The 57,671-nt window shown below is 55.7% G+C and carries 47 protein-coding genes (1 of these 47 running past the window's edge); 26 read left to right on the forward strand and 21 right to left on the reverse strand.

The features are described 5' to 3' along the window. From AC2FH0_RS05680 to AC2FH0_RS05710, 7 genes are all read right to left on the reverse strand, one after another. Positions 1-648 (reverse strand): mannose-1-phosphate guanylyltransferase (locus AC2FH0_RS05680; protein WP_496788780.1); only part of this gene is annotated, 648 nt, incomplete at its 3' end. Positions 649-714: 66 nt separating this feature from the next. Continuing rightward, positions 715-1,608 (reverse strand): UTP--glucose-1-phosphate uridylyltransferase GalU, encoded by an 894-nt coding sequence (gene galU, locus AC2FH0_RS05685; protein ID WP_281995135.1) that lies wholly within the window; start codon positions 1,606-1,608, stop codon positions 715-717. Between the two features lie 311 nt (positions 1,609-1,919). Further along, entirely contained in the window at positions 1,920-3,725 is a 1,806-nt protein-coding gene (locus AC2FH0_RS05690) for an ABC transporter ATP-binding protein (protein WP_496691545.1), read from the reverse strand. 1 nt (position 3,726) lies between these two features. Further along, positions 3,727-4,656 carry an ABC transporter permease subunit gene (locus AC2FH0_RS05695; protein ID WP_142639834.1) on the reverse strand — a complete coding sequence of 310 codons (930 nt, stop codon included), beginning with the start codon at positions 4,654-4,656 and terminating at the stop codon, positions 3,727-3,729. Positions 4,657-4,666: 10 nt separating this feature from the next. Beyond that, positions 4,667-5,590, reverse strand: a complete 924-nt coding sequence (gene oppB, locus AC2FH0_RS05700; RefSeq protein WP_142639832.1) for an oligopeptide ABC transporter permease OppB — start codon at positions 5,588-5,590, stop codon at positions 4,667-4,669. A gap of 65 nt (positions 5,591-5,655) precedes the next feature. After that, positions 5,656-7,284, reverse strand: a complete 1,629-nt coding sequence (locus AC2FH0_RS05705; RefSeq protein WP_142639830.1) for a peptide ABC transporter substrate-binding protein — start codon at positions 7,282-7,284, stop codon at positions 5,656-5,658. 401 nt (positions 7,285-7,685) lie between these two features. Then, positions 7,686-8,921 (reverse strand): lytic murein transglycosylase, encoded by a 1,236-nt coding sequence (locus AC2FH0_RS05710; RefSeq protein WP_496788781.1) that lies wholly within the window; start codon positions 8,919-8,921, stop codon positions 7,686-7,688. A gap of 183 nt (positions 8,922-9,104) precedes the next feature. Between AC2FH0_RS05710 and AC2FH0_RS05715 the strand changes: the two genes are divergently transcribed. Genes AC2FH0_RS05715 through AC2FH0_RS05730 form a run of 4 tightly spaced genes read left to right on the forward strand, consistent with a single transcriptional unit; the run spans position 9,105 to position 13,102 of the window. After that, positions 9,105-10,067, forward strand: a complete 963-nt coding sequence (locus tag AC2FH0_RS05715; protein ID WP_496691546.1) for a cytochrome ubiquinol oxidase subunit II family protein — start codon at positions 9,105-9,107, stop codon at positions 10,065-10,067. After that, on the forward strand, positions 10,064-12,154 hold the full coding sequence (locus tag AC2FH0_RS05720) for a cbb3-type cytochrome c oxidase subunit I (RefSeq protein ID WP_496788782.1): 2,091 nt from the start codon (positions 10,064-10,066) through the stop codon (positions 12,152-12,154). The genes AC2FH0_RS05715 and AC2FH0_RS05720 overlap by 4 nt, the downstream gene beginning before the upstream one ends. Further along, positions 12,151-12,783: a cytochrome c oxidase subunit 3 gene (locus AC2FH0_RS05725; RefSeq protein ID WP_496788784.1), complete on the forward strand. Its 633-nt coding sequence runs from the start codon at positions 12,151-12,153 to the stop codon at positions 12,781-12,783. The genes AC2FH0_RS05720 and AC2FH0_RS05725 overlap by 4 nt, the downstream gene beginning before the upstream one ends. Positions 12,784-12,793: 10 nt before the next feature. Continuing rightward, a complete protein-coding gene (locus AC2FH0_RS05730) occupies positions 12,794-13,102 on the forward strand; it encodes a cytochrome o ubiquinol oxidase subunit IV (RefSeq protein WP_496788786.1) in 309 nt (102 codons plus the stop codon). A 16-nt stretch (positions 13,103-13,118) separates the two neighbouring features. On the opposite strand, the gene AC2FH0_RS05735 is transcribed toward AC2FH0_RS05730, so the two are convergent. Then, the gene (locus AC2FH0_RS05735) at positions 13,119-13,481 is read right to left on the reverse strand and encodes a fluoride efflux transporter FluC (protein ID WP_496749858.1); all 363 of its coding nucleotides are present in this window, start codon (positions 13,479-13,481) and stop codon (positions 13,119-13,121) included. Continuing rightward, the gene (locus AC2FH0_RS05740) at positions 13,478-13,975 is read right to left on the reverse strand and encodes a fluoride efflux transporter FluC (protein WP_496788787.1); all 498 of its coding nucleotides are present in this window, start codon (positions 13,973-13,975) and stop codon (positions 13,478-13,480) included. Before AC2FH0_RS05740 ends, AC2FH0_RS05735 begins: the two co-directional genes overlap by 4 nt. A gap of 87 nt (positions 13,976-14,062) precedes the next feature. On the opposite strand from AC2FH0_RS05740, the gene AC2FH0_RS05745 reads away from it, so the two are divergent. The 3 genes from AC2FH0_RS05745 (at position 14,063) to AC2FH0_RS05755 (ending at position 18,178) form a co-directional block, all read left to right on the forward strand. Next, positions 14,063-15,643: an FMN-binding glutamate synthase family protein gene (locus tag AC2FH0_RS05745; protein ID WP_496788788.1), complete on the forward strand. Its 1,581-nt coding sequence runs from the start codon at positions 14,063-14,065 to the stop codon at positions 15,641-15,643. Between the two features lie 61 nt (positions 15,644-15,704). Then, the gene (locus tag AC2FH0_RS05750) at positions 15,705-16,244 is read left to right on the forward strand and encodes an RNA polymerase sigma factor (RefSeq protein WP_496691551.1); all 540 of its coding nucleotides are present in this window, start codon (positions 15,705-15,707) and stop codon (positions 16,242-16,244) included. Next, positions 16,241-18,178 (forward strand): vWA domain-containing protein, encoded by a 1,938-nt coding sequence (locus AC2FH0_RS05755; protein WP_496788789.1) that lies wholly within the window; start codon positions 16,241-16,243, stop codon positions 18,176-18,178. The genes AC2FH0_RS05750 and AC2FH0_RS05755 overlap by 4 nt, the downstream gene beginning before the upstream one ends. A 19-nt stretch (positions 18,179-18,197) precedes the next feature. On the opposite strand, the gene AC2FH0_RS05760 is transcribed toward AC2FH0_RS05755, so the two are convergent. From AC2FH0_RS05760 to AC2FH0_RS05775, 4 genes are read right to left on the reverse strand one after another with little or no spacing between them, the layout of a single operon-like run. Beyond that, entirely contained in the window at positions 18,198-18,830 is a 633-nt protein-coding gene (locus AC2FH0_RS05760) for an ABC-type transport auxiliary lipoprotein family protein (protein WP_496691553.1), read from the reverse strand. 14 nt (positions 18,831-18,844) lie between these two features. Further along, on the reverse strand, positions 18,845-20,161 hold the full coding sequence (locus tag AC2FH0_RS05765) for an MlaD family protein (protein ID WP_496702140.1): 1,317 nt from the start codon (positions 20,159-20,161) through the stop codon (positions 18,845-18,847). A gap of 5 nt (positions 20,162-20,166) precedes the next feature. Continuing rightward, the gene (locus AC2FH0_RS05770) at positions 20,167-20,982 is read right to left on the reverse strand and encodes an ABC transporter ATP-binding protein (protein ID WP_496788791.1); all 816 of its coding nucleotides are present in this window, start codon (positions 20,980-20,982) and stop codon (positions 20,167-20,169) included. Between the two features lies 1 nt (position 20,983). Beyond that, positions 20,984-22,108: an MlaE family lipid ABC transporter permease subunit gene (locus AC2FH0_RS05775; protein ID WP_496691555.1), complete on the reverse strand. Its 1,125-nt coding sequence runs from the start codon at positions 22,106-22,108 to the stop codon at positions 20,984-20,986. Between the two features lie 191 nt (positions 22,109-22,299). Here AC2FH0_RS05775 and AC2FH0_RS05780 point away from each other — a divergent pair, with 191 nt between their 5' ends. The 7 genes from AC2FH0_RS05780 to AC2FH0_RS05810 all read left to right on the forward strand — a co-directional run bounded on the left by AC2FH0_RS05780 (position 22,300) and on the right by AC2FH0_RS05810 (position 31,005). After that, entirely contained in the window at positions 22,300-22,704 is a 405-nt protein-coding gene (locus tag AC2FH0_RS05780) for an SxtJ family membrane protein (protein ID WP_496689252.1), read from the forward strand. 16 nt (positions 22,705-22,720) lie between these two features. Next, positions 22,721-22,870, forward strand: coding sequence for a DUF5989 family protein (locus tag AC2FH0_RS05785; protein WP_142636421.1), 150 nt, complete (start codon positions 22,721-22,723; stop codon positions 22,868-22,870). Between the two features lie 4 nt (positions 22,871-22,874). After that, positions 22,875-24,710, forward strand: coding sequence for a carbamoyltransferase family protein (locus AC2FH0_RS05790; protein ID WP_142636420.1), 1,836 nt, complete (start codon positions 22,875-22,877; stop codon positions 24,708-24,710). Between the two features lie 72 nt (positions 24,711-24,782). Then, positions 24,783-26,315 (forward strand): sulfatase-like hydrolase/transferase, encoded by a 1,533-nt coding sequence (locus AC2FH0_RS05795; RefSeq protein ID WP_496788792.1) that lies wholly within the window; start codon positions 24,783-24,785, stop codon positions 26,313-26,315. A gap of 104 nt (positions 26,316-26,419) precedes the next feature. Further along, positions 26,420-28,285 (forward strand): PAS-domain containing protein, encoded by a 1,866-nt coding sequence (locus tag AC2FH0_RS05800; protein WP_496709834.1) that lies wholly within the window; start codon positions 26,420-26,422, stop codon positions 28,283-28,285. Further along, positions 28,285-28,986, forward strand: coding sequence for a response regulator transcription factor (locus AC2FH0_RS05805; protein WP_142636417.1), 702 nt, complete (start codon positions 28,285-28,287; stop codon positions 28,984-28,986). The genes AC2FH0_RS05800 and AC2FH0_RS05805 overlap by 1 nt, the downstream gene beginning before the upstream one ends. 348 nt (positions 28,987-29,334) lie before the next feature. Continuing rightward, entirely contained in the window at positions 29,335-31,005 is a 1,671-nt protein-coding gene (locus tag AC2FH0_RS05810; protein ID WP_496788794.1) for an ABC transporter ATP-binding protein, read from the forward strand. Between the two features lie 77 nt (positions 31,006-31,082). On the opposite strand, the gene AC2FH0_RS05815 is transcribed toward AC2FH0_RS05810, so the two are convergent. The 5 genes from AC2FH0_RS05815 to AC2FH0_RS05835 form a co-directional block, all read right to left on the reverse strand. Further along, positions 31,083-32,324, reverse strand: coding sequence for an HlyD family type I secretion periplasmic adaptor subunit (locus AC2FH0_RS05815; RefSeq protein ID WP_496788795.1), 1,242 nt, complete (start codon positions 32,322-32,324; stop codon positions 31,083-31,085). Between the two features lie 52 nt (positions 32,325-32,376). Further along, complete coding sequence (locus AC2FH0_RS05820; protein WP_496788796.1) at positions 32,377-34,524, reverse strand: type I secretion system permease/ATPase; 2,148 nt, start codon at positions 34,522-34,524, stop codon at positions 32,377-32,379. Then, on the reverse strand, positions 34,521-35,744 hold the full coding sequence (locus tag AC2FH0_RS05825; protein WP_496788798.1) for a TolC family protein: 1,224 nt from the start codon (positions 35,742-35,744) through the stop codon (positions 34,521-34,523). Before AC2FH0_RS05825 ends, AC2FH0_RS05820 begins: the two co-directional genes overlap by 4 nt. A 137-nt stretch (positions 35,745-35,881) precedes the next feature. Continuing rightward, the gene (locus AC2FH0_RS05830; protein WP_496709828.1) at positions 35,882-36,676 is read right to left on the reverse strand and encodes a SapC family protein; all 795 of its coding nucleotides are present in this window, start codon (positions 36,674-36,676) and stop codon (positions 35,882-35,884) included. A 60-nt stretch (positions 36,677-36,736) separates the two neighbouring features. After that, on the reverse strand, positions 36,737-40,567 hold the full coding sequence (locus AC2FH0_RS05835) for a beta strand repeat-containing protein (RefSeq protein WP_496788800.1): 3,831 nt from the start codon (positions 40,565-40,567) through the stop codon (positions 36,737-36,739). A 212-nt stretch (positions 40,568-40,779) separates the two neighbouring features. Between AC2FH0_RS05835 and AC2FH0_RS05840 the strand changes: the two genes are divergently transcribed. Further along, positions 40,780-42,831, forward strand: a complete 2,052-nt coding sequence (locus AC2FH0_RS05840; RefSeq protein WP_496788802.1) for a dockerin type I domain-containing protein — start codon at positions 40,780-40,782, stop codon at positions 42,829-42,831. Between the two features lie 12 nt (positions 42,832-42,843). On the opposite strand, the gene AC2FH0_RS05845 is transcribed toward AC2FH0_RS05840, so the two are convergent. Beyond that, positions 42,844-44,160: an HlyD family type I secretion periplasmic adaptor subunit gene (locus tag AC2FH0_RS05845; protein WP_496788804.1), complete on the reverse strand. Its 1,317-nt coding sequence runs from the start codon at positions 44,158-44,160 to the stop codon at positions 42,844-42,846. Next, positions 44,160-45,899 (reverse strand): type I secretion system permease/ATPase, encoded by a 1,740-nt coding sequence (locus tag AC2FH0_RS05850; protein ID WP_496788805.1) that lies wholly within the window; start codon positions 45,897-45,899, stop codon positions 44,160-44,162. The genes AC2FH0_RS05845 and AC2FH0_RS05850 overlap by 1 nt, the downstream gene beginning before the upstream one ends. Before the next feature lie 426 nt (positions 45,900-46,325). Between AC2FH0_RS05850 and AC2FH0_RS05855 the strand changes: the two genes are divergently transcribed. The 10 genes from AC2FH0_RS05855 (at position 46,326) to AC2FH0_RS05900 (ending at position 56,295) form a co-directional block, all read left to right on the forward strand. Continuing rightward, a complete protein-coding gene (locus AC2FH0_RS05855) occupies positions 46,326-47,732 on the forward strand; it encodes a YfcC family protein (protein WP_496702704.1) in 1,407 nt (468 codons plus the stop codon). A gap of 9 nt (positions 47,733-47,741) precedes the next feature. Beyond that, positions 47,742-49,079: an amino acid permease gene (locus AC2FH0_RS05860; protein ID WP_496691567.1), complete on the forward strand. Its 1,338-nt coding sequence runs from the start codon at positions 47,742-47,744 to the stop codon at positions 49,077-49,079. Continuing rightward, complete coding sequence (locus AC2FH0_RS05865) at positions 49,076-50,305, forward strand: arginine deiminase (RefSeq protein WP_142636397.1); 1,230 nt, start codon at positions 49,076-49,078, stop codon at positions 50,303-50,305. Before AC2FH0_RS05860 ends, AC2FH0_RS05865 begins: the two co-directional genes overlap by 4 nt. 29 nt (positions 50,306-50,334) lie before the next feature. Next, the gene (gene argF / locus AC2FH0_RS05870; RefSeq protein WP_142636395.1) at positions 50,335-51,336 is read left to right on the forward strand and encodes an ornithine carbamoyltransferase; all 1,002 of its coding nucleotides are present in this window, start codon (positions 50,335-50,337) and stop codon (positions 51,334-51,336) included. Between the two features lie 3 nt (positions 51,337-51,339). Then, positions 51,340-52,272, forward strand: a complete 933-nt coding sequence (arcC, locus tag AC2FH0_RS05875; RefSeq protein WP_496788807.1) for a carbamate kinase — start codon at positions 51,340-51,342, stop codon at positions 52,270-52,272. A gap of 171 nt (positions 52,273-52,443) precedes the next feature. Next, entirely contained in the window at positions 52,444-53,058 is a 615-nt protein-coding gene (locus AC2FH0_RS05880) for a DUF4178 domain-containing protein (protein WP_496788808.1), read from the forward strand. Beyond that, entirely contained in the window at positions 53,055-54,356 is a 1,302-nt protein-coding gene (locus AC2FH0_RS05885) for a DUF4178 domain-containing protein (RefSeq protein ID WP_496788810.1), read from the forward strand. Before AC2FH0_RS05880 ends, AC2FH0_RS05885 begins: the two co-directional genes overlap by 4 nt. Position 54,357: 1 nt before the next feature. Further along, positions 54,358-54,522 (forward strand): hypothetical protein, encoded by a 165-nt coding sequence (locus tag AC2FH0_RS05890; protein ID WP_496689284.1) that lies wholly within the window; start codon positions 54,358-54,360, stop codon positions 54,520-54,522. 10 nt (positions 54,523-54,532) lie between these two features. Next, positions 54,533-54,757: a DUF350 domain-containing protein gene (locus AC2FH0_RS05895; RefSeq protein ID WP_142636390.1), complete on the forward strand. Its 225-nt coding sequence runs from the start codon at positions 54,533-54,535 to the stop codon at positions 54,755-54,757. Then, positions 54,754-56,295 carry a polyamine aminopropyltransferase gene (locus tag AC2FH0_RS05900; protein ID WP_496788811.1) on the forward strand — a complete coding sequence of 514 codons (1,542 nt, stop codon included), beginning with the start codon at positions 54,754-54,756 and terminating at the stop codon, positions 56,293-56,295. The genes AC2FH0_RS05895 and AC2FH0_RS05900 overlap by 4 nt, the downstream gene beginning before the upstream one ends. On the opposite strand, the gene speD is transcribed toward AC2FH0_RS05900, so the two are convergent. Beyond that, positions 56,266-56,667, reverse strand: coding sequence for an adenosylmethionine decarboxylase (gene speD / locus AC2FH0_RS05905; protein ID WP_281995110.1), 402 nt, complete (start codon positions 56,665-56,667; stop codon positions 56,266-56,268). The two genes, AC2FH0_RS05900 and speD, sit on opposite strands and share 30 nt — an antisense overlap. 335 nt (positions 56,668-57,002) lie before the next feature. On the opposite strand from speD, the gene AC2FH0_RS05910 reads away from it, so the two are divergent. Next, positions 57,003-57,671: the 5' portion of an ATP-binding protein gene (locus AC2FH0_RS05910; protein ID WP_281972899.1), read on the forward strand. Its footprint extends 495 nt past the window's final position; 669 of the gene's 1,164 nt are visible here — the first part of the coding sequence; its start codon is at positions 57,003-57,005; its stop codon lies beyond the right edge, outside the window.

The raw sequence follows: 57,671 nt of genomic DNA on the forward strand, positions 1-57,671 counted from the left end.
TTTGAATGCAGCAATTATGTCTTTGACCGCGAACAGAAATATCCCCGAATTCCAAAGATAGCTGCCATCGGCGATCATGGCTTGGGCATTCTGCAGATCAGGCTTTTCGACAAAACGGTCCAGCGCAATGGCGGTGTTGCCCGTATCTGGGGCATGGCTGAGCTTGAGATATCCATAGCCGGTTTCCGGCCGGTCCGGAGTGATCCCGAAAGTGACGAGATCCCCACGATCCGAAATCGCGCGCGCGCCTTCGGTAACTGCCTGATGAAAAGCAGCTTTGTCCGGGATGACATGGTCCGATGGGGCGACAAGCATGATCGCATCCGGGTTGCTGGCGGCCAGATACAACGCGGCGGCCAGAACCGCTGGTGCTGTGTTGCGCCCTTCGGGTTCGATCAGAATGGGGCCCGGATCTATGCCAATCGCGCCCAGTTGTTCCGGAACCACAAAACGGAATGCATCATTGGTAAGGATCAGCGGCTTGGCATAAGGCGCGTCCTTGGGTCCCTGCATTCGTTCAGCACAATCCTGAAGCAGGCTTGAATCACCGATCAGAGGGACGAACTGCTTGGGGTAACTTTTGCGCGACAGGGGCCACAGTCGGGTGCCGGACCCTCCGCAGAGTATGATGGGATGGATGGTGGTCATTGCGGCTTGCCTCGAAGGTTCTTGGACTTTGTCACTTTAGAAACGACATGCTGAAGGTTGCGGGCGCTATTGAGCGGCCTTCCCGGCGGCGACTATCTCGTTCAGATATTGGCTCAGGTCATCACGCAGATCGCTACGGGCCAGCGCAAAGGCAACAGTTGCCTGGAGGAACCCGGCTTTCGAGCCGCAATCAAATCGCTGGCCGTCGAATTTATAGCCAAACACGGGCACACCGTTACAGATGTCTTCTGCGATAGCATCGGTCAGCTGAATCTCACCGCCACTGCCCGTTTTCTTTTGGTTGAGATTGTACAGCACTGACGGCCCCAGAATATACCGACCGATAACGGCTAGGTTCGAGGGGGCTTCTTCCGGCTTGGGCTTTTCAACCATTCCTCTGGCGCGAACCACTGAGCCGACGTTTTCGCCTACATCGAGAACGCCATAGGAACTGGTTTTTTCGTTTGGCACTTCCATCGTTGCGACCATATTGCCGCCGGTTTCCTCATAGGCTTCGACCATCTGCTGCAGACAGGGTTTATCAGCAGCAATGACGTCATCAGGCAACATTACTGCAAATGGCTCGTCGCCGATCAGACGGCGGGCACACCAGACTGCGTGGCCCAGACCAAGCGCCTTGTGCTGGCGGATATAGGCGATGGCGCCGCTTTCCATATTCGTTGCATTCAGCGCTTCAAGCAGGTCATCCTTGCCCTTGGCCTTGAGCTCCTGTTCCAGAACGAGGTTGTGATCAAAGTAATCTTCCAGCGCAGATTTGCCACGCGAAGTTACAAAGATGAATTCGGTAATACCTGCGGCGCGGGCTTCGTCGATTGCGTATTGAACCAAAGGACGGTCAACCAGTGTCATGATCTCTTTGGGGACGGATTTTGTCGCTGGGAGAAAACGCGTGCCCAATCCCGCAACGGGGAAAATCGCCTTGGTGACCTTGCGTACCATGTTACCTCTCAAATTCAATTCTTGCCCGACCGCGTAGGGCAGGCCGGGGTTTCCTATTAGGCTGCGCAGTCAGAACAATCAATGACATCGCGGCCGCAGTCTAAAATCTGACAGGAAGGTGCCATCGGGGGTAGGGGAAGTCAAAACGAACCGCCGTTTGATGCCTTTGAAACCCGTCATTTACCGGTGTTTTGTTGTACAATCCGGCCCTTCGCCCATTCATTGGCAAGAATACGCCAAGAATCGTCATGAAGTCGTGCAAAGCCGAACCTGTCCCCGAGGCTGTTCATGCGGCCTCGGGGACAGGGGATTTAAGTGTTCGCCAGGATTGTCTCAAGCGGATCATGCTCGGCCACGAAATGGTTCGGTGCGACCTCGTTGAGCTGTGGAACATAATCGTTCTGACCGGCCGATAGCCGGCTGGGCAAAAACCTGAGCGCCGCTTTCGGGTCCATCGGCGAAGGCAGCTCTCCCGGCAATTTGAGGCGCTGGCGTTGCCGTTCCACATCCGGATCGGGGATCGGGACCGCCGAGATCAGCGATTTGGTATAGGGGTGCAGAGGCTGCGAACAGATCACCTCTCCATCTCCCAATTCGACGATGCGCCCCAGATACAGTACCATGATCCGGTTTGACACTGTCCGTACCACGGACAGGTCGTGGCTGATGAAAATCATCGACAGCCCGAATTCCTGCTGCAGCTCTTTCAAAAGCTCTACGATCTGGGCCTGGATCGACACGTCCAGAGCCGAGACCGCCTCGTCACAAATGATCAGCTTGGGCTTGTTGATCATCGCCCGCGCGATCCCGACACGCTGGTTCTGCCCACCGGACAGCTCGTGCGGATAGCGGTTGATCATGTTGGCCTGCAGGCCGACCCGCTCCATCATTTCGCCGACCATTTTCTTGCGCTCACGCTCTGTCAGATCCGGGCGATAGGTTTTCAGCGGTTCAGCGATAGAGGCCGAGATAGTCATCCGCGGATCGAGGCTGGCCAGCGGATCCTGGAACACAATCTGCAGGTCCTTGCGGTACTTGTTCAGCTCGGCCCGCTTTAGCCCGACAATCGGATGGCCCAGCCAGCTGACATTGCCACCGCTGGGTTCGATCAGCTGCAGAACCGCCCGCGCCAGTGTGGATTTGCCACAGCCGGATTCACCCACAACGCCCAGCGTCTCGCCCTTGCGGATGTCAAAGCTGACGCCGTCCACGGCCTTCAGCGGTACCTTGCGCCCGAACAACCCGCCCGACACGTGGATCGGGAAATGCACTTTCACGTCATCGACCCTAAGCAAAGGTGCGTCGGTTTCTTCCAGAGCTTTTGGCGCGTCACCGGCATCAATGCGCGGCATCGCTTCAAGCAGGGTGCGGGTGTATTCATGCTGCGGCGCGCGGAAGATCTCGCGTGTGTCCCCGGCCTCAACAAACTGACCCAGACGCATGACCTGAATGCGGTCACACATCCGTGCCACCACGCCCATGTCATGCGTGATCAGCGCAATGGCAGTGCCTTCGTCTTTTTGCAGGTGCACCATCAAGTCCAGGATGTCGGCCTGGACCGTCACATCCAGCGCCGTGGTCGGTTCATCGGCGATCAGCAGCTTTGGGTTGCACAACATTGACATGGCGATCATGACACGCTGGCGCATGCCCCCCGACAATTCGTGCGGGTATTGATCCAGACGACGGTTCGCCTCGGGGATGCGGACCCGGTCCAACCACTCCAGACAGCGCGCCCGAGCGGCCGCACCCTGCAACCCTTCGTGAACCTGCAGAACCTCACGCATTTGTTGCCCGACCCTCAGATGCGGGGTCAGGGCTGTCAGCGGATCCTGAAAGATCATGCCGACGTCATCGCCCCGGATCTGGTTCAGCTTGTTGATAGGCAGATTCAGGATTTCCTTGCCGTTCAGCGTGGCCGAACCGATTGCACGACCCGCTGAAGGCAACAGCCCCATCGCGGCCATGAAAGTTTGGCTTTTACCGGACCCGCTTTCGCCCACAATACCAAGGCATTCGCCCGGATTAATGTCAAAGCTGATGCCTTTGACGGCCTCGACCACACCATCGGGGGTGTCGAACTGGACGCTTAGGTCCTTAACAGAGAACAAGCTCATATCAGCGATCCTTTGGGTCCAGAGCGTCACGCAGCCCATCGCCGATGAAGAACATCGTGATGATAATGGCGACATAGAATGTCAGAGGGAACATCAGCTGCCAGAGGGTTCCGTACCCCATTGTGCCTGCCCCTTCAGCGATCAGACGGCCTAGCGAGGTATAGGGCTCCGAGATGCCAAGTCCGAGGAACGAGATAAAGCTTTCGGTCAGGATCATCTCGGGCACCAGAAGCGAAGCATAGACGATTACCACGCCCAGCAGGTTGGGCAGGATATGGCGATACATGATGGTGAATTCGCTGACACCGGCGGCACGCGCGGCCTCGATGAATTCGCGGTTTTTCAGGGCCAGAGTCTGCCCTCTGACGATCCGTGACATGGTCAACCAACCAACCGCGCCCAACGCGATGAACAGGGTAAAGAACGACCGACCGGCCACCACAAGCAACAGAATGATGATCAGAGTCGTCGGAATGGCCAGAAGGATATCGACGAACCGCATCATCGCGCCGTCAAGGCGCCCGCCAATATACCCGGCGGCGATGCCATAGCAGGTGCCAACAATCAACGCGGTGGCCGCCCCGACGAGCCCCACCAACAACGATGTTGTTGTGGCCTGAATGACCCGGCTGTAAAGGTCGCGACCCAGATCGTCGACGCCAAAGAAGTGCCCGGTCTCGATCGACGGCATTCCCATGCCACGGATGTCACCCATAACGTTCCAATCGATTTCCTCATTGCTCCAAACGGCGAAATAGGGGCCGAAGATTGTGAACAGAACGATCATCAGCAATATGAATACGCTCGCCATTGCGGCTTTGTTGCGGACAAACCGCATCCGCGCATCCTGCCAAAGGGAACGCCCCTGAACGGCCGTGAAATCGGTGATGTCCTCGGCCAGATGGGCGGCTTTTTGTGATTTTCCTAGCATTTTGTGCCCCTCAGTACCGGATTTTCGGATCGAACCAGGCATATGCCAGGTCGGTCAGCAGGTTCACGATCACTGTCAGCGTGCCGTACAGGATCGTGACCCCCAGCAGCACCGCATAGTCACGCGACAGGGCCGAGCCGACATAAGCCTGCCCCAGACCACCGGTCGAGAAATAGATGTCGACGAAAACCGATCCGGTCAGAACATAGACAAAGACCGGCCCCAAATAGGACACCACCGGCAGCAGCGTGGGCTTCAACGCATGGCGCCAGATTACGGTCCTGGTAGGCAAACCCTTGGCCCGGGCCGTGCGGATGAAGTTCGAGTTCAGAACTTCCAGCATCGACGAACGGGTAATCCGCGCGATCGACCCCATATAGGAGGTGGCCAATGCGATGACAGGCATGATCAGGTATTGCCACTGACCGCCGTTCCAGCCACCACCCGGCAACCATCCCAGCCACAAAGTGAAGGTCAGGATCAGGATCGGGCCCATGATGAAGTTCGGCAGAGCCTGCGCAGCGATACCCAGACCTACGGCAAAATAGTCGATCCAGCTGTTGTGTCGGATGGCTGCGGCGATCCCAAGGCCAATACCTACGACACTCGCCAGCAGGAATGACAATGACCCGTAAGTCAGCGAGATCGGGAAGCCTTGCGAAATGATATCATTGACGTCCCGGTCCTTGAACTTGAAGGACGGGCCGAAATCGAAATGGACGACAATGTTGTACAGATAGTCCCAAAGCTGTTTCCACAGCGGTTGGTCCAGACCATAGCGCGCCTCGATATTGGCCAGTACCTGCGGCGGCAATGGCCGTTCCGAGGTAAACGGCCCGCCGGGCGCGTAGTGCATCAGAAAGAAACAGGCAACGATCAGCAACAGGATCGTTGGAACGGCGATCAGCAATCGCCGGATGATATAGGCAAGCATTTCATGCCCCCATTATTGGCTTTGCCCCGGGGTGATCCTCGGGGCAAAGCGTGGTCTAAGGAAGGTTATTCGGCGATCTTGTAGAGGTTCTTGGAGTACCAGTTCTGCTCTACGTTCTTGACCGGCCAGTTGCCGACATCGCTGTCCATCATGTAGACGCCAGCATAGTGATAGATCGGGATAACCGGAGTCTCTTGTGCAATGATCCGCTCAACCTCGGTATACAGTGGTGCTGCGTCATCTGCTGTCTTGGCCTGGGTCAGCAATTCGTCAACCTTGGAGTTGTTGTACTTGCCGTCGTTATAGCCGGAATCCGATTGCAACAGGTCCAGGAAGGTCGAGGCTTCGTTGTAGTCGCCACACCAGGCGCCACGGGCCAGATCGAAGTTCTGGTTGCCGCGCTCTTCCAGGAACACTTTCCATTCCATATTGGCCAACTCGACCTGTACGCCCAGTTTCTGTTTCCACATCTGGCTCAGTGCCACTGCGACTTTTTTATGGGCCTCTGATGTGTTGTAGACCATGTCAAAGCTCAGCGGGTTGTCGGGGCCAAATCCGGCCTCGGCCAGCAGCTCCTTGGCCAGCTCGTCACGCTCGGCTTGCGTCATCGAAGCCATTTCGACTTCAGGGACGGTGAACCCAGCGGTTGCTTCGGGTGCGAACGTATATGCGGGCGGCTCACCACCGGCTTTAACGTTCTTGGTGATGATGTCGCGGTCAACTGCAAGAGACAGGGCTTGACGTACATTTGGGTTCTTGAATTCTTCCGGTCCGCTGTCAGACAGGTTGAATGTATAGTAATAGTTGCACAGGCGCGGGAAGCTGATGGCCTCTTCGGGGTGCTCTTTCTGTAGGCGCGGGAACTGACCAGCAGGTACTTCGGTTCGGTCCAGCTCGCCTGCAAGGTAACGGGTCAGGGCTACGTTTTCGTCGTTGATGACAAGGGCTACGACTTTTTCGACAATCGTATTGTCGTTATCCCAATACATCTCGTTGCGCTCACGGACCGAGCGCTCCTGTGGCAGGTGTTCGGTCAGAACATAGGCGCCGTTCGAGACGATGTTTTCCGGCTTAGTCCAGGCGTCGCCGAACTCTTCGATCACCTTCTGCGGGGCAGGGAAGGTGGTGGAATGGGTGGTCATTTGCGCGAAATAAGGCAGTGCTGCGCTCAGCTTAACCTCAAGTGTGTGGTCGTCGATGGCGGTTACGCCCAGTTCGTCCACCGGCTTCTCACCAGCAATGATTTCGGCCGCATTTTCGATCGACATCAGTTCCATGAACCACGCATAGGGCGAGGACAGAGCGGGATCGACGGCACGTTTCCATGCAAAGACGAAATCGCCTGCCGTGACCGGATCACCATTGGACCATTTGGCGTTATCACGCAGTGTAAATGTGTAAACGTCCTTGGTATCGTTTGTGGTATAGCCGGTTGCGACGCCGGGCACCAAATTGCCGTCTTCGTCCTGGTTCATCAGGCCTTCGAACAGGTCGCGGACAATTTCCGCACCGGTAACGTCTTCAACAACCTGCGGGTCAACCGAACTGTGCTCATCCAGAACGCGATAGGTGAAGGTTTGATCATCCGCCAGCGCCTCGCCGGTTTCGGGATGGGTGCCGGCGGCAAATGCAGCGCCGGTGATCATGGTCGAGGTCAGTAGCCCCGCCAGAGATGTCCGAATGTATTTGTTCATATCTTTCTACTCCCATTTGTGTGGTGGCAAGGTACGCACATCCGTTCAGGATGGTCGCTGACCACCATGATTGTCCGACTCAGATAGACCGGGACTTGTTCGAATTTTGCTTTTTCAGATCGCAATGAACACCGCGTCGCAGTCTTTCGGTTTGCTGTCGGAAACGTAGTTGCGAAAGTCGCCTTTCACTGATGCAGAACGTGGCACTATTTCAAAAAAGGTTAAAGCCTTTGCGTGCAAAATGGCCAGGTGCGGCCGAAATCTAAAAAATTCCACGGGAGAATGGAAATATTATAATGATACGCGATGGTTTCTTGACATTTTTGTGAAGCTCTTGAGTAAGCGGTTGAGCGTTGACGCAAGGTCCGCTTTTGCGGCTTTCCAAAAATTGGCGCGAATCGCTATTGGGTCAGTGCTCGGACCATATGGGTCTGAGGAAAGCATGTGGCGGACTGATTGGTGGCCTCTTGCCAGCGCCCGATAGAACGGCGTGTTCGAAAGCCCGGCAGGCCGTCAGCGCCGCCGACGTCATGGCCCATCTGTTCCAATGCGCGCTGCATGGCTGCTATATCCGATCGGTAAAGACCGCCGACTTTGTCCCACCGGCCGCGGAAATCCTGGACGCCATATTCTATCCTATCCCCAACATGGCCGACGAACAGGGCGTAGAGATCGCTTTTGTTGTATTCTTTCAGGACATAAAAATTGGGGGTGACAATGAAGGCCGGGCCATTGCGCCCGGCGGGCATCATCAAAAACCCTTGCCCCTGCATTTCTTGTTTTGGAAACGGCTTGCCAGATACACGGGTGATCCCTAACCCGGCCCAGTCGCGAATAGGACGGCCCTGATCCGGCCCTTCAAGGGTGCAGGAAACCGAAGACGGGACAGTTACTTCGAACCCCCAATCACGACCCGAGACCCAGCCATGTTGGTCGAGGTAGTTTCCGATCGATGAAATTGTGTCCTCGGCCGAGGTCCAGATATCCGCGCGCCCGTCGCCATTTCCATCGGCCGCATAAGTCAGGTAGTTCGATGGCATGAACTGCGGTTGCCCAAGCGCACCGGCCCAACTGCTTTTCATTTGATCCGGCGGTATGTGGCCAGCCTCGGCAATCTTGAGCGCGGCGATAAGCTCTGACGTGAAATATTCTGAGCGGGTGCTCATGAAACCTTTGGTGCCCAGAACCTGAAACGCATTATGCCGGATAGCCACCTGCCCATATCCGCTTTCGCGGCCCCAGATCGCCAGAATGACGCGCGCTGGTACACCGGTATCGGATTCTACCTGTTTCAGTGTCGTGTGATAGCGCCGGGCCATCTTGCGTCCGACAGAAGTGGCCCCCTGAACCGAACCAGCGTTGAAATAGCGGCCCGGTGATCCGAACTCGGCCTGTTTTTGCTGTTTGGGAACTGCTTTTGCCGTGCCCGGAGGCACCAGATCTGGCAGTTTCCAGTTCAGCGTGACGCCGTTGAAGGCCCTGTTCATCGTGCGCTTTGAAATACCCTCGGATTTCGCCCGCGCCCAGACCGTGTGTTTCAGCCATGACTGAAACTGAGCCTCGATCGCCGCACGATCCTGTGCTGTCGCACTTGTCGACAGGTAGCAAAGTCCAAGAGTAAGGATTAACCAACGCATTATCCTATGATCTCACCTGCGATCTGCTTTAAGTCAACCTACCAGAATGGCGTTTCTGCCGCTGTGATCGGGGTGGCAAGATCAAATCTCGGGAAACTGGCAGAGCTGCGTAAAAATCCTTGTGAAAATTCAGGACTCTGCCGATAGTTGTCCCAATCAATTTTGAAATGAGGATGAACAGGCGTGACATATTCCAGACCGTCTTTTGCATCCTTGGTTGTCCTGTCTGCCGCTATCGCAGGTCTTGGCTTTGTGCCGGTTGCCGAAGCCAGCAACAATTTCTTGGACCCTCAGGGACCCGTCGCCGCCCTTCAGAAAAGCCACCTTTTACGTGCAACTGTTCTGATACTGGTCGCAGTTGTTCCGGTTCTGATCCTGGTGCCTTTGATTGCCATACGGTATCGAAGGCGAAAGGAGGGGCAGGCAGACTATCGACCGGAATGGGATTTTTCCGCCCGGTTGGAGTTTCTCATGTGGGGTATCCCGGTTGTTATTGTGGCCATCCTTTCATTCTATTTGTGGAAAGCAACCCACCGGCTGGACCCTTACGAGACCTCATTCGGAGAAGAACCGGCGCTGAAAGTGCAGGTTGTTGGTCTCGACTGGAAGTGGCTGTTCATCTACCCCGATCTTGGCATCGCCAGCGTCGGTGAGATGGGGCTCCCGGTCAACCAACAGGTGGCTGTCACACTGACAACGGATACGGTGATGCAGTCCTTTATGATCCCGGCGCTGGCCGGACAGATTTATGCCATGCCGGGGATGACGACCAAACTGCACCTTGTCGCCGATAGGCCCGAAACTATGCAGGGCGAGAACACGCAATATAACGGGCGTGGCTTTACCAAGCAGAAATTCAAAGCCATTGCCATGGCGCCTCAGGAGTTCAATGAATGGGCCGAGAATGTCCAGGCAAACGGGGTTCCGTTGAGCGCTGAAACATACCGAACGCTTGCCATGCGAACGGACCGGGACGAGGTGCAGGCCATGTTGGGCACTGATCAGATGCCGACTGATGCGCTGTATTTCACGCTAGCCGATGGTGATCTGTTTCAGTCGATCCTGCACCGCTATCACGGGGCAACACCCTTGCCTGCCGATCAGCAACCGGGCACTGCCGAATATGGTCAGGAGAAAACACAATGACCGATGTCGAGACTGGTTTTTTCGGCCGTCTAAACTGGGATGCTTTTCCGATCACCGGGTTGATCCAGTCGCCCAACGCGAATGAGATCGTGGCAAATGCCGCGGCTGGGATTGTGATTGTAGGTGTCATTGCCGTTGTGGGGCTGCTGACATGGTTTCGTCTGTGGGGGCCGCTGTGGCGTGACTGGCTGACCAGCGCCGACCACAAGAAGATCGGCATCATGTATATCGTCTTTGCCATCGTGATGCTGGCGCGGGGGGTTCTGGAAGGCGTTGTCATGCGCGCCCAGCAAGCCGCTGGCCCGGGCGAAGGCTTTCTGGAAGCCGAGCATTTCGCCGAGCTTTTCAGTACCCATGGCACGATCATGATCTTCTTTGTGGCCGTTCCGTTTGTGTTCGGCGCCGCCAATTTCCTGATCCCGCTGATGATCGGCGCCCGCGACGTGGCATTCCCGGTGATGAACCAGATCAGCCTAGGCCTGACCGTGTCCTCGGGCATGATGCTGATGGTTTCCCTGGTGGTCGGAGAGTTCTCGACCGGGGGCTGGACGGCCTACCCTCCCTTTACCGGTGCAGCCTTCAATCCCGGCGTTGGGCCGGATTATTGGATTTGGGCCATCGTCGTTTCGGGAATCGGCACGACGCTGACCGGGATCAACTTTGCCGTTACGATCTACAAGATGCGCGCGCCGGGGATGCAGTTCATGCGCTTGCCGATGTATTGCTGGACGATCATCTGCAGCTCGATCCTGATTGTCTTTGCCATGCCGCCGCTGGGTGTTGCGGCGCTGATGCTGGCCGCAGACCGGTACCTGGATTTCCACTTTTTCACCAATGACCTAGGCGGCAACATGATGAACTATGCCAACCTGTTTTGGCTGTTCGGTCACCCCGAGGTCTATCTGTTGGTCCTGCCCGCCTATGGTATCTATTCCGAGGTGTTTGCGACCTTCTCGGCCAAGCGCCTGTACGGGTATAATTCTCTGGTCATTGCCACGATGTCGATTGCGGTGCTGTCCTTCACGGTCTGGCTGCACCACTTTTTCACTATGGGCCAAAGCGCGTTGATCAATGCGGTGTTTGGGATTGCCACGATGCTGATCGCCATACCGACTGGCGTGAAAGTCTATGATTGGATGGCCACGCTGTTTCGCGGGCGTATCCGGTTCTCGGTCCCGATGCTCTATGGGTTGTCCTTCCTGATGCTGTTCGTGATCGGAGGGCTGTCGGGTGTCATCCTGGCCAATCCGACCATCGATTATCAGGTGCATAACACCCTGTTCCTGGTCGCGCATTTTCACAATGTCCTGCTGCCTGGCGTTCTGTTTGGCCTGCTTGCAGGATACAATTATTGGTTCCCCAAGGCCTTTGGGTTCCGCCTGAACGAGGGCTGGGGGCGGATCTCAGTCGCGTTGTGGACCGTTGGGTTTATGTTGACCTTCCTACCGCTTTATTTTGTCGGCCTGATGGGGATGCCGCGTCGATCTTACAGTTGGGAAGATCCCAGCTTTCACCCCTATATGATCGCCGCCGTGCTTGGGTCTATGGTCATTCTCGCAGCGCTTCTGTCGATCATTGTCCAGCTGTGGGTCAGCATTCGAGACCGGGAAAAAACCCGCGTGCCGGTTGGCGACCCTTGGGATGGGCGCACGCTGGAATGGTCGATTCCAGCACCGCCGCCTCCGTATAACTTTGCAATCATTCCGCATGTGACCGACCGGGATGATTTTGCCGCCGCAAAAGAGCGCGGCAACGCCTATCCGTCCCTTGATGCCTATGAAGATATCCTCACGCCACGCAATACCGCGATCGGGTTCGGTCTGTGCGTTCTCAGCGGTATCTGGATGTTTGCACTGGTCTGGTGGATCTGGTGGCTGGCTATTGCGACGACCGCAGCGATGTTGGCGGCCTTCATCGCCTGGACTTTCAGATCCGACACCGAAGAGGTTATTCCGGCCGAGCAGGTCCGCAAAGAGCATGAAGCCTGGCTTGATCTCGTGCGCGCATCGGTTCCGGTCAATCGCGATCATGAATACGCGCCCGAGAACCGCGGCCTTGCCCGTCCCGATCTGGAGGCCACTACATGAAACGCGCGCCGACACACAGCTATCCGGGCCTAAACTTGGGCCTACGGCATCCGGGTGCCGACAAGGCCAGCGAAGTGGTCACCTTTGGGTTCTGGGTCTTTCTGATGAGCGATCTGGTCTATTTCGGCCTCATGTTCGCGATCTATATCACCATGATCGACGCGCAGGCGGGTGGGCCCGGTCCGCATGAACTGTTCGACCTGACTAGCATTTTTGCCCAGACTCTGATCCTGTTGACCAGCAGCCTTACAGTGGGCCTTGCGATGCTGGCGTTGAAATACAACCTGCCACGGCCCCGTATCGTGCTTTGGTTCGCGGTAACTCTGGTTCTGGGCCTCAGCTTTCTGGTACTTGAGATACGTGACTTTCTGGCTATGGCGGAAAAGGGTGGCATTCCACAGCGGAGCGGGTTTCTGTCAGCGTTTTACGGGCTTGTGCCGCTGCACGGGCTGCATGTCGCTGCGGGGTGTCTGTGGTTGATCGTTCTGGGTATTCAGCTGCGTGTGTTTGGTCTAACCGACGTTCTGATGTCACGGGTGGTTCGTCTGGCCTTGTTCTGGCATTTTCTCGACCTCATCTGGATCGGCATAATCACGATCGTCTATTTCGGAGGGCTGACCTATGGATAGGCGCAGCGAAATGCACCGACGTGAACGCCGCCGATATGTGATTGGCTATGGCGGATCGCTGCTGCTGACACTGGCGGTCTTTACCCTTGCCTTTACGTTCGGGATCGAGACCAAGGGTGTTTATTTGTCGATCGGTTTGTTGGGGCTGGCGCAGCTGATTGTTCAACTGGTGTATTTCCTGCATATCGACCGTCGACGCAGCAGCCGCGAGGACCTGGACCTAGTCCTGTTTTCCACGATGGTTCTTTTGATCATTATTGTTGGGACGGTCTGGATAATGGGGAATCTGGCGGTGCGGATGCATACCTATCCGATGTAGGTCCGGCTGCACCGGATCAGCGCATCACCATCAGCCCAAGCCACAGCGCGCCCCAACACAGCAAAAGGCTCAGCGCGATATTGCCCGCCGCCGTAGCGATTGTGCGTTCGCGCCGCAGTTCCAGGGACTGGTATGCAAAGCTGGAGAAAGTGGTAAAGCCGCCACAAAAGCCGAACACCAGGCGCTGTTCCTCCAGGCTGACGCCCGTCGGTCCGCCCAGATACCCGACCCAAAGCCCAAGCAACAGACTGCCAAAGACGTTCACGATCAGCGTTGCCACGGGCAGGTCATGGCGAATTCGAATGGCGATCCAGTGCCGCAGAACCGCGCCCAAACCGCCGCCCAAACCAAACATTGCGTGCAGGTAGAGATCGCTCATTCTGACGACCTCGGTGTTGAAAAGCGACGCCCGACAGTTTCACCCAAAATTGCTGCAGCCAGACCCGCCACAATTTCCAAACCCGCCGCAGCGAGGGCAAAACCGAAACTGACCTCGGCCAGACGTTCCAATTCCGCGACAAATGAGGAAAACGTAGATAACCCGCCACAAAACCCAACCGCGCCCAAATGCAGGACGTGGGCATGCACCCGGTGCCGGATGGCGTATAACCAGCCAAGCACAAAGCATGCGGCTATATTGATGCCAAAGGTCTCGGTCAAGATCGGCAGGCCCGAGATCCCGAGCGACAACGCTTCTCTGACCAGTGACCCAGCCGCGCCACCCGTGAAAACGGCGCAGAACATGAGAGCCGTGGCCCATGCTGTTTGCGATTTTTTCACAGCCAATGATCCTGCCCGCGTTGCCCTGCCATCCGGGATACCGATTGGCGCGGCCGGGATCAACTGCGCATGGCGGATCACAAGTTTCACCATTTACGTGATTTCGGGCGTAAAGGCTTGCGTGCAATCGCGAATTTGTACCACGGTGACTCAGCTAACAGCCACAGTGGGAGAGCACGAATGATTATACGCAGACTCTATTACGTGTTGAGCCTCGTGTGCCTGCCACTGACAATCGTGGCCGGGTTTTTCTGGCCCCCGGCCCATTGGCTGCTGCTTTTCCTGATCCCATACGCGGTGGTCGGGCTATATGATATCCTGACCACAAGGCATAACGTGCTGAACAACTATCCGGTTCTGGGGCATTTCCGGTACATGCTGGAATTCGTCAGCCCAGAGATACGGCAATATTTTGTTGAAACCAACGAAAACGGCCGTCCCTATAATCGCATCATTCGCAGCCTGGTTTATTCCCGTGCCAAAGGGCAGGTTGATACCCAGGCATTTGGAACCCAATACGACATCCAAACCGTTGGATACCACAGGGCCAATCACTCGCTTGCGCCCAAACAGGTGCCGGAAAGCGAAGAACGGGTGATGCTGGGCGGGCCGCAATGTTCCCAACCCTATAGTGCCTCGCGCCTGAACGTTTCAGCGATGAGCTTTGGTGCCCTCAGCGCCAATGCAATCCGAGCATTGAATGGTGGGGCAAAGGATGGAGGTTTTGCGCATAATACGGGTGAGGGTGGTCTGTCGCCGCACCATCTGGCCGAAGGTGGCGATATCATCTGGCAGATTGGCACTGGGTATTTCGGATGCCGCGCACCGGATGGCGGGTTCGACAAAGACAAATTCACCGAAAGAGCCAGGAACGAGGTCGTCAAGGCGATTGAAATCAAGCTGTCGCAAGGGGCCAAGCCCTCGCACGGGGGGGTGTTGCCTGCGGCCAAGGTGGATGAAGAGATTGCGCAGATACGCGGTGTTCCCCTGCATCAGGACGTGATCTCTCCGCCAATTCATTCCGCATTTGACGGACCTACCGGCTTGATGAATTTCGTTCAGAATCTGCGCGAGATGTCGGGTGGCAAACCTATTGGGTTTAAGTTGTGCATTGGTCGTCCGTCCGAGTTCTTAGCGATATGCAAAGCCATTCTGGAAACAGGCATCCTGCCTGATTTCATCACCATTGATGGTGCCGAAGGCGGCACGGGCGCGGCCCCTGTAGAATTCACCAACCGGTTGGGCATGCCTTTGAACGAGGCGTTGATTTTCGTGAATAACTGTCTACGCGGTGTGGGTTTGCGCGATAAGATTCGCATAATTTGCTCGGGCAAAGTCGCCACAGGCTATGACATCATCGAGAAATGCGCGCTTGGGGCCGATATGTGTAATGCGGCAAGGGCAATGATGTTTGCAGTGGGATGCATTCAGGCGCTTCACTGCAACACAAACCGATGCCCGTCCGGCGTGGCCACACAGGATCCGGTCCGAGGCCGCGCTGTGAATGTTCCGCAAAAAAGACAACGGGTACATCGCTATCACGACGCGACTTTAGAGAGCTTTCGCGAGCTGCTGGGCGCCATGGGCAAGGAAAAGGTCTCCGAACTTCACCCTTCGGACATCCTTCGGCGTACTGCAGATGAAAGAGATCGCTCTTATGCTGAACTCTATTTGCATCTTGAAGAAGGCGCTTTGCTGAAGGCTCCGCTTCCGGATGAATATGCAGAGGACTGGAATCGCGCATCGGCGGATCATTTCTGATTTTTTTGTGTGCATTGCCAAGGATTGATGTTTTTGGTTCGTCTTACCCATTGTGATGCGCATGAAAACATCGGATGAGAATCTGGCAAAGGCCGCTGCTGCAGGGGACGCTGATGCGTTTGCCACGCTATTGGCACGCCACTACGACAGGGTCTTTCGGTTGGCTTTTCGACTGACAGGACGCGCGGATCAGGCCGAAGATCTGACGCAGGATATATGCGCCGCCTTGCCGTCAAAGATCGTAGGTTTTCGTGCCGAAGCCCGGTTTACGACATGGTTGTACCGTGTTGTTGTCAATGCAGCCGAGGATGCACGCCGTCGCGCGACCCGTCACACAAAGGCGGCCCACGGCTGGGGGGATGTAGAGCAGATGCGCCGGGCCGAGGTGCAGGAAACGGCCGAGGCTGTCGATTGGTTGCAACGGGCCATGCGGTCCCTGCCACAGGACTTGCAAGACACTCTGGCCCTGACCCTCGAGGATGAGATGACTCATGCAGAAGCTGCAGAGGTGCTGGGTGTTTCCGAAGGGACAGTGTCCTGGAGGATGTCAGATATCCGCAAACGGCTGCGAGCCTTGCGGCAAGAGGAACTGGCACAATGACCGATGAACTGGACAAGCTGAAGATGCTGATGGACGCCGCCACGCCGACCCCGGATGCGTCGCGACGGATTGAAAATCTGAGCCAGGCGCAAAAAAAATTCGATAATATCCAAGGATCGACCTCTGCGCGACGTCCCACTGTCAAGCGCGGCCTCATAGCCCGCCTGACAGAAGGAGCGAAAGCCATGTTGAATGCCCTCTCTTATCGCGGTGTCCTGACCGCTACCACCGCAGTTGCTGCTGTGGCTCTGATTGTGATCTTGCCGCAGACGCGCGACGAGGTTGTTGCGCCACTGCCCTGGTCCGAGGACCGCGCCGACGCACGGCAGGAGTCTGACCTATTGGTGGCGGATATGCCCGAGGCCAATCTCGAAGAACCAGTTGTTGAGGCGCCTGTTGTGATTGAAGAAACAATCGCACCTTCCGCCAAGAGGCAGGGGGCCGTTGCGCAGCTGGGGGCTGCGGACCTTTTACAGAGCGCGCCGGCATCGGCGGTCGGGAAATTTGACCTTCAACATGAGACTGTTCCCTCGCCGGAACAGAATACCGAAACTTTCGCCAACGCGGACAGCAACTCGCTGAAGATCACGACGGACGAACCGGTTTCGACTTTTTCGATTGATGTAGATACCGCCTCTTACGCCATTGTTCGGTCGTCTTTGATGAATGACCATCTGCCGCCCAAGGATGCGGTGCGGGTTGAAGAGATGGTGAACTATTTCCCCTATTCCTACCCGGCGCCTGATGGGGCGGAACCGTTCCGTTCTACGATCACCGTGACACCGACGCCTTGGAATGAGGGGACGCAGCTTGTTCATGTCGGCATCCAAGGGGTCATGCCCCAGATCGAAGACCGTCCTCCATTGAACCTGGTTTTCCTGATCGACACATCGGGCTCAATGCAGGATGCTAACAAATTGCCGCTGCTGAAACAGTCTTTCAGGTTGATGCTGTCTGAACTCAGTCCGGAAGATCAGGTTTCGATCGTCACCTATGCGGGAAGTGCCGGGCAGGTTTTGCCACCGACCGCGGCAGCCGAAAAGACGACCATTCTCTCAGCCCTCGACAGGCTCGAAGCCGGTGGCTCGACAGCGGGGCAGGCCGGGTTGCAGCAAGCCTATCAAGTGGCAGAAGGTATGGCTGCGGACGGTGAGGTGACCCGCGTAATTCTGGCCACCGATGGCGATTTCAATGTGGGTCTGTCAGACCCTGATGCCCTGAAGGGTTTTATCGCCCGCAAGCGCGACAGTGGTACATTCCTAAGCGTTCTGGGTTTTGGCCGAGGCAATCTGGACGATACCACCATGCAGGCTCTGGCCCAGAACGGAAACGGGCAGGCGGCATATATCGATACGCTGGTTGAGGCGCAAAAGGTATTGGTCGATCAACTTACCGGGGCGCTTTTCCCCATCGCCAACGACGTCAAAATCCAGGTCGAATTCAACCCGTCACAGATCGCTGAATACCGACTGATCGGTTATGAAACCCGATCCCTGCAGCGCGAGGACTTTTCAAATGACAAAGTGGATGCTGGTGATATTGGAGCAGGTCACACCGTAACGGCAATCTACGAGGTCACGCCAGTTGGTTCCGATGCGATCAGAAACGGCCCGTTGCGGTATGCTGAACAATCCATATCGGATGATTCAGCGGAAATTGGTTTCTTCAAAATGCGTTACAAGCTTCCTGGTGAAGATCAAAGCAATCTGATGGAGCAGCCTATCTTACCCGGACAAGGGACAGTCACGGATGACATCCGCTTTTCCTATGCGATTGCAGGATTTGGTCAGTTGCTCCGGGGCGGAGAATATCTTGGCGGCTGGTCCTATGCGGATGCCATTGATCTGGCCACGCTGTCCCGAGGTGAGGATTCTTTCGGATATCGGGCTGAAGCTGTCACCTTGATGCGTCTGGCCCAGACGCTGGCTGAGTAAGGTCCGGGCTTGGGAGAAACTAGAATGACCTAGGGTTGTTGGCTGTATGGGCACTAATTCTACGAATGCTCCATTCGACAGCATCCCGCATGGTTTTACCCAGAGCAACGTCAAAGGCAGTAACCAGATCTTCGGTCTGGTTGCTTTTGGCAATTATGTTCTCTTGGAACGAATTCGAAGCGATGATTTTGTCGTCGAACTCGTCCACGATCTTGATATTCATGCGAACTTCGACGCGTACGGTCGAGCTTTCACCATCCTGGTTAACGACAATGCCCTGAAACTCGCGTAGATCGGGAACAATCACATAATCCGGACGAAGCCCCACGGTCGAACGACCCACGGCGGATACCCGTCCACTGTTTTCATAGCTTTCGACCAAAAGCGCCTGGACGATCAGCGGCGCACGATCCACCCATCTGGCACGCGGCAGATATTGAACCTGCAAAGGTGTCGGCTGAACTGCAATTTGATCGGTATTTACCGCGGCAGTCGCGGTTGGCTCTTGGACCACGATCTGTTTCTGGATGCGTGGCAGCGAAGAAGAAAACGTGCTTTTGGGTGTCAGCAGATAGAGATCATTGGGTTCTGAGGCCTGCCGCAGCGTTTCCAGTCCAGTACACGCCCCCAAAGACGCCAAAACTGCGGTCATAATCAAATGCCTGATCATTGACGATACTCCGATGCTTGGGTCCCAAGAAGGAAACGGGCGGGGTCGCGTTCAACTTTGTCCACCAGACGATCGAGGCTGATCACCAGTCGTTGGGATTCTTCTATGAAACGCGTGAATTGTGGCAGGCCAACCCGCATGAAATCGGACAGTTGACGGCGATTGTCCTGAACGATGCCGTCGATCGTTCCCAAAAGTTCCGAGGCCGATTTGGACGCGCTGAGGATGTCGGCTGAAATATCATCAAGCCTGTCTGTCACTTTCGTCACCGTGGACGCCACTTGGTTGGCGGCATTGCGGACATCATCCATGACGACGCCGATATCTTTGTTGATCACCTCATTGGCCGAGTCAAATGCGCGTTCAGCTGAGGTCAAAGTGCCCTTTGCTGTTTCCATCGCACCAGTGACGGAGCCGAGCGTTTTGTTTGCGTTCACGAAAGTCTCGGAAACCGTGGCCAGGGCGACGCGCCCATCTTCGGTCAGGACCGTAAGGTGGTCTGCCAGGGTCGAGGCCCGTTCGATGAAGGGATGCAGATCCTGCTGCATGATGCGATCTGCTGCGTCAAAAGTATCTTTTGCGCTGTCTAGGGCCGATACAGCCGTGTCGGATGCGGTTTTGAGGCTATTTAATGAATTTGTTCCGGCTTCCAGCGTTGTTTCTGCGGTGTCTGCCAATTTTTCGAGGCGTTTTGAGAAGGCTGAAATTTCTTTCGCTGCGCCACCCAAATCTGAGGACAAGTTTTCGAAATCTGCAAGGGTTTTGTCCAGCCTTCCGGTGGCCGAAGATACGTTTTCCAGAATCTGAGATACTTGCTGGCGGTTCTTGTCATCCACCACCTTGTCGATATCCTCGATCAGCGTAATCGCCTTTTCCAACAGTTTAGGGGCACCTTCGAACAAGGACTGGATGGTGCTGCGTTTGCTTTTGATCAGGCTGTCCTGTTCTAAACGCTTGGCCGAGGCCGAGCCTCCGGTCAGTTCCACATAGCTGACCCCAGTGACCCCAAGCGATTGTAACTGGGCGACGGTATCCTCGGTCACCGGGATACTTGCGTCTACTTCAATGCGGACGCGCACTTTGGATGGGTGCTCGTCATCCAAGTTAAGGGAGATTACCTGCCCGACTGGCAGTCCGTTGTAACTGACGCCACCTGCCGCAGACAGGCCGGAAACATTGTCGAACAGTACATTGTAATAGGCGTATTGCCGGGAAACCTCGAATTTGGCCAGCCATAGAAAAAAGCCAAACGCACCCAGTATTCCAGCCAGGGTGAATGCACCGATCAGGATATAATTTGCTCGGGTTTCCATGGGTGTTACCTGTCCTGACCCTTTTTTTGTGCTGCGCGCGCCCGGGGGCCGGTGAAATATTCTTGGACCCAAGGATGATCGACTTTGGTCATCTCTTCAATCGGACCATCAACCAGAACACGTTTTTCTGCAAGAACTGCGATCCTGTTGCAAATCGCATAAAGGCTATCCAGATCATGCGTGACCATAAACACAGTCAGACCCAGCGCTTGCTGAAGCTCGCCAATCAGGTCGTCATAAGCAGCGGCGCCGATGGGATCCAAACCGGCCGTTGGTTCATCAAGAAATACGATCTCAGGGTCCAGCGCCAGCGCGCGCGCCAAAGCGGCACGTTTGCGCATCCCGCCCGACAGTTCGGACGGGAATTTTCCACAGCTCAGCTGCGGCAATCCGACCAAGCTGATTTTCAGCCCGCCAAGCGCCGACATAAGGCTTTCACTTATTCCTGTATGCTCGCGCAGAGGGGCTACGACATTCTGCAACACGGTGAGCGACGAGAAAAGCGCGCCGTCCTGAAAGGCGACGCCCCAGCGGCGTTCGATGCGCCGCCTCTCTTGTTCGGGGCCGTTCAGGACGTCGACGCCCAGAACTTCGATGCTTCCCGCAGTCGGCTTGTTCAGGCCGACGATGGTGCGGAGCAAGACGGATTTGCCCGTGCCCGAGCCGCCGACAATGCCCAGTACTTCGCCCCGCCAGACATCCAAATTCAGATCCTGGTGCACGATCTGCGGTCCGAACCGGTTGGTCAGATTGCGGACCCGTATCACCGCCTCGCGCTGGGTGTCGCCAATCGGCATCTGTTCGCGGGTTACACCGTCCATTTCAGACCCCCAGTACCGAGAAAAAGATCGAGAACATGGCATCCAGTGCGATCACCAAGAAGATCGCCTGGACCACGGACGCGGTGGTTCTTTGCCCAACACTTTGTGCCGATCCTTTAACCTGTAAGGCCTGCCAACAGGCGATGATACCGATGACCAGCGCAAAGAAAGGTGCCTTGATCATACCGATGGCAAATTGCCAGATGCCGGTGTTTTCCTTGAGGCGGGTCACGAACATTCCGGGGCTGACTCCAAGGTCGATCCAGCTCATAAGTCCGCCGCCAATCAAGGCGGCGATATCGGCGATGAACCCTAGGATTGGCAGCATGATCAGCAACGCCACAACGCGTGGAATGACCAGAACCTCGATCGGATCCAGGCCCAGCGTCCGCATGGCATCTATTTCTTCTTGCACCTTCATCGAGCCGATGGAAGCTGTAAAGGCAGATCCCGAGCGACCCGCAACAATGATTGCCGTCAACAAAATGCCCAGCTCACGGAGCACAGAGATCGAGATCAATTCGACCACGAATATCTCGGCCCCGAACTGTTTGAGCTGCGTGGCCCCCTGAAATGCTAGTACAACGCCGATCAGAAAACCCATAAGGGCAACGATCGGAATCGCTTTCAAACCGGTTTCTTCCATCTGCGATACCAGCGCAGCCCGCCGCAGACGCCGCGGCATCAAGATTGTGCGGACCAGCCGATGTAGCGTCAGGCCCAGAAACTCAAGCAACGACAAGCTGTCTTTCCAGCCACCAACTGTACGCTCGCCGACACGTGCCACCCAATCCAGAAAATCTGGCTTTCCGGGATCAGGGGCGGATTCGTCCGGCATGTTGCGGGAAACCGTTTCGATCAGCGCGGAATGCGCGGCGGTTGCACCGTGCAGCTCGACCTGCCCGCCGCTGGACTTCACCTTGCGGACAAGGCTGGCAATCAGCCAAGCCCCGCCAGTGTCGAGTGCCTTAACGCCTGTCAAATCAACTATGACCGTTCCGCCGTTGGGATGGAAATTCGCGAATTCACGCTCAACCATATCCAGCGATTGGGTGTGAAGATCACCCGATATCTGCAGGTGAACCTGATCCGTATCCAGGTCAGTTGTGAATGTAGGCGGGGTCATGGGGGTATCTGATGTGAATCTGCATGGTGCTGCAACGGGTTTTTGTCACGCTTCAAGTATTTAGCCATCAGGCGATGCAAGATGGCATTCATCGCAAGAATGATGGTGTGAGCTTGCAAAAGGCTTGTTTCGGCAACCAGTAGTGTTATTCTTTGCGCAGGTTTTTTGTTTGGTTATTTTGGTTGTGTTCAATGTCTGATCATCACGCGAAGGTAGAAGTCGAAATCGGGTCCGAACGGGGCTTTGGTTACGTCTTCACCGCTGTCTTCTTAATTATCGCTCTTTGGCCCTTGTGGGGCGGAGGGTCGGTGCGCCTGATCCCAATGGTTATCGCTGGGGTTATTCTGGCTTTGACAGTTTTTGCACCCGCTACTCTGAAGGTGCCGAACCGGCTTTGGTTCAAACTCGGCATGCTTTTGGGTGCGATTGTGGCCCCAATCGTTATGTTTTTGGTGTTTATCACTACGTTTGTCCCGTTTGGGCTGGTTACGCGCCTGTTGGGAAAAGACCTGCTGTCACAGAAACTGGACAGTTCATCAGATAGCTACTGGATTGTTCGTGAAGAGCAGCCCGGCAGCATGAAACAGCAATTTTAACAAGGGAGTACCAGGCGTGACATTCGTATCCGAGCTCTGGTCATTTATGAAAGTCAGAAAGAAATTCTGGCTGTTGCCCATTCTGATCGTTTTGGGTGTGTTTGGTGGATTGATCGTGTTGAGCCAAGGCTCGGCGATTGCACCTTTCGTCTACACGTTGTTCTGATCACATGGCATACATTTTAGGTATTTCGGCGCTGTATCACGACAGCGCAGCGGCGTTGCTTTGCGACGGCAAGATCGTTGCGGCCGCGCAGGAAGAGCGTTTTACACGGCGCAAACACGACCCCGGATTTCCGGTAGAAGCCATCAATTACGTGCTGGCCGAATCGGGGGTTGCGCTTGAAGACGTCGACAATGTGGTTTTCTACGACAAACCGTTTCTAAAATTCGAACGGTTGATCGAGACTTACATTGCGGTGGCGCCACGCGGGTTCAATTCCTTCCGCATGGCAATGCCGGTCTGGCTGCGAGAGAAGCTGTTTCTCAAGGATCTGCTTGCAAAGCAGCTTCGCAAAATCGACCCGGAATTCGATCTCGAAAAACTGCTGTTCGCCGAGCACCACATCAGTCACGCGGCCAGTGCGTTCTATCCTTCGCCCTTCGAAGACGCGGTCGTGCTGACTGTCGATGGAGTCGGAGAATGGGCAACCACCACCGTGGGTATTGGTCGCGGTAACGAGCTGACCATGGTGAAAGAGCTGCATTTCCCGCATTCGCTGGGTCTGCTGTATTCTGCATTCACCTATTACACCGGGTTCAAGGTGAATTCTGGTGAATACAAGGTCATGGGCTTGGCGCCCTATGGCGACCCCAAATACAAGGATCTGATCCTTGAGCATCTTGTCGACCTGAAAGAGGACGGTTCGTTCCGCCTGAACCAGAAGTATTTCAATTATACAGCTGGTCTGACCATGACGAGCAAAGCGATGGAAGAGCTGTTCGACCAACCGGTTCGAAAAGCCGAAACCGACCAGCTGACGCAGTTCCACATGGATATTGCCGCCTCGGTTCAGGCCGTGACCGAAGAGATCATGCTGCGGATCACTCGGGACCTGGCGAAAGAGCATGGTATACGCAACCTCTGCATGGCCGGAGGCGTTGCTCTGAACTGTGTCGCGAATGGCAAAATCCTTCGCGATGGCGCCTTCGACAATGTTTGGGTGCAGCCCGCAGCGGGTGATGCGGGCGGGGCGCTGGGTGCTGCCTATGCGGCCTGGCATCAAGAGCTAGCGCAGCCGCGGCAAGTGACCTCGGGTGATCAGATGCTGGGGGCCTATCTTGGTCCGCGTTATGAAGATGACGACATAGCGCAAGAACTGGCGGCGGCCGGCGCGAAGTTTTCCACCTATGAAAATGGTGAGTTGATTGACCAGACGGCGCAGGCGCTGGCTGACGGTAAGGCCGTTGGTTGGTTCCAGGGGCGGATGGAATTCGGGCCGCGCGCGTTGGGTGCCCGCTCCATTCTGGGCGATCCACGGTCAGCTTCGATGCAGAAAACGCTGAACCTGAAGGTCAAGTATCGCGAAAGCTTCCGCCCATTTGCTCCATCTGTTCTGCGCGAAGACGTAGCCGATTGGTTCGAATTGGATGGCGACAGCCCTTACATGTTGATTGTGGCGGATGTGCAGGAAAAAATCCGGCGCAAGATGACCGAGGAAGAAGACGCTCTGTTCGGGATTGAAAAGCTGAACGTCAAACGATCTGACATTCCTGCTGTGACCCATGTTGATTATTCTGCCCGTATCCAGACAGTCCACCAAGAGACCAACCCAGCCTATCACGCGCTGATTTCAAAGTTCAAAGAACTGACCGGATGCTCTTTGGTGGTGAACACTTCATTCAATGTGCGCGGCGAACCGATTGTGTGCACGCCCACCGATGCGTTCCGCTGTTTCATGGGAACGGATATCGAGGTCCTGTCCATCGGGAACTGCCTGTTGCGTAAGGAAGATCAGGATCCCGCACTTAGGGAGAATTACGAGACAAAATACGAGCTGGACTAATCTGTTGCGCAAGCGGCGGAACCGCGACACAGTCTGCCCCTGAGACCTATTTGGTGGAATCGGGGGCAGGGAATGCGGCAGCGCGGAAATGTCTTGTTTGTCGTGATTGACCAGCTTCGGGCAGATTGTCTGACCGGCGCGCTGGCCGAGCATGTCAATTTGCCTAATTTGCGCGCTTTTATGGACGAGGCCGTAACGTTTCAGCGCCATTTCTCGGTTACTAACCCTTGTGGCCCGTCGCGTGCGTCCATCCTGACCGGGCAATATGCGATGAATCATAGATCGGTTCGCAATGGAACGCCTTTGCGGCACGACACGCCAAACATCGCAAGCGAGATGCGTAAGGCGGGATATCTGCCCTTGCTCTACGGGTATACCGACACCTCGGCTGACCCACGGGTTTACGATGCCAATGACCCGATCCTGAAATCTTACGAACGTCCCATGGAGGGGTTTGAAGAAGTCGTGGAAATGCGGCTTGAAGAATCTTATCCCTGGCGCGCCGACTTGCTGAAAAAAGGTTATAGGTTCGACACATACTGGGATCTGCACAAACCTGTTTCAACCTCAGGTGAGCCGTCCAAATTGAACGACCCGGCGGTGTACCGCGCCGAAGACAGCGACACCGCCTTTTTGACCAATGCTTTTCTGGACAGTATCGCGGCCTTCGGCGACCAAAGCTGGTTTGCGCATCTGACCTATATCCGGCCTCATCCTCCTTTGGTCGCACCCGCTCCCTATAACGATATGTACGATCCCGTCGCGTTGCCGGGGCCGGTTGGTCATGTCAGCCCAGAAGATGAACAGGCAATACACCCGTTTTTTGGGCCAACGATGGCTCGGTATTCGGCTTCGGATTTCGTTTTGGGTTTTGATGAGGTGCAACCCTCCACGGCCAATATTCAGGCGCTGCGCTCTGTTTATCTGGGCCTTGCAACAGAGGTCGATTATCATATCGGCCGCGTTGTCCAGTTTCTCAAGGACAGCAATCAATATGAGGAGACATTGATCGTAATCACAGCTGACCACGGTGAAATGCTGGGTGATCGACATAGCTGGGGTAAGATGACCGTCTATGACGCAGCTTATCACACGCCTTTACTGATCCGGATGCCAGGCAATCAGGCGCAGGCCGGAGCCGTGGTGACGGCACCGACCGAGTCGATTGACATCACGCCAACCATTTTGGATTGGGTGGGCCAGAGTATCCCGAATTCTATGGATGGGCGGTCTTTGATGCCGTTTCTGCAGGGGCAGGGACCCAAGGATTGGCGAAGCTTTTCTTTCAGCGAGCTTGACTTTGCCGAGCCGGAAAATCCAACCCTTTGGCAACAGGAATTGGGAACGGGTAGTAGCAATTCATGCCTGTCCATCTTGCGTGACGAACGGTTTACGCTGGTCGAGTTTGCGGCAAACCTGCCACCGCTTTTGTTTGACCACCTGCGTCGCGGCGAAATGGAAAACGTGGCGAGCAACCCGGAATACGCAACAGACCTGGCCAGGTTGGGGCGCGAGATGCTGCGGCACCGTATGCGAAATATGGACCATACGCTTTCCCTGCATTCCATCACCAAAGAGGGGCCAAAATCCAAGCTCAGGCATTAGTCGGGAATGTTGCCCTGTCTCTGCTACACCTGCGATCAATCTGATGTTACGCATAGCTTCAGAGAGGGGGCAGATTGAACATCACAGATAACCAGATAAAGGCAATGACGACAGCTGGGCTGAATCTGATCGGTCAGGCGTTGTCGATCTACGACAGTCAGTTGCGGCTGGTGCTTTGCAACCGGCCTTTTCAGGTGATGTTCGACCTTCCGGATGATCTGGTCCGGCCGGGTGCGTTGTTCCGTGACACAATACATTTTCTGGCGAGCATCGGCGAGTATGGCCATGATGAGAATGTCGAGGACATCGTCGCACATAGGGTCAGTCAAGCCCTCACTTTTGAACCGCACTATATTGAGCGCGTCAGGGCGAATGGGCAGGTGATCTCGGTCGAGGGTGCACCGCTGCCCAACGGCGGATGGGTAACGGTCTATACCGACATCACGGATACCAAACAGGCCGAAGCGCTATTGCGGGCGCGTTCCGAAGAATTGTCGGACGAATTGTTGACCCGGGCCGAGGAAATGGCGGCGACCAACCGAAAGCTAGCGTCGACCATTTCGGCTTTGGAAGAGGCAAAACGTCAGTTAACCGAAATCGAAGCCCGCACCCGGATGACAACCGAAATGATGCCAGCGCATATTGCGCATCTGGATGCCGATGGGCGGTACGATTATTCCAATCGCAAGCTCAGTTCGGTTTTGCCCGGCCGTCCCTCTGAGATTCTTGGGATGCATATTTCTGACGCTTTGGGACCGGCCGCATTTGCGCGGATCGAACAGAACCTGAACCGTGCCTACGACGGGGAAGCCACGGTATTTGAATTCACAGAGGGTCAGGATTCACGTCGAATCCGTGTTTCGTTCACGCCCGACAGCGAAGGCGGTGTCTATGTGATGTCAGTCGACATCACTGAAGAAACGCAAGCCCGTGTGGCCCTGCAACAAACACGCCGCCGGGAAATGGCGGCGCAAATGACAAGCGGTCTTGCGCATGATTTCTCAAACTTGCTGACAATTATACTGGGGATGCAGGCCAAGCTTGATAAAATGGACCTGCCGGAAGGCGCACAAAAGCTGGTGGCCGCCACGCGCCAGACTGCTAAACGTGGCGGGCAGTTGCTGAACCGCATAGCAGGCATGACCGGTAACCGAACGCCGCAACCCAAAGCCACGGATATGCGTGCTCTGCTAGAGGATTTGCGTATTCTCGCCACGCCGTCACTGCCGCGTGGCATGGGGCTTTCGGTCGTGAATACATTGCCGGATGTGGCACTTATGCTGGATCAGGGGATGATGCAGGACGCCATCCTGAATCTGGTGCTAAATGCGCGAGATGCCTGCGGAGAAACAGGTCAGATCACGATCAGCGCGCATACGATTGGTGGAACCTGGGTCGAGATTTCCGTCTCGGACACAGGGCCGGGCTTTTCGGAAGAAGCGCTTGGCAAGGCACTCAATCCATTCTTCACCACAAAGGGTGACAAGGGATCGGGTTTGGGTTTGCCCATGGTTTACGATACGGTCAAACTGACCGGTGGAAATCTGAGCCTGCGCAATACACCAAGCGGCGCCATGGTGGTTCTTCGGTTACCATACCGCGCCGCGCCGCCTGCGCTGGAAGGACTCGTTCTGTTGGTTGAAGACAGCAGCCAACTTCGTCGGAATTTCCGTGATATGCTTGTGGAGATGGGGTTCACCGTGATTGAGGCGACCTCAACCGATGAGGCGCTTTCATTGGTGAACCAGATCGAAGACATCGCATTGATATTGTCCGACATTCGGCTGGAAGGACCAGAGACAGGGCTTGACCTTTTGCAGAAAGTGAACCCTTCCTTGCCGTGCATTCTAATGACATCGCTGCCTTATTCCGACCCGCTGCATCGTCAGGCACTGGCTTTGGCACCAGTTCTGCGCAAACCGTTCACACAAGCGCAGCTTACTGCCTTAATCCGAAATGAGGCCGCATGATGAACCAACCGCTGGTAACCATCTTAGATGATGAGCCTGAGATACGTCGTATCCTGACCGACACACTGGAAGAGGCGGGGTTCCGCACTCAAAGTTTTTCCCGTGCTCGTGAATTTGAAGCATCGTTGAAAAGAGTGGTGCCCGATGTGTGTCTGGTCGACCTGTCTTTGCCGGACACAGACGGCTTGGCACTTGTTCATCGCCTGGCTTTGGAACAAGGTGCCGCAGTCATCATTATTTCGGGGCGGGCACAGGTACAGGATCGTGTCACCGGATTGGAGCTTGGCGCGGATGACTACATCACCAAACCCTTTGATCCAGCCGAAGTGGTCGCTCGTATCCGGGCGCGGCTTCGATCGTCGCGGGCACCAGCGCCTCAGTCAGAGATCGCAGAATTCAACGGCTGGACCGCGTATTTCGACCGCTATGTTCTTGAAGACGGTTCCGGATCAGAAACGCCGTTCAGCCACGCCGAGGCCGAGGTGTTACGTCTGTTTCTAGATAGTCCTAAACGATTGATCAGCCGGTCGCAGATGCAAGAAGCGCTCGGGGGAGGCGCGGGCGACAGCTTTGACCGGGCCATGGACGTGCGAATATCCCGATTGCGAACAAAACTGGGCGAGGACCCCAAGAACCCGCGATTGATTAAAACCATCTATGGGGCAGGGTACATCTTTTTGGGCGACGTCGCCTGGCGATGATGATGACGAAGCTGGGTGCATCTGGCATTCGGTGTGAAACGGGCTCATAAGCTGTCGGAACGTAGGGGCGTTAAAGCAGATATTACGGTCGCCACCCCGTTATTGTCGGTCGCGTGTTGATAATCTGTCGGCAGGCACTGGATTCTCGGCACAGTCGGGCATAACTAACACAACCGCGCGGTTCTTTGGCTAAGGCTAACTTGGGTTGAAACGTGATCAGATATCGAATTCGAAAAGGTTTTGGAGCGTAAAATGATCAAAGAGACCTTAGCGAACTGGAGATCCAGCCATCTCGGTCGACTTTTGAGTGAAAGTCTCCGGAAGCAGGGTTGGTTGTACGGTGTTGCCATGGTGGCAATGATTTTCGTCGCAGCAACAACGGCCGGAACCGCTTGGATGATGGAGAACATCGTCAATGCGATGACCACGCCTGAGATGAAATCGAAAGTCTACCTGATTGCCGCCGCGGTGGTGGGTTTGTTTTTGGGTAAGGCGGTCGCCTCTTATATCCAGTCGATCTTTCTGGCGCGTGCAGGCAATCGGATCATCGCTGTGCAACAGGAAAAGTTGTACAATAAACTGCTGAAACGCGGTGTTGGTTTCTTTGCGGAAACAGAATCGTCCAACCTTCTCATGCGTGTGACCCATGGGGCTCAGGCCGCACGGCGGCTAATCGACGTTATGGTGACCAGTTTCGTGCGCGATGCTCTGACTCTGGTTGGGCTGGTTTTCGTGATGATTTACCAAGAGCCTATGCTGTCTATTCTGTTCTTCTTTGTGGGTCCCGTTGCGCTTTTGAGCGTGCGTTACATTCTCAAAGGTGTGCGGTCGATCATGCAGTCAGAAATGAAGGCGTTGTCCGAAATCATCAAGGTTCTTCAGGAAACATCCGCTGGCATACGGGTCATCAAGGTCTTTGCTTTGGAAGACAACATGACCGATCGTATGAACGCAGCGATCAGGTCGGTTGAAAAGCGGGCAAACTCGATTTCCAGATTGCAGTCGATTGCCAGCCCATTGATGGAGCTTCTGGCCGGTGTCGCGATTGCCGGTATTCTTATCATCAGCACCCTTGATGTTACCGGCAGCGAGCCGACTTCGGCGGGCCAGCTGATGTCATTTATCACAGCCCTTCTGATGGCTTATGAACCGGCCAAACGTTTGTCAAAAACGCGTGTCGTGATTGAAACTGCCCTGGTGCCTGTGGGGATGATGTTCGAACTGCTTGATCAGGAAGATCCGATGGTCGAAAGCTTGAACCCCGAGAAGCTGAAATCCGGCCCGGGTGAAATACGCCTGAACAACGTGACCTTTGGCTATCAAGGCGAGCAAAAAGTAATCAAGGATATGAACCTGACTTTCGAGGCGGGCAAGACCACAGCTTTGGTTGGTCAATCCGGGGGGGGCAAGTCCACGATATTCGGATTGATCATGCGGTTTTATGATCCCGACCAGGGCAAGGTGGAAATTGATGGCCAAAACCTTGTCGGAGTGAGTTTTGCGTCTTTGCGTCGCAAGATTTCCTATGTGGGCCAGGACACATTCCTGTTTTCGACAACTGTGATGGAAAACCTTCGCTATGCACGACCTGGTGCCACCGATGAAGAGGTGATTGAGGCCGCAAAGGCTGCCCATGCTGATGTGTTCATCTCACAACTGCCAAATGGGTACGATACGCAGGTAGGCGAAAACGGCGCGTTTCTTTCTGGAGGTCAAAAACAGCGTCTGGCGATCGCGCGGGCAATTCTACGCAATGCCGAGATTTTGCTTTTGGATGAAGCCACCAGTGCTTTGGATGCGGAATCTGAGGCGCTTGTTAAGGCTGCGCTGGACAAGTTGACCGAGAATGTAACAACCATTGTAATCGCACACCGGCTTTCAACTGTGCTTCAGGCAGATACCATTATGGTTGTTCAAGACGGTGAAGTTATCGAACAAGGCAACCTTGATGCGCTAATCGAACATAACGGGACGTTCCGCCAACTGTTTGACCAGCAATTCAAGCTTCCGGGATCCTAAGCTCAGTCAGAATGGGCGGGGCCCCACATAGATTCTGAACGGCATCGAGAAGTAATGGGCGTTGGCCCGGTCAATTACTACTCACGAAGGGCCTGATCTTTGACTTTGACAATCGGCTGCAGAAGGTAGTCCAAAACGGTTTTCTTGCCCGCAAGAATATCCACTTCGGCAATCATGCCGGGAATAATTTCAACCGCTACTCCGTTCCCATCCAACATCGAGTGGTTGGTCCGGATTTCCACGACAAAAACTTCTTCATCGTCCCGCTCAGATCGCGTCACGGTATCAGCCCCGATACGGATAATTTGCCCGTCCAAGGCCCCGTATCGAGCAAAATCATAGGCAGTAATCTTGATCCGAACCAACTGTTCAGGGTACAGAAATGCGATGTCTTCGGGGCGGACATAGGCTTCGACCAACAAAGACTCATCCAGCGGTACAATTTCGATCAGTTCCTCACCGCTCCGTGCCATACCGCCTATGGTCGTGCGGTGAATGCGATTTACGATGCCGCGTACCGGCGACCTGATCTGCGCCTGTTCCGCTCTGTTTCGTAAGGCTGGCAGCGATGGTTCCAGAGTAGCCAGTTCCGCAGTTGCCAATGCAAGTTCGGTCAAAGCCGCGCTTCGAAACCTGCTTTGTGTCGCCCGAACCCGATCATCAATTTCCTCCAATCCTGTCTTCAGACGGTTGGTAGCGGCTTCAGCCCTGGTCCGGCGGCCTTGCCACTCAGCCTCGCTGCGTCGCAAAGACAATAGTGTCGTGGCGGGTTCCATCTGCTGTTCTACTAGGGGGGTAATGATTGCCCGTTCCTCGGCCAGAACTTTCAAAGTCTCGGACGCGGTCACCGTATCGACAAGCCCTTCTTCGTATTCTCTTAACCGCTGTTCCCGTTGGCTCATCAGAATTGAGATTTCTGCCTGCAACTCTGATCGCCGGCCTTGAAACAGAGCTGTCTCAGACTGAACAACAGTCGGCGCACCTTGGACCAGGATCGTATCAAATGTCAGCTCGGTCCCGTCTATCTCAGCTTGCAGGCGCTGGGATCGGGCTCTCAAGCCATATGCACGCTGTTCCTCTTGGCTGAGCTTGCTGTCGATTTGGGTGGTATCGAACTCCATCAGCAACTTCCCCTTTTCAACAACCTCGCCTTCTCGGACATTCAATGACTGCAGAATGCCGGACTCCGTAGCTTCAATCATCTGAACATCCGCCGACGGCACGATGCGGCCTTCTACACGGGTGACATCATCAAGTTCAGTGAAATGGGCCCAAAACGCTGCTGTCGCCAGGAAAGTCAGGATTACCAAGAGAAGCAATGAACTCCTGACCGGTGACCCGCCTCGCATTTCCCGGGCAAGCGAGGCTAGGTCATGATGCTGCGACATTCAGATGCCTCCGTTGCTTTCCGGAATGCTGTGACAGTATGCTTTTTGGTCCATCTACCCGTACTTTGCCGCCCTCTATGACGATAACCCTATCGACAAGTTCCAATAGGCTGGTTCGATGGGTTACGATCAGCATAGTTGTGTCGGGGGTCGCCTTTTTGAGCCGCTGTATGACCTCAGCTTCGGTTTTGACGTCCATGGCACTTGTTGGCTCGTCCAGAAGAAGAACCGGAGGTTTACCAATCAAGGCTCTGGCCAAGGCGATGGCCTGCCGTTGTCCCCCTGACAATCCCTCACCGCGCTCTGCCAGATTTTGGTCATAGCCTCCGGGATGGCGAGAGACAAAATCCTCGACCCCAGCGACTTGCCCCGCCCAAATCAGGTCCTCATCCCTTGGCCTGATTGCGCCGCTTTTGATATTGTCGCGGATTGACCCGGAAAACAGCCAAATATCTTGCAGAACAGAGCCGATATTGCGCCGCAAATCACCTGGATCAATTTGTCTGATATCGACCCCATCCAATTGAACAGACCCGGCGTCTGGATCGTACAAGCCAAGCATTAGCCGCGCGACCGTGCTTTTCCCCGAGCCGATCGGACCAAGGATTGCAACCTTCTCTCCGGGCGAGATGGTGAATGAAACACCGGACAAGACGTTGTCGTGTTTTTCGGGATAAGCAAACTGGATATTTTTGAAGGTTAATCTCCCTTCAAAGCGATCGCGACTGATCCAGCTCCGCCCTTCGGGGCGTTCACTGTCGGCCTGCATTAAGGCATTAAGGTTTTGATAGGCATTTCGGGCCTGATTAACCCGTGTCAGGGTCTGTGCCAGTTGCCCAAGAGGCGCAAGAGCCCGCCCGGTCAACATGACCGAAGCAACAAGCGCGCCCATGCTTGCCTGACCATCCATCACAAGAAAAACACCGTAGAAAACGATAAGGACCTGGGCGGCCTGTTGGGTAAATCCGGTCAGATTCAAGGCAAATTGAGTCACTGCCCTGCTGCGCGCGCCATGTGATGACTGAAGCTGTATGGCAGCCTCCCACCGCGACCTCATGAGCCGGGCCGCCGCTGTCGTTTTTATGGTCTCCAACCCGGATACAGTTTCGACCAGAACCGATTGCTTGGATTGACCATCGATGAAGCTTTTCTCGGCAAGGCGAGAAAGTATAGGTTGCACGATGATGCCTGCTAGCAAAACGACAGGCACAGCCAGAGCTGGAACAAGTGCAAGTGGGCCACCGACCAAGTAAATGACAAAGACAAACAATGCTATGAAGGGTAGATCCACGACTGCCACCAAGGTGGCGGATGTGAAAAACTCACGGAGTGTCTCAAATTCACGAATGGTGCTGGCCATGGCCCCTGTCGAACCTGTGCGCGCCTTCATGCGAATGTTGAGGACCTGGTCAAAGACTCTACGGCCCATCGAAATATCTGCTTTCTGGCCAGCCCGATCTATGAATCCTGCCCGCAGGAGTTTGAGCACGAAATCAAAAAGCAGCGCGATCCCAACACCTGCTGTCAAAGCAATCAGAGATTCTGTGGCTTCGTTTGGCAAAACACGGTCATAGACGACCATGATAAAGACCGAGGTAGATAGACCAAGCAGATTTGCCAACGCCGCCGCAAGCGCAACCTGAGTGTAAGACCAACGATTTGCCGCCATAGCGGACCAAAACCAGTGGCCCGAAGCAGAACTGGACCCCCTGGCTAAATCCTCACGGTGATTGCGCCGCAGCAGGATCGCAAACCCTGTATAGACTTCTGATAGCTCGGTTTGCTGAATTTGACCTATTTCCGTGCCAACCTCCGGATCATAGATCAGAACCCGACCATTTGAGGTTCGGCCATGAAACACAACGGATTTTCCCCCTTCAAGAATCAACAACGCAGGAACCAAAGTGTTGTCAAAAGCTGCCAAAGCCCTTTTTCCGTATCCCGCCTGGACCCCAACACGCCGTGCCAGTTCCAAAGAATCGCGGATTGTAAGCTCTCCGTTCGGGCCTGTTTGGGCCGCGAGGATCCCGGCAAAAGTGATTGGACAGTCAAGATGGGCCGCAGCGTGCATCAGGCATTTTTCAAAGCACGATAACTCGGGCGTTGCGAAGGCAGGTGTCAATTGTTTCATTGAGAACCCTCAACGGAACTGATTGAAATACCAAGGAGATCCAGGATGTCACCAGTCAAATTAAGGATTGCGTAGTCTGTCAGGAAATTGTTCTGTTCGGCCAGGATAAGTCTTTCCTGTGCATTCACATAGTCGCGCTGTGCGTCAAGGATTTCGATCAGACTGCGTCGTCCGATTGTGAATTGCGCGCGCGCCGCTGCAACACTGTCAGCATTCGCTTGCGCAGCTATTCGCGCCTCTCTAAGCCGTTGTGCTCCAGCAATTTGGTCAGCGCGAATTGTGTCCAGCTCTCTTTGTATTTCTCGCGTTAGGGATTGATGAACGAATTCCGCTTCGCGAACTTTGGCTTCAGCCGCGGTGATGGCGGCACGGCGCTGTCCAGTAGAGTCCAGCTCATAATTGAAGGACAGGTCGACCCCGAAATTTGCGTCATTGCTATCATCGCGATCCGCAAATGCCGAAACATTCACGCCGGGTTGACGGCGTGCCAAAGCGGCAGAACGTTCTGCCTTGGCGGCAAGCAGGGCCGCTTCCGAACGTCGAATCTGCAGGCTTCCCGTTACGATACTATGATCCGATTGTGAGATCGTCGGCGCTTTGACTGGGGGTTGAAGATCACCTGACGGGCTGCCAAAAACTTCACGAAACCGGGCATCGGCGAGGTCCACTCTGGCTTTTGCATCCGCCAGTCGCGTCCGTGCATCGGCCATCCGCGACCGCGCTGTCAATACATCGGCGTTCGAACCAGCGCCTAATGCAGCCCTCTCGGAAATTTGTTGAACGAGCTGTTGGTGGACTTCCACATTTTTCACCGAAATATCCAGGATTTTCCGTAAATCCAAGACCACTATATAGGCCTCAATCGCAGCCAGAGCGGTTGCCGAGGCTGTTGATAACTGGCCGCCGCGACTTTCAAAAACCCGTGCTTTTGCAGCAGTCAAATCACCGGATGCGGCCCCCCCGTCATAAACGAGCTGTGAGATCCGCAGATAAGGGGTCACGTCGGCTTTGTCCGAGTCTACCCGCTCGGATCTGGCGTTGATTCCAAGTGAAACCTGCGGAAGAAAGGCCCCTTTTGCCGCGTCATGGTTGGCTACTGCCACATCCAGCGCGGACATTGATCGCGCGAGGTTGGGGCTGGTCTCGACAGCGTGCCGTACACGCTTGCCAAAGGAACTGGTGATCAGTTTCTGAGATGGTTCATGTGTGCGGAAACCCACGGCCCCGGTCGAAAAAGAAGCCTTGACCCCGGCAATGTCAGGTGGCTGGGTACAGGCCGATACTATGCTGAAAGAGAGAGCAGAAATCAGAAAACTCAAAAAGCGACCGCATGTGGGCATTTGTCATTCACACTTCATTAGGGCCAGATTACGTCATCGGTTTGGGCTTGGGCGAATGCATTCATGAAACCGGTAAGTTCTGAATTTTCGGTGTATTTTACAGATGCACCGGCCTGGGAAATCTGCTTTTGCGCCTGAAAAAGCCATCTGAGATTGGATAATGAAGCCTGATGGCCATAGATCAGGCGTAAGCCTTTTGTTTCGACCAGTTCAAATTTGCGTTTTGCCGATAGCTGTTCCAGGCGTGCAGAGTTGATTTGCAACCAGTTATGTGCAGAGCCTAATTCCAAATTGCCGCTCAAAGGCTCAAACAGCCCAAATGCGTCTATCATCTTGCAAATTTCGGTTGTTCTAATCTGAGAGGTTGCGCGCGCTTTCAGGAAGTTTTGAACTTCTTTCAATTCAGTGCCGAGCGTATCCGGAGCTGAAAAAAAGGGATTGTCAGAACACTCTTCGGTCAACAGGCCCGAACCTTCATCTACGACCAGCTGAAAGGTGCTGCCGCTATCCAGCCGGCGGCACGTAAAAGGATGACTACGCAGTTCGGACGGAATATAGCTGGCCAGCCAACGCCCTTCTGTTGAAACAAATGGCGAGGGTTCACCAGCAAGAAGTGAATATACCGCAATCGGTTCAATTTCTGGGCCGGTCCTGCGAAACACGATCGGAAAAGTGGCTGCAATCTGGAGCACCTCTTCTTCCACGATCACGCTCTCGGTGCGTTCAGCTGCAAAGTCATAAGATGTGAAACGCTTCCAATACCGATGACGGTGACGGTTGAAATTGATCGGAACTAGGCCATTCTGTGCCATTTCTACCTCTTGAAAATCGAAAGTACTGCCACCCGCGTAGGGCGGCAGCGTAGTCGAGCGTCAGGCACTGGCCCCGGTTGGATCGGTATGCAGAATATTGTCAGCAGTAAGCCCGCTGAGGTCATCCAATCCGGTGAAATGGGCCACCGTTTCGACTGTCGCCGCATCGGATGCGGAATAGTCGACCTTGACCAGCACACTGTCAGTTCCATCCGTAGCCAGGACATAGATCTCGTCACCTGCTTCGGCGCCGGTAAGGCTTTCGACCGCTGTCTCGATGGTTTGAGCCGTCAGATCGCTCAGCTCTGTCGTCAAACCAACCACTCCGGTGTCCGCGCCTAGTGCATCCCCTACTGAAAGCGTTTCCACACCGGTTCCGTCGCCGCGCAAGCTGCCGACATCCAATCCACTGAACATGATCGCATCAGCGGTGTCAGTCGCGGGTCCAGTCGTGAAGCCAGTGATCGTATCAACGCCATTTGCTGTTGGGTCCGGCTCGAACACGACAATGTCCCGACCAGCACCTGAGACATCCACTGTGTCATCGCCGTCCTGGCCACGAATGACGTTGTCGATGTCGGTTGCAATCAATGTGTCGTCGCCTGACGTCCCGATCTGCAGCACCGATGGACCACCATCCGGAGTCGTCAACGTCAGAACAATCGGTTCAGAGGCATCTAGAACTGTCATCGTGAATGTGACGATGGGTTGGGACAGGTCGGAATAGGTGGTCGCCGCGCCAGCAAAACTGACGGCTGATCCACTCACCGGGTTCGTCAGGAACAAATCGAATGCCCCATTCTCGACATCTGATCCGGTGTCAAACGTCACCACTGAGGGATCGAAACCCAGTTCGGCTGTGATCGCCAGGCCGCTGGACAGATCCGTATCAGGATCTGCGTAGATTTCAAATATGACCGTTGATCCACTTTGTCCGGCTTCAGTGATCACATAGGCTGCAGGTTCATGGGCCGTGTTTTCATCCGTAACTGGCAAAGGGTCGGGTCCACCTGCCACAGATACCGTTGCGCCAAAGTCCAGATCATCTCCCGCCTCGACCGATGCAAAGGTGGCCGCACTTACCGCCAGTGTCCAGGTTCCGTCGGCGCCGACCGTAGCGGTTCCAACTGACACGGAATTCAACGTCACATCTACAGCCTCGCCTGCGGCAAGGCCTATTGACGTGCCAGAGACAACGACTCCTGAGTTTTGGGCGTCATCCAATGAAACGGCACCGTTTGTTCCGGTGTCATTGATTGTCAGGACAGGCCGGAAATCCGTGGTTAACGGGGTGGCGGCGGCGGTAGAGATGTTGCCGGCGGAATCCGTAACCGTCGCTGAAACCTGGAAGGTTGTGCTGTCTGCCAACGCTCCCAAGTCACCTGACGGAACGGTTGCTGACCAGGTGCCACTTGAGGCGGTGCCGGTATAGGATTGCCCGTTCAGTGTGACTGTAACCGTTTCCCCATCGGCGGCATCTGTTGTGCCGGTGATCGTCAGGTCACTATCTTTTTCGGATACATCCAGCTCTGACCCGACCGAAAGAGGGTCGATGGTGACCGCTGGTGCTGTATAGTCTGTGTCAAAACTGGTTGATGTCGCTGTTGTGTTCCCAGCCGCATCCGAAGCAGATGCCTCGACATCGTAGGTTTCGCTATCCTGAAGTCCGGCCAAATCCGCGGCTGAGGCGGTATAGGTCCAGGACCCGCCCATTACGGTCGCCGTGCCGGTGACGTCAACTGTGCCATCCTGCCGAACGATTTCTACGGTCACAACCGTGCCGTCTGCCGCATCGGAAGTTCCGGACACCGTAAGGTCGGTTCCTTGTTCTGCTGCGTTCATGACAGCACCATCCGACAACCCGGTGATGGAAACCGCCGGTGCTGTGAAATCCGTTGTGAAACTGCCGCTGGCCTGCAGGGCCGGATTGCCAGCCGCGTCAGAGACATCTGCGGTAACATTGACGGTTGCTGCATCGGACAGGGCAGCAAGATCTATCGCCGGGACGGTCGCCGACCAGGTACCGCCAGAGGCGGTTGCGGTGTAGTCCTGCCCATTCATGGAAACGGTTACGGTTTGACCATTCTCAGCATTCGTCGTGCCAGAGATCGTCAGATCAGTGCCCTGTTCGGCTGCATTCATGACAGCGCCATCAGAGAAGATGTCGATGCTGACTGTTGGCGCACTGGCATCCTTAGACAGGGGCACACTTGCCTGCGGCGCTGACAGGCCGTCTGTGTCAAGCACATCCGCCGTGATCGTGAAATCGCCCCCATCTGCCAGCGATGCAAGATCGCTTGCAGGGACGGTGACGCTCCAACTGCCGCCGCTGACTGTACCGGTGTAGGTTTGTCCATCCAGGGTGACTGTCACCACCTGGCCGTCCTGAACGTTTCCTGTCGTGCCAGAGATTGTCAGATCAGACCCGGTTTCGGCAGCGTTGAGGACCGCACCAACGGACAATGGCGCGATATTCACCGAAGGCCCCGTCAGATCGACCGGTACCGAAGCCGTGGCCGGGACCGATGGGTTGCCTGCCACATCGTCAACGACAACATTTACCGAGGCCGGATTTCCGGTGGAGAGCGAGCCGAGATCGCCGCTGGGGATGGTAACACTCCAAGTGCCACCCGATGCGGTGCCGGTATATGTCTGGCCATCGAAAGTCACGGTGACCGTCTGCCCGTCTGCGGCGGATGTCGACCCGGTGACAATCAGGTCAGAGCCGATGTCCCCCAGGCCAATCGAACCGCCAGAGACCGGATCAAGCGTGATCGTTGGAGCGCTAAAATCTGTGTCAAAGCTTGCGCTTGTCTGTATCGCCGGATTTCCTGCGCGGTCGTCGACATCGGCAGTCACTGAAACGGTCACCCCGTCAGGCAGGGCGGCCAGGTCTGTGGCCGGCACGGTAACACTCCAGTGGCCGCCGCCATTCACTGTCCCAGTATAAGTCTGCCCGTTTACAGATACCGTTACTGTTTGACCTCTCTCGGCGTCAGAAGTGCCCGAGATTGTAAGATCAGTCGCTTGCTCGGCGGCATTCAGAATGGCCCCGTCCGAAAAGCCCGTAATGCTGACCGTCGGTGGAAGAGTGTCCACATCGAATCTTACCGTTTCGACCGATACTTCCTCACCCGTTCCATCCAGGTTGCGAACGGTGACTGTTGTCACACCTTGAGGAAGGCTAGCCGCCTCAACCGCCGTAAGGGAAATACTCCAACTGCCATCTGGATTGGGCGTTGCCGTCTTGGTCAGTGATCCGATTGTCACCTCGACCGTTGTGGTTCCGGTCGGTGCCATCAGGTTTGCGCTGGCGCTGTTCAATGCGTTCGCTTGCAGACCAGCAAGGTTCAGGCTCTGGAAATTTGGAGCGGGCGCCGGAGCCTCGTCATCTCCACCGCCACCGCCACCACCTCCTCCTGCTGCGGCTGCACCCGCCAGACCAAGGCCCCCCAAAACAGCACCGGCGCCGCTAACGCCGCCAGCGGCTGCTGCGGCTCCCCCGGCTTCGGCGGCCAGTGCGAATTGCGCGACTTCCGCCGCCGCATCTTCGGCAATCATGATGGAGCCGCCGTCCAGGATATGAACATTCTCTGCCGAGACCAAAATCGTGCGCCCATCTTCCAGTTTGAGAAGAACATCGCCATTTGCCAGTAGCTTTGCGCTGTTAACGCCGGGAATCGCATCAGCGAATTGGAAGGTGTACAGTTCTTCGGTCGTGGCCTGTGCCAACGCAGGAAGGGCAAGCAAGGCCGAACTTAGGCTGCCTGCGATGCCGCGCCCGACCCAGCGGCGCATTTTGTTGTCGATCCACTTGCGTATCTGTTGCCGCTGACCCGCATCGGGCCGGGTACTTGCAGGATTGCGTGTCATATCAGGTGTTTTGGTCATCTTGCCCTCACATGCTGTTTCCGCGCTGAAATCATGGGCAGCGACGTTTTGTTCATGTGTGTTGCCCATCGGATGTTCATGCGGTCGGACCAGAAAAAATTGTGTTAAACTGAAACCGAACTCCTCGTTTTCACCACAATCCCGCTTTGGTATTGGACCGGGCATCAGATCATCCTGTTCAAGAGCCAGATTTTGGCGTGGGGTGATTTGGTATGATGCTTCAGTTCGGCGGAGTAGTTGCAACAGGGAGCGCAGCGCTCGATTCAGGTATCGGCGATACGGCTTTAGAAACGTTTAACGGGGAAACGTATCTGTACAGCCTGACCGGACAGGGAGGGGGCATTGTCGTATGGCACCTCGTCGAAGGTGCGGTTCCCCAGCAGCAAGATATAGAATATTTCAGCGGTACAATCTCGGGCACCGTTGGACGTTCCGGGGTAATGGTTTCTCTGTTTGGGGGCGATCAGATCGTTCTGGATGTCAGGTCCGCAACCGGCCTTGTCAGCTACGAAATCCTTCCAGACGGATCTATCGGAGAATTGCAGGAAACCGGGTCCCTGAACGGTGGGGGTGGCTATTCGGCCTTAGTGCAGGTTTCCTTTGGATCGGTCGACATTCTGGCCGTGGCGCAAGAGGACAGCGGGTTGATTTCGACCTATACGGTCGGCTCAGACGGCTTACTGACCTTTGCGGGGGCCGTTGCAGGTCAGGCCGACTCGATCCAGACCGCTCAGTCCGGGTCGGATCAATTTGTCGTCGCAACCGACGCCACCAGCAATTCGATAACGACCTATTTGGTGGACAGCAGCGCGGGAACCTTGAGCCTCGCAGATTCCGGCGATGGGGTCTCGACCTTGGGCATTGGCGCCCCTACGGCCGTCGAAATTGTGCAGGCGCATGGCCATTCCTGGGTCATCGTTGCTGGCAGCGAAAGCAACACGATCAGCGTCATGGAGCTGTCTGGTGATGGCCGGTTGATACCCACCGATCATGTGCTGGATACACTGAATACCCGCTTTGAATCGGCTCAGGACCTGGCCGTGGTCGAAGTGAATGGTCAGGTGTTTGTCGTGGCCGGGGGAGGCGATGATGGGGTGACACTGTTTACCCTGACACCGGATGGTCAACTGGTCTATCTGGACAGTTTTGCCGATACGTTGAGCACCGGGCTGCAAAATGTCGAATCGCTCAGCGTGGCCCATGTCGGGGACGAAATTCAGATCTTTGCCGCCTCACAAGAAGAGGCCGGGTTGACGCAGCTTACTTTTTCGGTCGCTGACCTGGGTATCGCCGCGGACGGTTATGGGACAGTCACTGGCACCGCGCAGAACGATATGCTCAGTGGCAGCATCCTTGATGCCTCTCTACTTGGCGGCGGCGGCGATGACATCCTGATAGCGGGGATTGGGGCCACTACGATGACCGGCGGTTCCGGGTCTGATATCTTTGTGATGCAGACCGGAACCGCGATGACAACGATTACCGATTTTGAAGTCGGATCGGACAGGCTGGATCTGTTTGACTATCCATTTCTGCGCTCACCTGGACAGCTCACTTTTACGTCCACCGCGCAAGGTGCGCAGATCGAGTATCTGGATAATGTGGTTCAGGTGTTTTCGGCGTCAGGTGCTCCGCTGACCAGTTCAGATGTCTTCGGCGCCGGATTTGGCGGGCCAGACCATATTCCGGTGGATTTGAACGGTTTGGGCGGGCTCGACCCGGACAGTTCGGCAGGCATTCAAGGGAATATTACCATTGATTCACAAGTTGCAAATCCCGGTCTGTCAAACGCTGAAATACGTTTCACCCCGGAAGGGGGCGGCACGGTTAGTGTCCAAGCCGACGATGAAGGGAGGTTCGATCTGGATCTGCCTTCGGGCACATTTATCGGTGAACTGGATATCATAAAGTCCTATTCGGCTGGGACCGGCGAGATCACCGCTCTGGACGCATTGCAGGTCTTGCGACTTTCCGTGGGACTGGACCCGACATGGGGGCAGGCAGCACCGGAAAACCTGATTGCGGCCGATATAAATCAAGATGGCCTCATCAACGCTCTGGATGCGCTGGCTATCTTGCAGATCGCCGTCGGATTGCCCACAGCGCATGAGGCAGAGTGGGTGTTTCTGGACGCAGATGCCGATTTGTCGGGGATCACAAGTTCAAACGTGACCTACGAAACCGGTGTCGATGTCGTCGCGGTAGACGGAGTGATCACGACTGACATGACTTCGATCCTGTTGGGCAATCTCGAAGCGGTTTAAAGACGACGGAATCTATTCCCGGAAGGCCCTGTTAAAGTAATCGGCCATCGGTTTTATCAGATATGAAAACGGGGATCGCTCGTCCGTCTTGATCATCGCTTCGACTGGCATGCCGGGTACAAGGCGTTGCCCGTTCAGGCGCTCGATCTGGTTGGCATCAGGTAACATTTCAGCGCGATAAAATGTGTGTCCGGTGTTCTCATCAGTGAACGTATCGGCAGAAATCGTGACAACATGCCCTTCGATTTCGGGGGTTTCGCGTTGGTTGAAGGCGGGAAATCGCAGGAGGGCGGGCTGCCCAATATACACTTGGTCCACATGAATCGCATCTACGCGAGCGGCAATCAGCAGAGGAATTTCCTGTGGTACGACATACATCATCGGTTCTGCCGGTTGTACAACCGAATGCAGTGCAAACACCTGGCTTCCATAGACAGTACCGGAAACCGGCGCCCTAATATCCAGCCGCGATAGACGAACAGCAAGCGAGAGCCTGCGTTCAGACAGTTCGGCGATTTTCGATTGCGCATCGCGTAAGGCGGTGATTGCTTCTTCGCGGCGTGTCGCCTGCAGTTCTACAATCTTGATCTCGGTTGCCGCGATTTGGCCTTTGAGCCGCGCGGCAGCCGCTTCGAGCCTGCCTATTTCACCTGTCAGGCTGGCTTCTTCGCGTTGCAAGGCGGAGACCCGACTGGCTTGTGTCAGACCGCGTTGAAGCAGGCTTTGCTGGTCCTGCAGCTCCTCTTGTATCAGATCGACCTGACGGCGCAGCGAGACCAGTTGCGCCAAGGTGCCCTCGATCTCGCTTTCTATCTGAATGAGTTGCTTGCTCAACTGCTGAGTCTGCTGATTTAGGGTATTCAGACGCGCCTCGAACAGGCGTTGCTGGCCGGCGATCAGCTCAGGGTCAATGTCTTCTTGTTTCTGTACGTCGTTCAGCGCGGATGTCAAAACAGTCAGATCAGTGCCATCGCGTTCGGCCTGAAGCCGCGCCTTTCGGACGAGTAATTCAAACAGCTGCGCCTCAACGATGGTCTTTTCCGAGGTCAGAAACGTGTCATCCAGACGTAACAGAATGTCGCCGCCGGTGACGGAATCACCGTCGCGCACAAAAATCTCGCCGACCACGCCACCGTCTGGATGCTCGACTACCTGGCGGTTGCTTTGAACTTCGATGACGCCTTGCGATACAATGGCGCCTGCCAGCCTGGTCTGCACCGCCCAAAAGCCCAACCCGCCGATTAAAATAGCCAGTGCGAGAAACCCGACCAGAGCAGGAAATGTAATGCGCCAAACAGGGCGCGTGTCATTATGATTGGGCTTTTGCATTACTCACCCACCCGTGCCAGACCCTTTTTGATCGCATTTGCGTTCTGAACCATGGCGCTTAGCACCTCGTCGCGGCTGCCGGATTTCACAACCTGCCCATTTTCAACAACTGCAAGATCGTCGCATTCGGAAATGGCCTGTGGCCGGTGCGTCATGATGATGGCTGATTTACCCGCGGCCTTCAGTTCTCGGATCGCGGTGTTCAATGCCTCAGTGCCATCAGCATCCAGAGCCGAGTTCGGCTCGTCCAGGATCAGTAGGACAGGATCTCCATACAAAGCGCGCGCCAGAGCAATACGTTGCTTTTGGCCACCCGACAGTTGACTGTCATTGCCTTCCAGAAACGTGTCGTACCCCTTTTCCAATGTCAGGATCAGGTCATGAGCCTTGGCTTTCTTGGCTGCAGCGATGACCGCTTCCGAATCCGGGTTTTGGGACATCCGGGCGATGTTTTCGGTCACTGTTCCGTTGAACAAAGTGACTTCCTGCGGCAGATAGCCGATGTGTTGGCCCAAATCATCAGTCCCGTATTGATCCAGTGTAGCGCCTCCAAGCCTGATTTCGCCAACGGCCGGTTTCCACAATCCTAACAGGGCCTTGGCAAGTGTGGATTTTCCTGACCCGCTTTTGCCGATCACGCCCAAAGCTTTGCCCGGTTCTAGTTTCAGTGAAACGTTCCTGAGTGTCGGTAAATCGGCGCCGGGTGGTACAACGGTCAGTCCTTTGGCGATCAGGCGCGCATCTGGTACAGGCAATTTGGTCCGGTCCGGCTCGGGCGGGGTGGTGTCCAGGAATCGGTTCAGTGAAATCCACGCAGATCGCGCACGCTCCACCAATGCCCATTGGCCCACCGCCTGCTCGACCGGGGCCAATGCGCGCCCAAGCAGGATGGACCCTGCAATCATTGCCCCAGGGGACAGTTCGTTTCTTAAAACCAGCAAAGCTCCCAATGCCAGCATGGCAGATTGCAAGAACAGCCGCATCGACTTGGTTAATGAGGTAAAGCTTCCGGTCCAATCGCTGGCCGAGATGGTCTGTCTCAGCGCATCGGTCCTCTGGGTCAGCCAGCGTTGCGAGATGTCGTGCTGCATTCCTTGCGAGCGGACAACTTCTGCGGCTTGTCTGGCATGTTCCGAGAATGAGCCTGCCCGCGCCGAGGCCTGCTGTGCAGCGGCAACCTTTCTATGAGTGAGCGCCTGATTAAGCAGAGCGATGACAATCAGGATCGCGCCACCCGCAACGGCAAGCCATCCAAGCATCGGGTGGAATAGGAAGATTGCTGCCAGAAAAACCGGTGTCCAGGGGATATCCATTACGGCCAGCAAAACAGGTGAGGAACACAGGTTCTGGATTGCCTCAAGGTCGCGCAAGGCAGTGGCTGGGGCTGCACGGGCCTGCGGAACAAGAGATTTTCGCAGCGTTGCCTCGAACACCCGCTCGTCCAGTTGCGACTGGAACCTCGCTCCGAACCGCGCAACAATACGTCCTCGCGCAAAATCCAGCATGGCCATAAGGCTATATAATAGAGCGACAATCAGAAACAGCGCCGTGAGGGTTTCAACCGCCCGAGAGGCAAGGACCCGGTCATAAACCTGCAGCATGAATAAAGGCCCCGTCAGCATCAGCAGGTTGACAAAGATGCTGAACAGGAAGGCCAGTGCCAGAAATGACAGCCCCTTGTTGCGCACCTTGTGCAACTCATGTCTGGCAGGCAGGGACCTGGGAATTTCAGAGCTCACGTTGTTAGCCTTGGGTTACTGTTCGATACGGGCATTTGCGCCTTAATTTCTTGCACATTAGCCTTTGGTAAGCCTAATGCAAATGTGCGACTACCCGGTTCAGGGAAATGGGCTGATATGTCAACATGATCACCACAGTCTCAAGCGGGTTTCTGCCAGACTGGGGCGATGGATCGCAAGGTGCTAAACGCTGCGCTCAAATGAGCTACTTACGATCTGTAGGAAAGCAAAAACTGACCAACCTGAATCCGGCGTCAGCCTGAATTCTATTGATGCAGGTCAATGCGCAGCGCCAGCGAATGGCGTTCATGTAGAACCGTTCAGGTCGCCTCGGGGTCATTCATCCTTTGAAATCTCATATTGAGACTGTATGAAGGGACCGGAAGTTTCGAAACCCAATCTCAGCTCTTTTAGGAGTTTGATGACATGAAGCTCAAGTTTCCAACTGCATATACAATTCTGTTTGCGTTGATAGCACTGGTCGCCATTGCAACATGGTTTGTTCCCGCTGGCCAATATGACCGCGTCGCTAACGAAGCCCTGGGACGCGATGTTCCGGTACCGGGCAGCTATCAGGTTGTCGAGCCCAATCCGCAGGGGTTCTATGATGTCGTACTGGCCCCTATCGGGGGGTTTTATGACCCTGTCAGTTATGAAGCGCGGGCGATTGATGTTGCACTTTTTGTGCTGGTGATTGGCGGTTTTTTGGGAGTTGTAACGCGAACCGGGGCGATTGACGCCGGGATTGCGCGCGCAATGGTGCGTCTAAAGGGGCGCGAGAAATGGATGATCCCCATCTTGATGGCCTTCTTTGCTGCGGGGGGCACAATCTATGGCATGGCCGAAGAGTCACTGGCTTTTTACGCGCTGATCATCCCAGTGATGATTGCCGCGCGCTATGACGCGGTAGTGGGTGTGGCCATCATCATGCTGGGGGCGGGGGTTGGCACGCTGGGATCGACGATTAACCCGTTTGCCACAGTCATCGCCTCGGATGCGGCGGGGGTGCCCTTCACCAATGGCATAATGCTGCGCTTTGCGCTGTTGCTGGCATGCTGGTTGGCCTGTGTGGTCTTTGTCATGCGATATGCAGCCAAGGTCAAAGCCGATCCGGATCTGTCCATCGTTGCCGACAAGCGCGAAAGCAATGAGGCGCATTTCCTCAAAGGTGGCCGCACGGGCGGTGAAGCTCCGACCTTTACGAGTATGCATGGGCTGATCCTTTTGATCTTTGCGGCCAGCTTTGGCGTGATGATCTGGGGTGTCGCGGCAGGAGGCTGGTGGATGGCCGAGATGTCCGGCCTGTTCATTGTGTCCTCGATAGTCGTGGGATTGATCGCACGGATCGGGGAAGAGGAATTCACCTCGACCTTCGTTGACGGTGCCCGGGATTTGCTGGGCGTTGCGCTGGTGATCGGGATCGCACGCGGGATCGTAGTGGTCATGGACGCAGGAAACATCACCGATACCATTTTGTATTGGGCAGAAGGTGCCGTGGATGGTTTAGGCAAAGTGGCCTTTATCAATGCGATGTTCGCCTTGCAGGGGCTGTTGTCCTTCCTCGTCCCGTCATCTTCGGGCTTGGCGGTTCTGACGATGCCGATCATGGCGCCGCTAGCAGACTTTTCCGGCGTAGAACGGTCTTTGGTCGTGACGGCCTATCAGTCAGCCAGCGGTTTGGTGAACCTGATTAACCCCACCTTTGCGGTGGTCATGGGCGGGCTTGCCCTGGGGCGTGTGCCCTATGAACGCTGGCTCAGTTTCATGTGGCCGCTTTTACTGATCCTGATCGTCATCATCATGGCCGGGCTCAGCCTTTCCGCGTTGGCATGAGGTCGCATTATGCCCACCGACACCCGATCTAAACCCAAAGGAACCCTTGGGTTCTGGATGTGCACCGCGCTGGTGGTGGGCAATATGATCGGGTCCGGTATTTTCCTGCTGCCGTCTTCTCTGGCCGCGTTCGGGCCAATCTCGATGGCGGGATGGGTTCTGACCGCAGGAGGCGCGATTGTTCTGGCGTTAATCTTCGGGCGACTGGCGCGATTGTCTTCAAATACCGGTGGGCCATACGCTTATGCGCGCGAGGGCTTTGGTGATTTCGCGGGCTTCCTGATTGCTTGGGGCTATTGGATCGCGCTGTGGTCTGGGAATGCCGCCGTTGCCGTCGCCTTTGCTGGCTATCTCAGCTTTATGGTACCCGCCATCGGGGAAACTGCGCTGGCGGGGTTGGCGGTTTCTCTGGGAGCGATCTGGCTGCTCACCTGGGTCAATCTGCGCGGCGTGCGGCAGGCCGGGATTGTGCAGGTGGTGACCACGGTGATGAAACTGGCCCCGCTGCTGGTGCTGATCATGCTGGGACTGTCCCATGTCCAACCGGCCAACTTCCGGCCGGCCAACCTTAGTGGAATGTCGAACATTTCGGCTATCTCGGCCTGCGCGGCGCTGACGCTTTGGGCCTTTGTGGGGCTCGAATCCGCAACGGTTCCGGCGGACGATGTCAGGAACCCTACCAAAACGATCCCTCTTGCGACGATTGTCGGAACCTGTGTTGCCGCATTGGTCTATATCGCCACGACCTATGTGGCGCTTGGGGTAGTGCCATCCGGCACGCTGTCCGGAAGCAACGCACCGCTGGCGGATGTTGCGCATGTGATGTGGGGGTTTGGCGGTGCGGTATTCATCGCGGTCGGGGCCTGCGTTTCGACCTTCGGCACGCTCAACGGATTTGTGCTGCTTACCGGGCAAGTGCCACTGGGCGCTGCCCGCGACGGGTTGTTCCCGGCCGGTTTTGCCCGGGTGTCACGGACCGGTACGCCGGCATTTGGCCTGATCTCCTCAAGCCTGCTAGCCAGCGCTCTGATCGCTATGAACTATACCCGATCCCTGGCTGAACAGTTTGAATTCATCATTCTGTTGGCCACCCTATCCACGCTGGTTCCCTACCTGCTGTGCGCAGGTGCCGAGATTATGATCCGCGCAAAACGCAAAGAACGCACCCGCCTGCCACCGCAGGCCTTTGTGCTGGCGGGTCTCGGTTTTGTCTATTCATTCTGGGCGATTTTCGGCGCTGGAAAAGACGTCGTTTTCTGGGGCGTCCTGTTGCTGTTGGCTGGGTTGCCCATCCATGTCTGGCTGCGTTGGCAGTCCGGCGCGATTACATCAAAGGAGATATCATGACTGGATTTGGCGCACATTCCGAGATTGGGAAACTTCGAAAGGTGATGGTCTGCGAACCGGGTCTGGCCCATTCCCGCCTGACCCCCGGCAATGCGGCAGAGTTGCTTTATGACGATGTCCTTTGGGTGCACAAAGCCCGCTCTGACCATGCCGATTTCCGCATGAAGATGGAGGATCGCGGGGTTCAGGTTTTAGAATTCCAGACGCTGCTTGCAGAAACGCTGAAGGACAAGGGAGCCCGTAATTGGGTTCTGGACCGCCGCATTACCGAAAATCAGGTGGGCGTCGGTATGCTGAATGAGCTGCGCGGCTGGTTGGATGAGATGGCGGCCAAGGATCTGGCCAGATATCTGATCGGCGGCATCGCGGTCGAAGATATGCCGTTCAAACCCTCAGGTATGTTCGGCAGCTATCTGGGGCCATTGGGCTTTGTGATTCCACCGATTCCAAATACGCAGTTCACTCGTGACAACAGTTGCTGGATCTATGGCGGCGTTACGGTCAACCCGATGTACTGGCCGGCGCGGCGCCCCGAAACCCTGTTGGTGACCGCGATCTACAAGTTCCACCCCGAGTTCCGCGACGCGGATTTTGAGATCTGGTGGGGCGACCCCGACAAGGATCACGGTGCTGCCACGGTCGAAGGCGGCGATGTCATGCCCTGGGGCAATGGCAGCGTGCTGATCGGCATGGGTGAACGGACCAGCCCGCAGGCCGTGGGTCAGGTCGCCCGCGCTCTGTTCGCCAAAGGCGCGGCGGAACGGGTCGTGGCTTGTCAAATGCCCCGCAGCCGCGCGGCTATGCATCTGGATACAGTGTTCAGCCATTGCGACCGTGAGACCGCGACTGCCTATGTTGATGTCTGTAACGACATCCAGTGCATCAGCCTGCGCCCCGGAAACAAAGAGGACACGATCGACTTCCGGCGCGATGACAAACATCTGTTCGATGTGGCCGCCGAATGCCTGGGGATCAAATCTCTGAACATCGTTCAGACAGGCGGAGACGCATTCAATCAGGAACGCGAGCAATGGGACGACGGCAACAACGTGGTGGCGTTAGAGCCCGGCGTGGTCGTTGCCTATGACCGCAACACCTATACCAACACGCTGCTGCGGAAAGCGGGGGTCGAAGTGATCACGATCTCGGGCTCGGAACTGGGGCGCGGACGCGGCGGCGGGCATTGCATGACCTGCCCGATCTGGCGTGACCCCGTGGATTATTGAACCGGATTACTGAAAAAGGAGATAGACCAATGGCATTTAACATCAAGGGCCGCAGCTTTCTGAAACTGCTCGATTTTGACCAGCGTGAGCTGCGTTATCTGCTGGACCTGTCGCGCGATCTGAAGCGCGCAAAATATGCGGGGTCTGAAATCCAGCATCTAAAAGGCAAGAATATTTGCCTGATCTTCGAAAAATCCTCGACCCGGACCATGTGCGCCTTTGAAGTGGCCGCGATGGATCAGGGTGCCGGTGTCACCTATCTTGGGCCCTCGGGGTCACAGATCGGGCATAAGGAAAGCATGAAGGACACTGCCCGCGTGCTGGGCCGCATGTTCGACGGCATTGAATATCGCGGTTTTGGGCAGGAACTGGCGGAAACACTGGCCGCCAATGCGGGCGTGCCGGTCTATAACGGGCTGACCGATGAGTTCCACCCGACCCAGATGCTGGCCGATCTGCTGACCATGCAGGAATATGGAGAAAAGCCCCTGCATGACATCAAATACGCCTATGTGGGCGACGGGCGGTCCAATATGGGCCATTCGCTGATGATCGCGGGCTGCATGATGGGGATGGACGTCCGCATCGCCGCCCCACGTGATCTGTGGCCGTCCGACGAATTCCGCGGTCCGGCGGAAGAAGCCGCCGCGCGTTACGGCGCGACGCTGACCATCACCGATGATCCTGCGGCCGCCGTGGATGGCGTGGATTTCATCCACACCGATGTCTGGGTCTCGATGGGCGAAGCACCCGAGGTCTGGGACAGCCGGATCAAGCAGCTGACCCCCTATCAGGTCAACAGCGCGTTAATGGCAGCGGCAAACAATCCAAACGTCAAATTCATGCATTGCCTGCCCGCCTTCCACAATACCGAGACTAAAGTGGGCGAAGACATCCACGAGAAATTCGGCATCACCGAAATGGAGGTCACCGAAGAGGTATTCGAAAGCCCCGCCGGTATTCAGTTTGAACAGGCTGAAAACCGGATGCACACGATCAAGGCGGTTCTGGTCGCCACATTGGGGGCCTGAGCTATGCGGATCGTCGTCGCCCTTGGGGGCAATGCGCTGCTGCGGCGCGGTCAGGCCCTGACCGCCGAGAACCAGCGTGAAAACACGGCCATCGCCGCTCAGGCGCTGGCCACCATTGCCGAGGGGAACGAGTTGATTGTGACCCACGGGAATGGCCCTCAGGTGGGATTACTGGCCCTACAGGGCAACGCCTATAAACCGGATGAGGCCTATCCGCTGGACGTGCTTGGGGCGGAAACCGAGGGCATGATCGGGTACATGATCGAGCAAGAGCTGGGCAACCGTCTGCCGCCCGAGACGCCTCTGGCCACGCTGCTGACCATGATTGAGGTCGATGCCAAGGATCCCGCCTTTGACGACCCCACAAAATTCATCGGTCCGGTATATGACAAACCCGAGGCTGAACGATTGGCCACCGACAAGGGCTGGCAAATTCGTGCGGATGGTGACAAATGGCGACGGGTTGTTGCCTCTCCGCTGCCGAAACGGATTTTTCAAATCAGGCCGATTAAATGGCTGCTGGAACGGCAAACCGTGGTGATCTGTGCCGGTGGCGGTGGCATTCCCACGGCCTATACTTCTCCGGGTTATCTGGAGGGGATAGAAGCGGTGATCGACAAGGATCTGGCCTCAGAGCTGCTGGCCCGAGAGGTTGGGGCCGATCTGTTCATTTCGGCAACGGATGCTGATTGTGCCTATCTGGACTGGGGTACCGATACTCAGCGTGGCATAAAAGCCGCCTCACCAGATGCCATGGCCAAGTTCAATTTCGCCGCCGGTTCGATGGGCCCAAAGGTCGAGGCCGCCGCCCAGTTTGCGCGGCTTACCGGCAAATCCGCAGCCATCGGCGCACTGGCCGATCTGGCGGATATCGTTGCGGGCAGGAAGGGCACAACCATAAGCAAAGACGCAGCTGAAATCCTATTTCACGACTAACTCAGATGATTGCTGGGGCTGACGGCACCTCTAACAGAACCGCCAGCGTGTTCAGTTCCACCTAAGTGGTTCTGTTTGAATTCTGGCAACAAGGGCGAGGCGGCACCGGACGTGTATTCTCCAGAACCAATAACGGCTTGAACTTTCATTTTCTTTGCGCGACTTGAAAGCATGAAGACTTTGAACTGTCCAAACTGCGGTGCGCAAACCCCGATTGCGCTGAAAGGGATAAAGGTTGCCACCTGTGCGTCCTGCGGTACGACGTTGATGATCAATGATGTCCAGGTTCAATCGGCGGGCCAGCAGGGTGAGATGCACGATGCACCGCTTTTGTTCGGGATAGGCGATCAAGTGCAACTGGGTCGAACGTCGACATTGATTCTTGGTCATGCGCGCTATTCCTACGGGCGGGGGTTCTGGGATGAGTTCTGCGGTGTCGATGGTGATGGCCGCACCTGCTGGATATCGCTCGATGAGGGAGATGTCGTTCGGCAGAAACGCTTGACCGAAAAGGACAGGCCGAAATTCATGCCTCCGTTCAAGCTGGGCGAAACGCTGGATTTCGACGCGGCCACATTCACGGTTACCGAAGTTGAACATGCCGAATGTATAGCCCTGCGCGGACAGTTCGATGAGGTGCTAAAGGTCGGGGAAAGCCATGAATTCGTGAACGCTTCCGCCGGGGACGAGGCTTTGTTGTCCGGCGAATTCTGGCCCGGTCATGCGATCTGGTTTTACGGTCGGTGGTATGACGCATTTGATGTGAAGGTTCAGCGGCAGTCATGACCCGGGATCCAAGTCTTCTTTCGATCAACTGCACCTGCTGCGGCGCCGGTCTGGATGTGCTGGGCGGTGGCCGGGTGATTGTGCAGATCTGTTCCTATTGCGGGGCCGAACTGGATGCACAGAACAACTACCGGACATTGCGTCAGTTCAAGGATCAGAAACGCCCGGAAACCCCGCTTTCGATTGGGATGAGCGGGTCGTTGTATGGTGCCGAGTTCACCATAATTGGTCTGATCGAACATGCCGAGCGCTGGGGCGGACGGGTCTACCAATGGATAGACCATCAGCTCTATTCGCCAACTCACGGCTATGCCTGGCTGACGCTTGAGGCGGGGCATCTGGTGTTTTCCAGACGCTATCGCGGATCGGCCTGGATGTCGGAGCGGTGGGTTGAGACAGCGGAATCCCCTCCCTCTGTGACGACCGAGGATGGGCGCTTTGTGTATTACGAGACCACCACAAGCGCGGTCACCTATGTTGAGGGTGAATTCACCTGGCCGCCGTCACTGGGGGAAAAGACAACCACGATTTCGGCGATGTCTGATACGGCGATGCTGGGGTTTTCGACCACCGGGTCCGAGCGTGAGACCTATCGCTCGTTCTATGTTTCGAAACAGCAGGCCGAAGCAGCTTTTGGGGTTTCATTGAACCTGAACCTACATCGGGTGCATCCGCTGCAACCTTTCATCGAGGGCCCAAACTATAGATTTTTGCTGGTCGTATCATTCGTGTTTATGATCCTTTGTCTTGTGATGGCGGTTTCCTTCTCTCAACGATCAGGAGAGAGGGCGATAGAGCGTCAGGTGCTAAAACGTGGCGACTTCCCGGCCGAGATTGCGATACCGCTTGAAGCCGACAGCCAACTGACGCGCGTTTCCTTCTCGGGCAATGTCAAAAACAGTTGGATCTATCTGGACATCGAGCTGCTTGATCCCGAAGGAGAGCCAGTATTCGAGGCGGGCCGAACGATCGAATATTACACCGGGCGCGACTCGGAAGGATCGTGGAGCGAAGGCAGCAAATTTGCGAGCCTGACGTTTCGACCAGATCGTACAGGCGATTACACACTTGTATTAGACGTGCCTGAGCAGGGGCTTTGGACCGGGTCGGGCGTAGGCCATGTACCGGGGCAGCCGTTCAGCCAGCTGCAAGTCAGTGTCAAAACCGGACTGTCCAGTGGTCTTTGGGCATTTGCGCTGGCCGGGGTTTTCGGAGCGCTGTTCCTGTTCCAGTTCGGGCGCAAATGGATTCATCAACGCGCCCGGTGGTCGGGAACTGATTGGGTAGATGAGGATTAAAGTGACAGCTTTCAGGATCATTTTCATCGTCATTTCGACCCTGGCCGTGGCTGCCACGGGTTATGTCTCGTGGCATGGGTATTGGGCCGAAAGCCGTGACTTGGACACCTCGGTTCGGGTCGGCAGCGGTGGCGGCGGGTACTATCGGTCAAATCGGATAAAATAGTGAGGTATCAATGGATTATATAGCAGCAATTCAGATTGCAGAAATCATCAGCACAATCTTCTACACCCTTCTGGGCGTGACGCTGATGTGGGTCGTGTGGAAGGTGATCGACTGGATGACGCCGTTCTCGGTTGTGCACGAGATCGAAAAGGATCAGAACATCGCGTTGGCGATCCTGATCGGGCTGCTATTTGTGGCGGTGTCCATCATCATCGCGGCCGTCATCCTGTCATGACCCAGCCCCGCGCGGTTGAGGCGCGCGCCGCGTGGTTGCTACTGGCCACTTTTCTGGTGGCCGTCGCCGGGCTGATCTACGAGCTGATTGCCGCCACCTTGTCCAGTTATCTGCTGGGGGATTCCGTCCGCCAGTTTTCACTGGTAATTGGCATCTTTCTGTCGGCGATGGGAGTAGGTGCTTGGCTGTCGCGCTTTGTCTCGGATGCGTTTTCCGGTTTTGTCTGGGCGCAGATCCTTCTGGGCATCGTTGGCGGTTTTTTGGCGCCGGTGCTGTTTCTGAATTATGCGTGGTTGGGGCAGGTGGCCTTGCCGCTTTACGGCGCTTTGATTGCCATTGGCATCCTGTCCGGGATGGAGATCCCATTAATTGCCCGTGTGCTTGAACAGATCGGGGCGCTGAAGTTCCGATTTGAGAACGTGCTGAGCGTCGACTACATCGGAGCGCTGGTCGCCTCATTGGCGTTTCCACTATTGGTGATCCCGTATCTGGGGCTGATGTCGGCGAGTCTGGCTTTTGGCGGTCTAAACCTTGCCGTGGCTGGCCTGTCTCTGCTGGTGTTTCGGGAATGGGCTACGCGGGTCCAGGTGGCAGTCTGGGCGGTGGCCTTTGTGGCAACGCTGGGCGCACTGTGGCAGTCCGAACGGCTGGTCTCGGTCGCCGAGGCCGAACTGTTCGAAGATGATGTCATCCTGTCCGAGGCCACGTCCTATCAGCAGATCACCGTCACCCGGTACCGCGACCGGGTGCGCCTGTTTCTGGATCATTCGATCCAGTTCGATTCCCTTGACGAACACCGCTATCACGAGCCACTGGTGCATCCAGCCATGGCCCTTGCGCCGCGCGCGCGTGACATTCTGATCCTGGGGGGTGGAGACGGCATGGCCGCGCGCGAGGTGCTGCGCTATCCCGAGGTGCAGTCCGTGACGCTGGTGGATCTTGATCCGCGTGTGACGCAGTTGTTTCGCGACCATCCAGATCTGTCCAAGCTGAACGACAATGCTCTCAGCGACCCGCGCGTGACGGTTGTCAACGAAGACGCCTGGAGATTTCTGGAGCGGGAAACCCAGATTTACGACGTGGTGATCATTGATCTGCCAGACCCCAAATCCATCGCCTTGTCCCGGTTATACACCAAGCAATTCTACGGCTTGCTGGCCGAACGGCTAAGCGGGCAGGGGGTCTTTGTCACCCAGGCCGGATCACCGTTCTTTGCTCGGCAGGCCTTTTGGTCGGTGGCCGAAACGATCGAGAGCAGCCGCAATCCGCAAAGGCCCGGACGGGGACTGCAGGCGGTTCCCTATCACAGCTACGTGCCGAGCTTCGGCGAATGGGGGTTTGTTCTGGCTACATTTGAACCATTGACCGACCGTAGAATCGAACTGCCGGATGGGTTGAGCTATCTCGACGATGGTGTTTGGCGCGCGGCACAGATTTTTGGCGGTGATACCGACCGGGTCGATGCCGAACCTAATACACTGCAATCGCACGCATTGATGGGATATTACTTAGACGGTTGGGACTACTGGTTCCGGTAAACCGCGGTTGACGCGCGTAATTTCAACTCGGGCAGGGCGCAGGTGCTTCTCAAGATATGCGACCGCTTTGTCCGGTTGCGTTGTGCCACACATGAAGATGTCGATGGCGGCATAATCATTTTCCGGCCAAGTGTGGATCGAGATATGGGATTCTGCCAGCAACAACACTCCGGTCACACCGCCATGCCCGCCAAATTTGTGGAACTTGCCCGACAGTATCGTTGCGCCAGCCTCCCGCGCCGCGCGGGTCAGTGCCTCTTCGATGCGCATTACGTCGGTTAGGTATAGGCTGCCGTAATGATCGACCAGAATATGCATTCCCGAGCCAGCCAGCGTGCCTGTGTCAGCGTTTTTGATTGCCGGTATGGTCATGATCCTGGTCCTTTCTGCGATTTGATTTTTCGCAGATTCTTAGGGGTTTGTGCGCGGCAAGTACCTAGTTGGCTTCGCCCTTCAGGGCAATGGAAATGAAATTGAGGGATGCAAAGAGGACTCTTCGAATTTAATAGTTAAGAAAGAAGAACGTACTCAGGTTCTATTTTCTCTTGATCAAATGGGACGCAGCTTTCCACGATTATGCTCGACCTAAGGTCCAGACTTGCGTGTCATGGTTCTGGGGTGAAGGGCCGAGACGATAGGGTTTCACTGGACAGTAATTTGGAATTTTAACCTTGTAAATCTTCCATCAAATGGAATAAATGCAAGGTATGATCAAGCGCGGTGATAGGAAGTCAGTTGAAGACTCTCTCGAGAACCAGGCGGGTGTAGTCCTGCTTGGGCCGCGGCAAGTTGGGAAGACAACCCTCGCGCAGGATATCGCTGAAAGCCGTGACGCTGTCTATCTTGATATGGAGAGATCTGCTGATCGCCAGGTGCTCGAAGAGCCAGACCTCTATCTCGACGAGCAGGTTGGGCGCCTGGTGGTGATCGATGAAGTTCAGCTTATGCCCGGCCTGTTTAAGGCATTACGCGGTCAGATTGACCGACGACGAAGACAAGGGTATCGGACTGGGCAATTCCTGCTGCTGGGGTCGGCCTCGAACACGCTTCTGCACCAAAGCGCAGAATCTTTGGCTGGCCGGGTCAGCTATCACGAGCTGACGCCTTTCATTTTGTCGGAAACCGGAGCGGACTCGATCTCTGCGCTGTGGTTGCGGGGTGGGTTTCCAGATAGCTTCCTTGCCAAGAACGACAAAACCAGCCTGGCATGGCGCGAGGATTTCATCCGCACCTATCTGGAACGCGATGTTCCGGCTTTTGGGTTGCGCATCCCGGCGGAAACATTGCGCCGGTTCTGGACAATGCTTGCCCATGAGCAAGGCGGGTTACTCAATGCGGCGAAACTCGCGGGAAACCTTGGCGTATCGGGCCAGAGC

The sequence above is a fragment of the Ruegeria sp. CDSC051 genome (genome assembly GCF_059610665.1).

What these genes read in the sequence shown, in the direction of transcription:
- galU (WP_281995135.1), bottom strand. Translation starts at nt 1,608, where the DNA reads ATGGTACGCAAGGTCACCAAGGCGATTTTCCCCGTTGCGGGATTGGGC.
- AC2FH0_RS05690 (WP_496691545.1), bottom strand. Translation starts at nt 3,725, where the DNA reads ATGAGCTTGTTCTCTGTTAAGGACCTAAGCGTCCAGTTCGACACCCCC.
- AC2FH0_RS05695 (WP_142639834.1), bottom strand. Translation starts at nt 4,656, where the DNA reads ATGCTAGGAAAATCACAAAAAGCCGCCCATCTGGCCGAGGACATCACC.
- oppB (WP_142639832.1), bottom strand. Translation starts at nt 5,590, where the DNA reads ATGCTTGCCTATATCATCCGGCGATTGCTGATCGCCGTTCCAACGATC.
- AC2FH0_RS05705 (WP_142639830.1), bottom strand. Translation starts at nt 7,284, where the DNA reads ATGAACAAATACATTCGGACATCTCTGGCGGGGCTACTGACCTCGACC.
- AC2FH0_RS05710 (WP_496788781.1), bottom strand. Translation starts at nt 8,921, where the DNA reads ATGCGTTGGTTAATCCTTACTCTTGGACTTTGCTACCTGTCGACAAGT.
- AC2FH0_RS05720 (WP_496788782.1), top strand. Translation starts at nt 10,064, where the DNA reads ATGACCGATGTCGAGACTGGTTTTTTCGGCCGTCTAAACTGGGATGCT.
- AC2FH0_RS05725 (WP_496788784.1), top strand. Translation starts at nt 12,151, where the DNA reads ATGAAACGCGCGCCGACACACAGCTATCCGGGCCTAAACTTGGGCCTA.
- AC2FH0_RS05730 (WP_496788786.1), top strand. Translation starts at nt 12,794, where the DNA reads ATGCACCGACGTGAACGCCGCCGATATGTGATTGGCTATGGCGGATCG.
- AC2FH0_RS05735 (WP_496749858.1), bottom strand. Translation starts at nt 13,481, where the DNA reads ATGAGCGATCTCTACCTGCACGCAATGTTTGGTTTGGGCGGCGGTTTG.
- AC2FH0_RS05740 (WP_496788787.1), bottom strand. Translation starts at nt 13,975, where the DNA reads ATGGTGAAACTTGTGATCCGCCATGCGCAGTTGATCCCGGCCGCGCCA.
- AC2FH0_RS05745 (WP_496788788.1), top strand. Translation starts at nt 14,063, where the DNA reads ATGATTATACGCAGACTCTATTACGTGTTGAGCCTCGTGTGCCTGCCA.
- AC2FH0_RS05750 (WP_496691551.1), top strand. Translation starts at nt 15,705, where the DNA reads ATGAAAACATCGGATGAGAATCTGGCAAAGGCCGCTGCTGCAGGGGAC.
- AC2FH0_RS05755 (WP_496788789.1), top strand. Translation starts at nt 16,241, where the DNA reads ATGACCGATGAACTGGACAAGCTGAAGATGCTGATGGACGCCGCCACG.
- AC2FH0_RS05760 (WP_496691553.1), bottom strand. Translation starts at nt 18,830, where the DNA reads ATGACCGCAGTTTTGGCGTCTTTGGGGGCGTGTACTGGACTGGAAACG.
- AC2FH0_RS05765 (WP_496702140.1), bottom strand. Translation starts at nt 20,161, where the DNA reads ATGGAAACCCGAGCAAATTATATCCTGATCGGTGCATTCACCCTGGCT.
- AC2FH0_RS05770 (WP_496788791.1), bottom strand. Translation starts at nt 20,982, where the DNA reads ATGGACGGTGTAACCCGCGAACAGATGCCGATTGGCGACACCCAGCGC.
- AC2FH0_RS05775 (WP_496691555.1), bottom strand. Translation starts at nt 22,108, where the DNA reads ATGACCCCGCCTACATTCACAACTGACCTGGATACGGATCAGGTTCAC.
- AC2FH0_RS05780 (WP_496689252.1), top strand. Translation starts at nt 22,300, where the DNA reads ATGTCTGATCATCACGCGAAGGTAGAAGTCGAAATCGGGTCCGAACGG.
- AC2FH0_RS05790 (WP_142636420.1), top strand. Translation starts at nt 22,875, where the DNA reads ATGGCATACATTTTAGGTATTTCGGCGCTGTATCACGACAGCGCAGCG.
- AC2FH0_RS05795 (WP_496788792.1), top strand. Translation starts at nt 24,783, where the DNA reads ATGCGGCAGCGCGGAAATGTCTTGTTTGTCGTGATTGACCAGCTTCGG.
- AC2FH0_RS05800 (WP_496709834.1), top strand. Translation starts at nt 26,420, where the DNA reads ATGACGACAGCTGGGCTGAATCTGATCGGTCAGGCGTTGTCGATCTAC.
- AC2FH0_RS05805 (WP_142636417.1), top strand. Translation starts at nt 28,285, where the DNA reads ATGAACCAACCGCTGGTAACCATCTTAGATGATGAGCCTGAGATACGT.
- AC2FH0_RS05810 (WP_496788794.1), top strand. Translation starts at nt 29,335, where the DNA reads ATGGTGGCAATGATTTTCGTCGCAGCAACAACGGCCGGAACCGCTTGG.
- AC2FH0_RS05820 (WP_496788796.1), bottom strand. Translation starts at nt 34,524, where the DNA reads ATGAAACAATTGACACCTGCCTTCGCAACGCCCGAGTTATCGTGCTTT.
- AC2FH0_RS05830 (WP_496709828.1), bottom strand. Translation starts at nt 36,676, where the DNA reads ATGGCACAGAATGGCCTAGTTCCGATCAATTTCAACCGTCACCGTCAT.
- AC2FH0_RS05835 (WP_496788800.1), bottom strand. Translation starts at nt 40,567, where the DNA reads ATGACCAAAACACCTGATATGACACGCAATCCTGCAAGTACCCGGCCC.
- AC2FH0_RS05840 (WP_496788802.1), top strand. Translation starts at nt 40,780, where the DNA reads ATGATGCTTCAGTTCGGCGGAGTAGTTGCAACAGGGAGCGCAGCGCTC.
- AC2FH0_RS05845 (WP_496788804.1), bottom strand. Translation starts at nt 44,160, where the DNA reads ATGCAAAAGCCCAATCATAATGACACGCGCCCTGTTTGGCGCATTACA.
- AC2FH0_RS05855 (WP_496702704.1), top strand. Translation starts at nt 46,326, where the DNA reads ATGAAGCTCAAGTTTCCAACTGCATATACAATTCTGTTTGCGTTGATA.
- AC2FH0_RS05860 (WP_496691567.1), top strand. Translation starts at nt 47,742, where the DNA reads ATGCCCACCGACACCCGATCTAAACCCAAAGGAACCCTTGGGTTCTGG.
- AC2FH0_RS05865 (WP_142636397.1), top strand. Translation starts at nt 49,076, where the DNA reads ATGACTGGATTTGGCGCACATTCCGAGATTGGGAAACTTCGAAAGGTG.
- argF (WP_142636395.1), top strand. Translation starts at nt 50,335, where the DNA reads ATGGCATTTAACATCAAGGGCCGCAGCTTTCTGAAACTGCTCGATTTT.
- arcC (WP_496788807.1), top strand. Translation starts at nt 51,340, where the DNA reads ATGCGGATCGTCGTCGCCCTTGGGGGCAATGCGCTGCTGCGGCGCGGT.
- AC2FH0_RS05880 (WP_496788808.1), top strand. Translation starts at nt 52,444, where the DNA reads ATGAAGACTTTGAACTGTCCAAACTGCGGTGCGCAAACCCCGATTGCG.
- AC2FH0_RS05885 (WP_496788810.1), top strand. Translation starts at nt 53,055, where the DNA reads ATGACCCGGGATCCAAGTCTTCTTTCGATCAACTGCACCTGCTGCGGC.
- AC2FH0_RS05895 (WP_142636390.1), top strand. Translation starts at nt 54,533, where the DNA reads ATGGATTATATAGCAGCAATTCAGATTGCAGAAATCATCAGCACAATC.
- AC2FH0_RS05900 (WP_496788811.1), top strand. Translation starts at nt 54,754, where the DNA reads ATGACCCAGCCCCGCGCGGTTGAGGCGCGCGCCGCGTGGTTGCTACTG.
- speD (WP_281995110.1), bottom strand. Translation starts at nt 56,667, where the DNA reads ATGACCATACCGGCAATCAAAAACGCTGACACAGGCACGCTGGCTGGC.